This is a genomic window from Vibrio hangzhouensis, assembly GCF_900107935.1.
GTDB lineage: Bacteria > Pseudomonadota > Gammaproteobacteria > Enterobacterales > Vibrionaceae > Vibrio > Vibrio hangzhouensis.
In genome coordinates, this window is the sequence record NZ_FNVG01000002.1 from 115,344 (window position 1) to 173,014 (window position 57,671).

Here is a 57,671-nt window from a genome sequence, read left to right on the forward strand (position 1 = left end):
GACAATCACCACATCGGCTTGGGTTCGACTACCGCGAGAAATGGTAAAACTGCCACGAATTGGCCAACTTTGTGTATAGAAACGGATTTTCATACTACCTCCGTACGGGCTTAACCCAACTTCTTCACGATACGACTCATGCCCTGACGGAAAGGATCAACGGCAGGTAACTCAAGTTCGGTTTCAATGTTATCCAGCAAGCTCATTGCTTCAGCCTCATCAAGTTGAGAGGTATTGACCGAAACACCAACGAAACGTACATCTGGGTTAGTCAGCCTGGCTGTCGCCAGATTCGCTTCCATACATTCTTTAAGATCTGGCACAGAATAATCTGCCAGTCCACGCATATGAGTTCGCGTAGGCTCATGACAAAGCACTAATGCATCAGGTTGTGCGCCGTGAATAAGTCCGGTCGTCACACCCGCAAATGATGGATGGAACAAAGAGCCCTGACCCTCTATGACATCCCAGTGATCATCGGAATTATCAGGAGAAATGGTTTCAACTGCACCAGCAATAAAGTCAGCAACGACACAGTCAACACTGACACCACTGCCACTAATTAAGATCCCAGTTTGGCCCGTGGCTCGAAAATCGACATTCATGCCCTGACTGCGCATCTCCTTTTCGATCGCCAGTGAGGTGTACATCTTTCCACAAGAGCAATCGGTACCCACTGTCAGCAAGCGCTTGCCTGTTCGCTTGCGACCATTGGCAACCGGATAAGTCTGCGTAGGGTAACGGACGTCGAACAGTTGACGGCCATTGGCCTTTGCACACTCGGTTAGAGCAGGAATATCGTTCAGGCGATTATGTAGACCAGATGCCAGATCCATCCCGGCTTCCAATGCCTCAACCAAAACGTCCAGCCATTGCTCGGAAATCACGCCTCCACGATTGGCCACCCCTATTACTAATGTTTTAGCTCCCGCTTTTACTGCTTCGCTAATACTCATATCTGGTAGACCACAATCTGCCTGGCACTCAGGCAAGCGGAATTGACCTACACAATACTCCGGATGCCACTGTTTAATCCCTTGTGCCACTTTAGCCGCTAGTGGATCGGCAGCATCGCCAAGAAATAGCAAATAAGGTTTTTTAAGGTCCATATCAAAATCTCCTACAACATATCACTAATTTTTTCTGCCTGACTTAGTTTCAAGCAAGACTCATTCATCCGTTAACCCTACGCCAGCAAAAATCGTGACAACTTTGCCATTTTTGCAAAATTTTTTTCTACTCGATGACTTACATGCATGTCAATCTCACCACTCCATGTGAGAAATTACAGACTATTACTCTGGAAAATCATCAGTAACAGCGAACGCACTGAATCGGAATTTAATCCCTTATTTACCATTAAATTTAGAATATAAACCCCACCATATATCAGCAAATTATAATCCTATAAATAGCCAATTTCTTAGTAAACACTACTTCAATAAATCAAGTAAATTCCGCTCAAATCAGCGCAAAAAAATGTCTTTCAATAATTTGGATTCAAATGGAAATAACTACTGCTTTTTCTCTCTTTAGGTAACTAGTGGTTAATTTTCTTTTTAAACAGCCAGTTGCAAGACACTCTCAAGCTGCATCAAATGCACTTCAATGATGCACCTGCATCCAATTAGTGCGACTCATATCTTTTCCGGCAATTTATATCAATGCGATTTTTGTTGTGTGTTATCTACATTTAACCGATAAACAGCGCTCTTCAAGTTAAGAATTTGTATCAAAACATAAAAGATTATCCATCTACAATAGTTATAAATCATGGAATTTTCATACAATCCAAGCACTTCTTGATGCCAATTTATTTAGCACACGTACTTTTCAACATGAAACATATTATTAACCTTCCCTGACTGTTCAGAGGTTTTATTTATATCGTTGTTATTTCTGGTCTGCTTATTGCTCTATTGCCATAAACAAGAATTCAAAATCTATATGGAGGTTAGTTGATGGATTCGATCATTGAGCTTATAGAGCAACTCAATAGCATTGTATGGGGATGGCCAATGCTGATACTCATTTTGGGTGTCGGTATATTTCTAAGCCTGGGGTTAAAGCTAATGCCAATTTTGAAGGTAGGCAGTGCGTTTAAACTCATGTGGCATGGGAGAAAGTCCGAGGGCGAAGGCGAAATTCCACCATATCAGGCATTAATGACAGCAATGTCAGCCACTGTGGGTACAGGTAATATTGCCGGCGTCGCTACCGCCGTTTTTATTGGTGGACCTGGTGCACTATTCTGGATGTGGTTTACGGCTTTGATGGGAATGGCGACCAAATATGCGGAAGCCGTACTGGCGGTGAAATACCGCGAAATTGATGAAAACGGTAGCTTCGTCGGTGGGCCCATGTACTACATCAAGAATGGTATGGGCAAAAAATGGGCATGGCTGGGAACCTTGTTTGCCGTGTTCGGTGCCATAGCCGGTTTTGGTATTGGTAACACAGTACAGGCGAACTCTATTGCTCAAGTGCTGGAAGCTAACTTTGATTTCTCTCCTTTTATTGTTGGCCTTGTAGTAATGGTGGCCGTTGGTCTGGTGCTGATTGGTGGTCTAAAAAGAATTGGTCGCTTTGCCGGTGCGCTTGTTCCTTTTATGGCGATTGCCTATATGTTGAGTGGTCTGTTGGTTCTGGCTCTCAATATTGACCAACTGGGTAGCGCTTTTTCGCTGATTTTTACTCACGCATTCTCTCCCGCTGCGGCTGAAGGTGGTTTCGCAGGCGCTGCTGTTTGGATGGCTATCCGTTTCGGAGTAGCACGAGGCGTATTTTCAAACGAGGCCGGTCTGGGCTCAGCACCAATTGCCCATGCCAGTGCGCAAACCAACGATCCCGTTCGTCAGGGGTTGATCGCCATGCTAGGTACTTTTCTGGATACCTTGGTGGTATGCACCATCACTGGCCTTGTGATCATTATTTCCGGCGCCTGGACTTCAGGTGAATCCGGAGCAGCATTGACGTCTCTGGCTTTCGCAAACTCATTGCCTGGTTGGGGTAACTATATCGTTGCCATCAGCCTGGCCATCTTTGCCTTTACTACAATTATCGGCTGGTCACTGTACGGTGAGCGCTGTGTTGAATTTCTGTTTGGTGTCAAAGCTATCTTTCCATACCGTGTCCTATGGATTCTGGCTATCCCTATCGGGTGTAGCCTGAACCTGAGTTTCGTATGGCTGGTAGCCGATACCCTTAACGCTATGATGGCCATTCCAAACCTAATCGCCTTGGCGGTATTAAGCCCTGTGGTATTCAAACTCACCAAATCCTACTTTGAAACCAAACAAGGCCAAGCACTGAAAGTGGGTAACTAACCCCGCTCAACACCGCGCTGACAACACTTGTAACGTCCTTCATGTGTTATCGGCGCGGTAATCCTTACCACTATATCCGATCACCACAAACAAAATGGGAGTGCGTATGATAACTGCTGAAGCTGTTATTGATCTTCAGGCTCTACGCCATAACTATCAAATTCTGCAAGCGTGCAGCCCAAACAGTAAACTTATCGCCGTCATCAAAGGGGACGGCTATGGTCATGGCGCCATTAATATCGCCCATGCCTTGCCAGAGGCGGAGATGTTTGCCGTGTCTCGCATTGAAGAAGCCGTATCACTCAGATCCGAGGGGATCACAAAACCGATACTACTACTGGAAGGCTGCTTTTGTGCCGAAGACTTGGTTATCGCAGCGGAACAAGGCATGCAAACGGTTATCCACCATCCAGAGCAGCTCGCTGCCATAGAGACGACTCCACTAAACAAACCCATTAAGGTGTGGATTAAAGTTGATACTGGAATGCATCGGCTAGGCGTTCATCCTGCTGAGGTTTCAGACTATGTGACGAGGCTCCAATCGTGTAGCCATGTCTATGGCGAACCTTGCTTTATGAGTCATTTTAGCTGTGCCGACGAAACCGATGCTGATACCACTTTAAATCAGTTGCAATGCTTTAATGCTCTCACCCAAAACTATCCAGGCGAAAAATCAATAGCCAACTCTGCGGGAATTTTATACTGGCCCGACAGCCACCTAGACCGCGTTCGTTCGGGCATCGCCCTCTATGGCATTTCTCCCAAGGGAGACGAGCCGTGCGAACGTGAATTGACGCCAGTTATGACGCTGAGATCCAAGTTAATTGCTGTTCGGGATCATTACTGTGGCGAACCTATCGGTTACGGTGAGACCTGGAGTTCTTCTCGCGATACCAGAATTGGCGTTGTAGCCATGGGGTATGGCGATGGCTACCCGAGGCTGGCACCAGAAGGTACACCTGTTTTTGTCAATGGTCGAATCGTACCTATTGTAGGCAGAGTCTCTATGGATATGCTTACCGTGGATCTCGGTCCCGGCGCAGAAGACAAAGCGGGGGATCCCGTCGTGTTATGGGGGAAAGAGTTACCAATTGAACAAGTTTCTCAGCATATTGGGACCATCGCTTACGAGTTGATGATTAAGCTAACAAAACGAGTTTACAAGCGCTATCTTCATCCCTCTTAATCACAAGATCACGCGCCCAATCAAGGCAAATAAAAAAACGCGTAAACACCAGAGTAATTACGCGCTTTTAAATCGAGCGTAGTAAACGCCCTATGTCACGTTGTTACCACATCAGGTCATCAGGTACCACATACTGTGCGTACGGGTCATCTTCTTCGATCACTTCTTCTTTGGTGTCATTTTCAATCACAGTCTCCGCGTCACGTTCTGCGATTTTCTTCGCAACTACCGTTGGGATCACGGCGTAGCTGTCTTCAAGACGTGCAATAGAAAGAATACCTTTACTGAGTTGGTCACGGACTTCCTGAGTCACGTACAGTGATTTCACCAGCGTACCATCGGTGAAGTTGTATTTGATGTCACCATCACCATGCGCGATGGTGTTGAGTGTAATCAGCTGCTTCACCTGAGCTTTGATTTCTTTGCTCAATTTTTCTTCGTCACGCTGCTTGTTCAGTGCTTGATCGCGCTCTTTTTGTGCTGCTTTGCTTTCTTCAACGGCCGCTTTTGCTTCGCGCGCTTGAACTCGTGATTTTTTCGAACCTTTCTTGGCTTTTTTCAGTTTCTTCTCGTTGACCAGACCTGCTTTTAGCATCTGCTCTTGAAGGCTTAGTTTTGACATGGAATGCAATCCTAGTTTGTTCTCACAATTGTTGGCATGATCCCAAGAAATTGAAGAGAGGGCAAGTCCAGAAGCCAAACGATCCGACAAATAAGCATACTGATTTGAGATCACGTCTGACACTATCCCTTTTGTGGCCACTGTCATTTTGTTATATGTTGGTATCTATAAAATAACGAAAAATCAACAAACTAATGCTTTTAGAACTGTCTCAAATCGCAATGCTGTTCATCGCTGGTATTCTGGGTGGAATCTTAAATTCGATTGCCGGAGGCGGGAGCTTTATTACCTTTCCTGCCCTATTGTTTGTCGGCATCCCTCCGATCATGGCCAACGCAACCAATACGTTCGCCGCCTGTGCAGGCTATGTCAGTGGTACTTATGCCTTCAGGCGCGAAGTTTTAAAAGATCGCTCAAATCTGGCTAAGATCGTACTGCTCAGTTTTGCAGGCGGTATCACCGGCAGCTTTCTTCTTATTCAGGTTTCCGAACAGCAATTTGTGACCGCCATTCCCTGGTTACTGCTCATTGCAACCCTGTTGTTTATCTTTGGTGACAAGATTAATGACCGCCTGAAGAACGTCAGCAGCGACGCAAAACTCGGATTACTGGTAACTATGATGTTGGCTTTGTTCTTATTTGGCGTCGGGGTATTTGGTGGCTTTTTTAATGCCGGCCTTGGCGTGATTGGTCTGAGTTATCTTGCAGTGGCAGGTTATCGGGATATTAATCTGATGAACGGACTGAAGCTGTTGATTTCCACCTGTGTATCCGCCATCGCCATCGTGCTGTTTATTGTCAACGGTTTGATCGACTGGTATTCGGGCTTTGCTGTCATGCTCGGAACACTAACCGGGGGCTATGTGGCCGCTCATCTGTCACGAAAAGTACCACAGGCCTATGTGAAAGGCTTTGTCACTCTCAGTTCAGTCGTGATCACTGGCTATTTCTTTTATTCTACCTACGTATAACAACGATGGATAATGCGCTGTAAACCCATCCCCCTCTAACTCAGACAACCACAAATCTAAGATGTTTGCGTTTAGAGAAATAGCCATAAAAAAAACCGAGCTTTCGCTCGGCTGGGGTATATCATCGCTTGGGAAGAGTCGATGAAATTCAAGACAAATGCGGACGCACCCGCATTATCTATTAAACAATACGCAAACCGCCCTGAGCGATTGCAAAACGACGTGCACGAGTGAACGAGTACGCGTTTGTGATACCTTCGCCCGTAGGACCCGCGATAGTGAACGTTGAAGTACCTTCAGCGTTGTAACCTACACCAGATAGTGTTGGACCGTTGTGAGCAAAGATAGTGGTGTTGATAGCACGACCGAACTTAGTGACGTTCTCAATGTTACCAGAGTAGATACATGCAGAGTGCTTGTTACCGCGCTCAGCAGCAACTGCGCGCTCAATAGCTTCGTCGATGTTCACACAACGAACCACTGGAAGTACCGGCATCATCTGCTCTACGTGTACTAGTGGGTGATCGTTCTCAACAATCATAACCGCTAGACGAGTTTCTGACTCAACACCGATAGACTTAAGGATCTCGCTGGCATCCTGACCTACGTGTTGCTTAACTGGGTGCCATACGCGAGCAATTTCTTGCGCAGTACATGGCTTAGCACCATCGATTTCGTCCATAGTTAGAATTTCTGAAGTCAGCTTCTCAGCTTCGTCAGCAGTCAGCACGTATGCACCAGCAGCTTCAAGCTTGGTAAGGAAATCTTCTGCCACTGAATCTTCAACAAAGACTTCTTTCTCACCGATACAAAGCAAGTTGTTGTCGAAAGAGGCACCGCCATATACACCAGCCGCAGCCAGATCTAGATTCGCAGATGCGTCAACGATAACAGGTGGATTACCGGCACCAGCGCCTACACCTTTCTTACCAGATTGTAGGATTGCTTTCACAAGGCCCGGACCACCCGTGCCAACTAGCATATTTACGAGTGGTGACTTAGCGATTTCGCTTAGTGTTTCTAGCGTTGGCTCTTTCACCATAGTGATTAGGTTAGCCGGCCCGCCTGCTTCAACGATCGTTTTGTTAAGAAGATCAACCATTACCGCAGAAACTACTTTAGAAGAAGGGTGAACGTTGAACGTTACCGCGTTACCAGACGCTAGCATAGAGATCGCGTTGTTAACGATAGTTTCAGTTGGGTTAGTGACAGGAGTAACTGCACCGATAACACCATAAGGTGCACGCTCTTCCAAAGAGATACCGTTGTCTCCAGACCATACTTTAGTCTCTAGAACTTCAGTACCTGGGGTTTTCAATGCAGCCAATTGGTGTTTAGCCACTTTTTCTTCAACTCGGCCTAGTTTGGTTTCTTCGCGAACCATCTTTGCAAAGTCTTCTGCACGCTCGAGAACAGCACCGCGGATAGCAGTCAGGATAGCTTCGCGACCTTCTTTGGTAGAGTTCGCATAAAATTCCACCTGAGCTTTGTGCGTCGCTTCAATCGCAGCTTCCACTGTTGCGAATACACCTTGAGCGTTATTGATATCAAAAGACATAAACATTACCTCGTTTAAATTTAAGTGACTAACTCACTGTTATTGTTCATTCGGATCATCATCGAGTGTTTCTCACGATGCCCTGAGAAAGTGACGATAATTTAACCGAGCACCAAAGCATGGTAACGTCACTCAGTGTCAATAAAATTGAATGAAAGGTAACAAAAACGTGAACCAAAACACGGCGCGTTACTTGACTAACATTGATTTGGCTTATGTTTGATGTGAATTCTGTCAACAAGATCACAAATACTGGCGTGGACTGGCATGAACGATATAGAGAGTGCCGACAGAGAGATACGTAAATTACTGTAACAGGTTACTGAAAACCAGTAACACATTAAATGACATAATTATTTTTGCAACCTCAGCGTAACAATTAGCCACCTTTAGCGTAAGATATTTTGACTCTGAGTGACGTGCTCACTTTTTCATCCCTGACTAATCTAGGCCTCAGTTAATTATTTCCAGACTTTCCACTCGCTAGAGGCCAGATATGAAGTATCAAGATCGTTTAGAAGAATCCGTCAATCACCTGAGCTTTGTTCTGCAAGAACAAAAACAGCTGCTTGCTGAACACAAGGCTAATCAAAACTATGCTGAGCGTCTGGAGAATATCCTGACCCCTACTGACGAACTCACCACCCAAGGCGACGATCTTTATATCGGTGGCTGCAAAGCAACCGACCTTATCGAGCAGTACGGAAGCCCGTTGTTCGTCCTGAGCGAGGACACGCTTCGCGGTAACCTGCGTCGCGTGAAAAATGCTTTTGGTTCTCACTGGCCAAAACCTGTCAACGTCATGTTTGCCATCAAATCCAACACCAACTTCGCCGTACGTGCGATTTGTAATGAAGAAGGTGTCGGCGGCGACTGTTTCGGCCCTGGAGAAGTGGAAGCCACACGTATTGGCGGCGCCGATCCTAAGACCATCGCGCTGAACGGTACGGTAAAACCCGAACTGGCTATTCGCAAAGCGATTGAGTACGGCTACGCGATTCACCTTGACTCATTCGAAGAGATCGAAATTGTTGAGCGTATCGCTCGTGAAGTGAAGCCAGCAGAAAAAGTTCGTATCGCCGTACGCTTGAAAGTACTTCCAGAAGAGTTCTTTGATAACTTTACACCTGACGCCTACCCATTCCCTGACTTCAAGGGCGCAATGAAATGGATCAAGTTTGGCCTGCTAAAAGAAGAAGCCAAGAAGATCGTTAATCGCGTTAAAGAAATTGATCTCTTTGAATTCTATGGTTTCCATACTCACTTGGGTCGTTTCTCTAAAGACCCTGCTGGCTGGGATGCACTGTATCGTCAGTATGCACGTGACGTCATCGAAATCTCTCGTGCTTGTGATGTACAACCATTCCAGGTTGATCTCGGCGGTGGTTGGCCACGTGAGCGTGAGCCAGAAGGTCGCAGTGTTGAAAACCTGATGAACCCTAACACCATCGAAGACTACGCAAAAGTTGTATGTGCGGGAATGCTAGATGAATTCAATCGAGAAGGATTTGAAATCCCTCAGCTATGGCTAGAACCAGGCCGCTATATCGCTGGCAACATTGGTACTCTGCTTACCTCAGTTTACGTGGTAAAAGAAGACCAGGAAATGGACTACAGCTATACCATGGTCGATGCATCAACCTACCTTGCAGTATTGGTTGAATCTCAAGAGTCTAAAAACCCGGTTCTGCCTGCGAACAAGATGACTCAGCCGCTGCTCAACAAGACAACAGAGATTGCTGGACCTATCTGTATTCCATCCATCTGGGAAAGTGGTGCACGCATGCCGAAACTTGAGCCAAAAGATGTGCTCGCAATCATGGATGTCGGTCATTATGCTGAGTCTCAGGCAAGCCAGTTCAACTCATTACCTCGTCCCGCAACCGTATTGGTCAAAGATGGCGAAGCGGAGCTTATCAAACGTGCTGAGACGGTAGAAGATGTGTTTGCAACACAAATTCTTCCTGAGCGTTTGAAGCCTACTGCGCCAGTTAAAAAGCCGGCGGCTAAAAAAGCACCTGCGAAGAAGGCTCCAGCCAAAAAGGCACCCGCAAAGAAACCAGCGGCTAAAAAGCCGGCCGCGCGCCGAGTTTCACGTCGCAGTGCTGATAAAATCTAAGACCTAAAGTCTAAGACATAGAGAACGAACCTCAAAACTCCTGCTATCAGCAGGAGTTTTTTATGTCTGGATATATCGAAAAGTTAAGTTGATTCGGGGCTCAACCTGCCGAGCAGTTTTAGGGACACAATGCACCCAGTGACGTTGTAACTCTCCGGCCATCACCAATAGACTTCCGGAAGGCAGATCTAACGTGATTTTTTCCTTGGACCTACGGTGCTTCAATAAAAATCGTCGCGTTGCACCAAAGCTGAGTGAAGCAATCACTGGGGTAGTTCCTAATTCGGGTTCATTGTCACTATGCCAGCCATTAGAATCTTGTCCGCTTCGATATAGGTTCGCTAAAACCGAATTAAACGATGCCTCAGACGCCTGTTCGCATCGACCTTTTAACTCCTCAAGGCTTGGTGTCCAAGGTAAAGGATCTAAGGTTAAATTGGAGTACTGATAGCTTGCGTCACCATACCACGCTTGCAATCTCGGTATAGTCACCCACTTACCGAACATCATGATCTTATCTTCGCGCCATTGAAGTTCGCTATTTAGAATGCGAAACCACTCCATTGATTCGAACACATCAATAAAATCGGGCAACCATAGCAGCCTGCCGTCCGGTACTTCTGTCCAACTCCCTTGTGCTAATTCCATAATTAAAACTCAATGACTTCCCCATCTTCAGGAATGAACACTTTATCGGATAGATCATGCTTTTCCAGTGATCGACGCAACGTTTCTCGGTCAATGGGGCAGTGGTTTAACACTTCCAAATTGCTATACCTTCGAACAGTGGCGCGCGACCTTCCAAGGCTAAACTAAAATCTGTTTAGCCGCATGAGCTTCTAACCACCAGTTTTGGCGGGAACACCACGCTTTTGTAGGGCTGTTTGTCCCCCTCCATTCGCGCGAGAATGATTTCTCCTGCGGCTCGACCAATTTCTCTTGCCGAAACAGAAATGGAAGTCAGTGCTGGGTTGGTATTCGCCGATTCCGCCACGTCATCAAAACCCACAACCGCGATGTCTTTACCCACGGTTTTACCAAGATCTTTAATCGCTCGCATCACACCAAAAGCGACGATATCTTGGTAGCCAATAATTGCGGTAATTTCCGGGTGCTGATCCAATAACTCCCTTGTCACCTTGGCTCCCTCAGAGCGACTCGCTGAACAGCTTCGTATGTATCGTTCATTAAATGGAATCCCATGCTCCATCAGCTTTGACATATAACCGCCAAGGCGATGAGAACGTGTTTTCGAGATCTCTAGCCCACCTACAAAAGCAATATGTTTGTGACCTTTTTTGATCAGGTGTTCCGTCGCCAATTGTAAGCCCATAAAGTTATTGGTACCGACAAAATCAAATTGATCCTCTCCAATAGGCCGGACGGTTAACACTATCGGAAACCCACGGCTTTGCACTGTCTGCAAAAAGTCCAGATTGGTTTCCATCGCCGGGCACATGACTACGCCACCAGCGTTCTGGCTCAACAACGAATCAATGAACTTGCTTTGACGCTCAACGCTCTCTTCAGCATTCGCGAGAAACAGTAACGAATCTTGCTCTTCAAGATAATGGCTAAGCCCTGCGATCATTTCAGAGAAAAAGGGGTTGGTGATATCAGGTGTGACGAGCCCGACTAGGTTACTGCGCTTATGTCGCAGGTTAGCCGCTGCCTGATTGTAAACATAACCAAGCTCCTTAACCGCCTCTAATACTCGCTCACGCGTGGTCGCCGAAATTCGCCCTTTGTTAGTCAATACCATGGACACGGTCGCGGTGGAAACGCCGCAATGCTTAGCCACGTCCGCAATGGTTGCTTTCGCCATATTGAACTCCAGTAAAAGAAATTGGCACCAGTTATAGCGACTTTCTTATCTGATTAAAATAAGGTTAATCGATTAACCTAAACAATGGACATTTATCGTCATGATTATGTGATTAACTACAAAAATGCCCGTCCAAATAAGGGTTAACAACTGCTAAATGAGTGGTTAACCGCGTTAACCTATTTGTTAGTTGATTAACTGAGTGATTAGACTGTAGTCAAATGATTAACTCAAGGTGATGTATGAAGTACCTATCTGGTCAATCCAATTATGACAAGTTTCCAAATGTAGAAGTGAAGGGCTTTGATCACGCTGCCGTTCGCGGTTGGAACAGTATCGTCAACACAATTGAACAACGCATTCAGGGCCAAGATAAACATATTTTGGTGATCGACACCTATCATGGCGTCAATCACAACGAGCTCCTCGACCAGCTTGTTGCACCGCTCTCCCCCGCTTTAGTGGTGTCAATGGACGATGCGAAATACTCCGAAGAACATATCTTCGCCATGTTAGAACGTAACATTACCAACGACCGAGTATTTGGCGTCATTGCACCACACAAGCTGGACGAGTTTTTTGACAGCAAGAAGCTACAAGATCTTAAACAAACCGTTAGCGATGCCGATTCTGGTTTGATCGTCGTTATGGGTCATGGCGCTAGGTTGGTCGCTGAAGGCGATACCTTTGTTTACGCGGATTTAGCCCGTTGGGAAATTCAGCAACGCTTCCGCCGTGGCGAACTGGGTAACTGGGGTGCGGAAAACTACAACGAAGACGTCTTGCGTAAGTACAAGCGTTCCTTCTTTATAGAATGGCGTGTCTTCGACCGCTACAAGACCAAGCTGTTGTCTGACGTTGATTTTCTATTAGACACCAACACCGCTTTTGACCCTAAGATGGTGTCTGGCGAAGCATTTTATGCTGGTCTGATACAAGCAACAACTCAACCATTTAGACTGGTACCTTTCTTTGACCCTGGGGTTTGGGGCGGTCAATGGATGAGAGAAGTCTGCGACCTAGACCAAGACAAGCCAAACTATGCATGGTGTTTTGACTGCGTTCCTGAAGAAAACAGCCTACTGCTTAAATATGGTGACGTTGTTGTTGAAATTCCATCGCAAGACTTGGTATTAACACAACCGCGCGCTCTCTTAGGTGACAGTGTCCATGCACGCTTTGGCGCCGAGTTCCCAATCAGATTCGACTTCCTCGATACCATGCAAGGTCAGCATCTGAGTCTGCAAGTACACCCTCTAACGGAATACATTCAGAACGAATTTGGGATGCACTATACCCAAGACGAGAGCTATTACATGTTAGACGCTGGAGAAAAAGCCAGTGTGTACCTTGGCACTAAGTCTGGCATCAACCCAGATGAAATGATGGATGATTTATATGCAGCGCAGCGCGGCGAAAAGTCATTCGATGATGAGCGCTTTATCAATCAATTCCCAGCGAAAAAGCACGACCATTTCTTAATCCCGGCTGGCACTATTCACTGCTCGGGCTCCGACTCTATGGTGCTTGAAATCAGTGCAACCCCATACATCTTCACGTTCAAACTGTGGGATTGGGATCGTCTGGGGCTTGATGGCCTGCCACGTCCTGTTCACTTAGACCATGGCAAAGAAGTCATTCAGTGGGAACGCAACACGGAATGGTGTCAGGAGCACTTAGTTAACGCCATTACACCAATCGCAGAAGGCGAAGGCTGGAGAGAAGAGAAAACAGGTCTGCATGAGCGCGAGTTTATCGAAACCCGACGCCACTGGTTCAGCCAACCCGTTCTTCATAAAACTGAGGGAACCGTCAATGTTCTGAACTTAGTGGAAGGTAAAGAGGCAATTATCTTGAGTCCAGACAATAAATTTGAGCCATTTGTTGTTCATTATGCCGAAACCTTCGTTATCCCCGCTCACGTAGACGCTTATGTCATCCAACCATATGGCGAAAGCGAAGGAAAAGAAATTGCCACTATTAAAGCGTTCGTAAGAGGTTAACCATGCTCCATTTTATCGTAGCCAGTCACGGTCCATTAGCCACTGCACTCATCAGCAGTGCCAACATGGTATTTGGCGAACTCAGTAACACGACTGCGATCTGTCTCACCGAAGAGGGAGGCATCGAGCAATTTAAACAGGATTTCCATCATGAAATCACGGCAATAGCACCCAATGTTGACGGCATTGTCGTGCTATGCGATTTGGAATGCGGCACGCCCTACAACGTTGCCTGCACTTACGCATTCAACCCGGATTTCAATCCAAAGGTTGAAGTCGTAACTGGGGTGAATTTCCCAACACTTTTAATGACGGCAGACTTTGTTGAAGAGAAGGACGCTTCGTCCGTTGCAACAACCTTGCAACAGGAAGCGCTAAAAACGGTTGTCGTTGCCAAGCCAGTAGAGCTGGCACAAGAAGACGATTTTTAAGGAGAAACACTATGGCTATTTCGTTTGTGCGTATCGACGACCGCGTTATCCATGGACAGTTAATGACTCGTTGGGCTAAAGAGCTCCCTTGTGATGGCATCGTAGCTATTGACGATGCAGTAGCAGCCGACCCGTTACTATCACAAGTCATGAAGGGCGCCGTAACCGACGTTAAAGTTTGGCTATTTGATACCGCGACCGCCGTCAGCAAGCTACCTAAGGTGATCGCCAGCGACAAGAAGTATTTCGTCATCGCGAAATCTCCGGTCACGCTACGCCGTATTCGTGAAGCAGGTATTAGCCTTGAGAACCTCAATAACAAAATTAATGTTGGCCCAATGAGCGCTCGAGAAGGCACAACCACAATTGGCGGCAACCAGTGCGTCAACCAAGAAGAAATCTCTGCATTTAACTACCTCTCTGATGACGGTCACCACATCGATTTCAGATTGGTACCTGATGCCAGCTCCTACACCTGGAAAGATGCACTGCAAAAACTGAAATAACTAAAAAACAACCTCCACTTTTGACATGCGTTTTTATCTCAAAAGTGGAGTAACTAATACGTGAGCTAAAGGATGACATTATGTTTATAGAAGCAGTATTTATCGGGATACTCTGCTATCTCGGTGCCCTCTCTACCCCCTGGTTACTTGGATTGACCGGTGGTTGGTACACCATCACTCGACCACTCGTCTCCGGCATGTTAGTCGGTATCATCTTAGGAGATATTCAAACTGGCATCATGGTCGGTGTGGCGGTGCAAGCCGTTTACATCGCAATGGTGACACCTGGCGGCTCTATGCCAGCCGACCTTAACTTTGTCGCCTACCCTGCAGTGGCGCTGGGCATCATGTCTGGACAGGGCGTGGAAGTCGCTGTGGCTATCGCCGCGACCATAGGTATCGCTGGCACCATTATCTTCAACTTTATGATGGTCATTAATTCCTACTGGAACCATAGAGCAGATTTGGCAATAGAGGCTGGAGACGAGAAAGGCGTGTACATGAACTCGGCCATTTATCCTCAGGTCACGAACTTCTTAATGCGCTTTGTTCCAACCTTTATCGCCGTTTACTTTGGTAATCAATACATCGAAGGGTTTATGGCCAGCCTACCGGATATGGTGATTGACACCATGACGGTTTTAGGTGGCATCTTGCCTGCTGTCGGTATCGCGATTCTGCTAAAACAGATCATCAAAGAGTCAACGATGCTGATTTATTTCCTAGTCGGTTTCGTTGGCATCGTATTCCTAAACCTCAACATGGTGGGTTTAGTAATGATTGGGGCGTTATTTGCGCTACTTCATTACAACTACAAACCAGAGCCCCAAACTGCTAACGCTGCACCCGTTCAACAGGCTGATGATGACGAGGATGAATTCTAATGACTGCACAACACAATAAAATTGGTACCGATATCGAAGCCAAAGTCACACTCGACAAAAAAGATCTGACGAAATGCTGGCGTGCATGGATGATGTACAACCTATCATCGATGAGTTTTGAACGCTTGGAGTCCTTTGGCTTCTGTCTAGGTATGATGCCTGCTTTGAAAAAGCTCTATCCTAACCAAGAAGACCGCCAAGAAGCGATGAAGCGTCATGCGTCATTTTACAACACCGAGCCACAGTTGGGTGCCATCATCAACGGTATGGCTGTGGGTATGGAAGAGAAGAAAGCCAACGGCGAACCTATTGATGGCGAAACCATCAACACGCTCAAAGTCGGTTTGATGGGACCAGTCGCTGGTATTGGCGATTCCATGATTCCGGGTATGTTGGTACCCATCTTACTCAGTATCGGTATGGCGCTTGCGGCCGGCGGCAGCATGTTAGGCCCTATCTTCTACATTGTGGCGTTTAATGCGATTGCCATCATCGGCTCTTATCAACTATTTATGAAAGGCTACAAGATGGGCGCTGGCTCAGTTGAGATGCTTGTTAGCCACCGTTCAACCAAGATCCGTGAAGCGTTATCGTTATTAGGTGTCTTTGTCATGGGTGGTGTCGCGGCCAGTTACGTCAATCTGGGCACAGGGCTTGAGTTTGCAACCAAAGACGGTGTCGACATCAACGTGCAAATGATGCTCGACGGAATTTTCCCTAAATTGCTACCACTGGTTGTAGTCCTGGGTACCTGGTTTGCGATGGCGAAAAAGGGGCTCAGTCCGGTAAAAGCGATGCTTTCGCTTGTGGTTCTTTCCTTCATCGGTGTCGCTATCGGTATTTTCTAACTTTTCAATATTTAGGGCACTCGTCGAGTGCCCTACTCTTTGGAGCAAACCATGGACTCCCTAACCTTTCAAATCGCTCGCTGTCAACACTGGCTCACTCAACATGCCCTACCTCGATGGCAAAAGACACAATCCAACCAAAACGGAATTTTCGCCGAAGGTTTACTTTTCGACGAACAAGAGTTTAGTAACGAGTTACTTAGATTTCGTGTGCAGCCACGGCAGGTTTACGTTTTCGCCCACGCCACTGAGCTCGATCTAATCGACGGACGCGATCAAGTTTGTGCGGCCATTGAAAAGGGATTCGCACACTTCGGCTCACCTACATCCGGTTATCGTTTCGCGCTCTGTAAAAGTGATGACAACAAGGGTGATGCGATTAATCTATACGAGCAAGCTTTTGCGCTTCTTGGGTTTGCCTGGCATTACAAACTAGCGGCTGATGAAAGCTCTCTCGCAACAATGGAAGCCATTTACCAACATATCTCTACACATCTATGGGATATAAAATACAACGGCTTTTTTCTGACGGAAGGCAACGAAGTAAGCAAAGGGCAAAACCCTCACATGCACTTGTTCGAAGCATTGATGGTCAGCTACGAACATACCGACAATCCCGTTTGGATAGAACGAGCAACGCAAATCTATCAGCTGTTCCAAACTCATTTCCTGCAAAGTGATCATTTAGCTGAGTTCTTTCAGGCTGATTTCTCTCTTGATTTGGAAACAGGCACCCACATCGATCCTGGTCATCATTATGAGTGGATCTGGTTACTTAACCATTACCAAAAACTCACAGGCGTTAATGTTGACAAGACGGTCGACGCTTTGTACCGCTTTGCACAGCAATATGGACATAACGACAATGGTCTTGTCAGGGACGAGATATACGCCAACGGCAAGCCACTACGTTCAACGTCGCGCCTTTGGTGCCAAACCGAATACTTAAAAGCCTGTATTGCACTTTGGGAACGTAGCCCTAGTGACGCCCGCCGAGCTGCGGTAAGTCAAGCTGTAGAACACATCTTTGTTTACTACTTGAATCCAGCGTTACCCGGACTGTGGGTCGATCAAGTAGATAGCACGGGTGAGCCGTTAAATGAACACTCTCCAGCGAGCAGTTTTTATCATCTATTTCTAGCCTTTTCTGAACTAGTCAGAATAGCCAATAAGGATTAATATGCATTTATCTATTCCCCCTAGCATCAATTACTTAACTGGTCATATTGATGCAGAAAACGTCGTCTGCAAAGCGACCACGCTTGGCGCGCTTGAAGGCGTATTTGCTGACGAAACCCAACGTGCCAAAAGTGCACAGGATAAAATTATCTACCAAGTGGAGATGCTTCCTGCCCAGCACGCTGAAGGTGAGTTAAACTTTGGTGTTTCGCACATCGAACCGGGTTCAGTAGGCGATGAATTCCACATGACCCGAGGACACATTCACCAACGTAAAGAGCAGGCAGAGTTCTATTTAGGCTCACAGGGAGAGGGTTTGTTACTCATGCAAACAGAGCAAGGAGAAGTGACCATTGAGAAAGTCTTCCCAGGCAGCGTGCATCATATTCCGGGCTTTGTCGCCCACCGGTTGATAAATACGAGTGACATTCGACTATCTGCGCTTGCGGTTTGGCCTGCCATTGCAGGGCATAACTATGACTTTCTAACTGAGGTCGGATTTAAAGTCCGGGTACTGAAAAGTAGCGATGGATACAAAGTCGTTTCTATAGAGGAAGAGCCACAAAATCTGTGATGCCATGCTGCGGTATTCGTAAACGGCGACGTCAACGCTAACGCTGAAAATTCCTTGAATTCATTGTGGTAAAGGCAGTAATCAAAGCTCAGCATACACCAATGCTGAGCTTGTTTTAGCAACGACTAACCAAGTTCAATCAATCCATTGTTGAAAGGCAAATCGTCGAAGAATGACTGAATATTGTTAAGTGTCGTGTCGGCGATGTTCTCCAACGCTTCGTGCGTTAAAAAGGCTTGATGCCCGGTAAACAATACATTGTGACATGCCGATAATCTTCTGAATACGTCGTCTACAATGACGTCATTAGATTTATCCTGGAAGAACAGATCTTTTTCATTGTCATATACATCCAGACCCAGTGAGCCAATTTTACCTGACTTCAACGCTTCAATCGCTGCCGATGAATCTAATAATTCGCCTCGACTGGTATTAATGATCATAACGCCATCTTTCATCAAGCTAAACGCCTGTGCATCAAGCAGATGATAGTTGTCTTTGGTCATTGGGCAATGCAAAGAAATGATGTCGCTGGTTCGGAATAACTCCTCTTTACTACAGTATGTCGCGCCCAATTCTAATGCTTGCGGATTTTCAAAGGGGTCAAAGCAAACCAACTTCATACCAAACCCTTTTAAAATGCGCATGGTTGCTACACCGATTTTACCTGTACCCACAATTCCAGCCGTTCTGCCATGAAGGTTGAAGCCTACCAAACCGTCTAAAGAGAAGTTAGCGTCACGCGTGCGCTGATAGGCTTTGTGGAACCGACGGTTTAAACACAACATCATGCCCACGGCATGTTCTGCGACCGCCTCCGGTGAGTATGCTGGGACACGTGCTACCTGCAACCCAAGTTCTTTCGCGGCTTCAAGGTCCACCTTATCAAACCCAGCACAGCGCATTGCAATCAGCCTGACACCTTCCTGTTGAAGTTTGGTCAGTACTTCGCGCGATAAATCATCATTAACAAATGCGCACACCACTTCACACCCAGTAGCCATTTTGGCCGTTTTCGCGGTCAACCTGAAGTCGTGAAAGTGCATTTCAAAACCAAAGTTCTGGTTCACTGTCGAAAACGAATCCTGGTCATAAGATTTGGAGCTGAAAAAAGCAATCGAAGTCATATTCACTCCCCCACATGTTATCGTCTACCCACAAGCATACGCCCACTTTTGGTGAATTACACATGACAAAAAGTATGGCTAACGTATTGATGTCATTACTGCTCTATAAGGCCACTAAACCGCCCTTATAGAGCAATAATCCAGGGTCTTTCACTATACAAGCACCAAAATTGACAACTAAATCAATATTTTCACTTTTTGTTCCTTTTTTTCGTTGCATACCCATTAGCTAGGTCATAATATTTTGTGAGCACCGTTCAAAAAATACCAAAAGGTGCTTTTGCAAAAACGTCAGGAATTAATGAGCAGTGACGCCCCAAAATAATAAAAAAGCAGTTTCGAGCGCTCCACAGAGAACCACGCAAACATTAAATAGTACAGACGCGCTGGCCATGATCGAACATGGTGGAGACGTCACCCTTACTGTCACTACCCCGGTAGGTACCTCTTTTCGGTGTGGCACACAGTTTATTGGATCCCACTCAGACCACCGCATTTTGCTTGAAGTGCCCAAAATAGATGACAGCGACCTGAAATACTTCTTTCAGGAAGGCTTCTGGTTGGTGGTACGCGCTATATCTCAGAGGGGAGAAGGCGGCGTTGTGCAGTTTCGCTCCCAGTTAATGCACGTTATCGATGAGCCCTTAGCCCTACTTGTACTCACCATCCCCCAATCCATGCAAGTGACCAATTTGCGTAAAGAACCACGTTACGAACTCAATCTTGAAGCACAACTGTGCGTGGAAGAGCATCAGGTACGTTGTGAGCTGCGTGATATGTCCAAGAGTGGCTGTCGATTTATTTTGCCGGCTTTGGGCAAGTCTTTGGATTTGGGTCAGGAAGTTGATCTGATCGTCTTAGCCGGTGACCGGGATCGGTGCTTTCCCCCCTTGTCTGGTCACATTTGTAATCAGCAGAAATCCAGTCACCACACTGGCTACGGCATCAAGTTCGATGAACCAGGGGAAAGGAACGCTAAAGAACTGCTTTCAAATCTAAAGTTTGATGGTACCAAGCTCAAGCTCAGAGCCTAAAAAAGCCAGGCTCTTTGCCTGGCTTTTTAACGCTAATCTCTCACTTTCGCAGAGCATTCAATCTTGCCTGGGCAATACCATAGACGGTATCGACCGGGTAACTACCCTCTAACGTCGGAGTACCTGCCGGTTTGCCACTGAACAATTCAATAGCCTCTGTCACGTGGTCGATTGCCCAAATATGGAATTCACCTTTTTCTACTGCTTTCTGGATATCAGTTCGTAACATCAAGTTGTGTACATTCGAGCGAGGAATAATTACACCTTGCTGGGATGTGCGCCCTTTGATCTTACAAACATCATAAAAACCTTCGATCTTTTCATTCACCCCCCCAATTGGCTGGGCTTCTCCAAACTGGTTCATCGAACCGGTGATGGCAAGATCCTGACGGTTTGCCTGACCGGAAAAGGCAGATACAACGGCACAGAACTCGGCCATGCTCGCACTATCACCGTCAACCCCGCCATAGGATTGTTCAAACGTAATAGTTGTGGTGAGTGGCACTTTTGCTGTCTTACCAAAAACCGAAGACAAATAGGCGGTAAGTATCATTACACCTTTAGAGTGAATGCTACCTCCAAGATCCACACTACGCTCAATATCGATGACGTCACCATCGCCGTATGACGTAGTTGCTGTAATTCGGTTGGGAGCACCAAACATGTGATCGCTGGTAGCTAGCACGGACAGCGCGTTTACCTGGCCAATTGCCACACCATCGGTATGAATCAGGGTAGTACCGTTAATAAACCCTTCCATCACACTGTCCTGTAGACGGTTAACCCGCATTTTCTGATATTCCAACGCTTGCTCAACGTGGCCGGCTCGAATTAAATTTGATTTTGCGTTACGCGCAACATAGTTGGACTCGCGAAGCAGATTGGCGATATGAGCTGAGTGTAGAGAGAGCTTGTTTCGGTCTCCGGACAGGCGCGAACTGTGCTCAATAATGCGCGCAATCGCCTTACGATCACAGTGCAGCATATTGTTGTCGTGGACAATGCTCGAAATGAACCGTGCATAATGCACTTCCGAGTCAGGAGTGCGCGGCATCTCATCTTCAAAATCTGCCGTGACTTTGAACAGTTCGCTGAACTCAGGATCATAGTGTTGCAATAACTGATAGGTGCGATAATCACCAAACAAGATGATCTTAACATCCAAAGGTATCGGCTGCGGATCCAACGAGACCGTTCCCGTTAAGGTGACCTCTTTTTCTAACGAAGTGAAACTCAACTGTCTGGAGCGCAATGCTCGTTTCAAACCATCCCAGACGTATGGCTGCTCAAGCACCTTTACCGCATCCATCAGTAGTACACCACCGTTAGCATGATGCAGACTACCTGCTCGAATTAGTGAGAAGTCGGTGAATACCGTCCCTTTAAAAGTCGCGGTTTCAATAGAACCAAACAACGAGTGATAATTGGGATTCTCTTCAACAATAATTGGAAAATCACACTCTGACTGTTTCACGATGACATTCACCTTGTAGCGTCTTGGGAACTTATTATCCAGTGAGGCCGACGCTATTTCTCCTTGCTCACTGCCCTCTTCCAGAAATATATCAACATTGTCACAGATGTCTTTTTGCAGGCCAGTCAGGTATTTTTTGATCTCCGTGTAACCGTTGTAGTCCTTTTTCAGCTTCCTGATCAAATGACTAATCACACCCAAGGTTACTTCTTCATTGAGCTTTTGGATGTTATCGGTGAACGTTTCTTCCCAATCGGTCAGCTCTCGTGCCATTCCGCGCAGACTGATTTCTAGCTCGTCGATGGTGTGTCCGAAACGTTCTTGTTCTTCGACTGGTAATTCCGCGAAGCTTTCGTCAGTGTGCAGCTCCTCACCATTCATTGCCACAAACTGATAATCGCCCTGCGGAGTAATGGTCAGACTAATGTCTTTGTCTTTCGCTTCTTCACTTAGCTTTTGCAGCTCTACTTGCTGTTTCTTTGCAAGGTCATTCTTGAGTTTATCGGCGCGGCCAAAGTACAGCTCATTGTCAAATGCCATGGGTATGGCCTTGACCAGTTTAGAAATGAGTTTTTCAACGTCTTGCTTGAGCTTTTGGCCCATACCGCAAGGCAACTTGAGAACTTGCGGTGTGCGTGTATCTGAAAAGTTGGCGACATAGCACCAGTCATAAAGCGCCTCACTGTCATGAGGATGGCGGCTCAGATAACGCAAAATCATGGTGCGCTTCCCCAAACCGTTTTGCCCAATCGCGTAGATATTGTAGCCTTTCTCCTTGATCGACATGGCAAATTCAACCGCTTTTTGCGCGCGTTCCTGCCCAACTATCTCGTCAATCGGAGATAATTCTTTGGTGGATTTACAAGGCAGTTTTTCCAATTCTGCTGCGTGGTATAGCTCTGTTTTTTTTAATCTTTGAATTGCCATATCCAGCTCCTCCTCTTCCCCTACTTTCTTCAGTTTAGCTGATTTGGCTTTACAATTTAGTGACTTAGTAGCAAATTGCGTTTAACCGCCTAATTTTTGTACACAACAATAAAACAGAGAAGTGCTCTCCTGGAGAGGTATCACTTCAGATTAAGGTGTCTGGCTACTAGCTGATAAACATCACATCGGTGGATGCATGCTTACGAAGATCGGCCTCTACGCCGGATATGGCCGAGAAAAAGCTGTGCTCTTTGCCGAAGATGACCAGATTCGCATTGAGATCTTCGCAGAGTTTGAGCAAATGAGTCGTCACATTCCCCTCGGTCATATGGATTGCACGAATCGGGTAAGGCGACTCCTTCGCGAGCTTGGCCAACTCTTCAAACCGACTGAACTGAATCACATCGTGGAACGATCCCAGTTCTAATTCGAGATCATTATAACTTGTGTTGCCCATGCCGGGCTCCACGTAGGCGATGTGCAGATCTGCATTATTCTGCTTTGCGATTACTCCCGCTTTTACTAGCAAACGATGAGAACGCTCATCAATCGGATCGAGCGCCAAAAGAACAGTTTGGTATAGCATTCTGCAACCCTCTTTAAATGATGTTATTTATAATCTTGGCTGAAGATTGGCGAGATTCAAGATCTTCATATTTAAAGTAAGTTTGCAGCTTTGCAGGCGCTTGCAAGATTGATACTGGCATCTTTTTTGACGGACCAGAGCAGAAGATGGATCTCTGTTCTGAGTCGCGCAAAAACGGCAGATACATGGACGAGAACCGTCTCGGGTGTGAAGTCTCAATGTTGTAGTGGTACTCAAAATCTATAACGTATCGCCAGTCAGAACAGGGCTTCTGCCGCTTCATCCCTCATCTGTGAGTAGCGCATCAACCTGAAGTCTGCCGCGTCGTAAAGGTTGCAATGGGAAAACGGATTTTCAAACACCTGACTACTCATACCACGATAAAAGCTCAGCGCATCTAGTTGTGCAACTTTTCTCATATAGATATCCTTGAGGTACTGCTCGAGGCTGGAGCTACGCACCACCGTATAGAGCTCATAACTACAGGACAGATCGCTAATTGCTTTCGTCAATTCATGCCGGGCAGACTTAGATACCGCTCCATAACTCGCCAGTTTGAACACATTACCCTGAACCGTAAACAAGGCATGGCCAACCACTGCGCTGCCATGTAACAAGCAAAGCACAGATGGTGCAGTAATGTTCATGGTTCGCAACACTACTTCAATGGGTGTCGAAAAGGTGTTCTTGTGACCCTGGGCTATCATCTCTTTCAGAGAAGCGGGCAACGCATCCCAGGAAAAGATATCTTTTTTACTAATTGGGTACTCGTATAGACACCGGTCTCCCAGGAACTCTTCTCGATATCTCAATGCTTTCTGTAGCCGACCTGACTCAATGTGGTCATAGTGATACGGCTGGGGAAAAAAATGCGCCATGCCTAACCTTCTAAGCAAAGAAGGCTCCACGTTTCCCCCCTCCCAATGACTGACCATACTCTGGCTGACATTTTGGAACAATGCATGCGATCTAGACAGCTGATCACTCAGCTCAATCTGCGACAGTTTATTGTGTTTTCGAAAATAACGCATCGCTTCGGAAAACGTTTTACGGCTAAACGCTGTCATGACACCTCAAATAAACCCAGTACTTTTTGTGGTAATAGAATAAGCTCCCGATTCCCTACAAGCTATGCGATTAGCGTTTGGCGAATCTGCGTTTCTCATATTCGTTTTATATTTTTAAGAGAAAGAGCAATATGCTAGCACCTACACAGGGATTTACTCCGCAAATGACATCAGTTATGTTGATAATCACGCTGGATTGATAGAATGAGTTTGGAACATGGATAAGCTAATAGTGGCTTCAAAGTTTGCGTTTTCACTGGCTTTAGTGATACTCGCCTTCTCGATTTACAGTTTTACTCAGGAAGCTAAGCAGCTTAGGCAGGAGCTGCCCTCTCTGTTAGCACAAATTGATACCACCGCTCAACGCATTACGCCGGTGATTGAGGAAATTAAACACATCCAGACCATCGTGCCTGAGATCTTGGATCACAGTAAGGAATATCAGCGTCTGGTTCCAGAAATATTGAGACGTGTTGACGATATCAATCAGCAAATACCTTTAATCACTGAGGAAGTTGCGCAAGTACGCACCGCCATTCCCCCTATACTCACTGAAACACAAAATTGGCACCAATCCCTCCCCGACATACTTAAAGAGATCGACAACACCAACAAAACCGTGAAGCAGACTAACCAGCGCATCGCCGATATCAACAATCAAATCCCGATGATCCTTGCGGAAAGCGCCGCGCTGCGCAAAGAAGTACCTGAAATCATCGCTCAGGCAGATGATCTCGTTGACAAAGCAGAGCAAGCCGGCCGAGAAGCCAGTAAAGGCGCGGTGTCTGGTGTGATTGGTGGTATTCTCAGCTCACCTTTCCAGTTGGTCGACAAATTGACTGAGGTGTCTGCCGATGCGTTTGGTCTCAAAGAAGACGCCAGCTATACGCAACGTGATAAAGAGCTTCACAAAAAAGCGGTCGAAAAGCTACTCAAAAAACCAGATTCTGGTCAGTTTGAATCCTGGTCTAACCCCTCTTCTAAAAACTCGGGTACCGTCTCCATTCAGTCTGTGACTGACTCTGCCAATTCACGATGTTTTTCTATCCTGAGTCGACTCAACATCGCGACCGGACCGGATAAGGGAACACACAGCGTAACGACCGAGAAGTGCGTAAAAAACTAGGAACAGAAATTAATGAAAGTTGAGTATATTTTAGACAACGATGTCGACAAAAGGCTGGACAAACAGCTGAGAAGCCTGCTAAGCCTCTGCTTCGCTAAACCAAGTGATAAACGCTTCAAAACACAACGCTATTACAATGAAATGCCACAGCATCGCTGGTTAGTACGTTCGAAAGATAAAACCGAAGTTATTGCTCACGTGGCAGTGCATGAGAAGAGCGTGACCTTTAAGGGGCAACAATTTCCTATTGCTGGTGTCGCAGAAGTGTGTGTCCACCCAGACCATCGAGGCAATGGTCACGTAAAACATCTACTTGCTCAAGCGCATCAATGGATGATCTCACAGGGCTATCTATATTCGGTCCTTTTTGGTAAAGATGAAGTTTATGGTTCCAGTGGTTATCAGCGAGTAACCAATCTTTACCTGGTCAGCGAACAAGAACCCTATACAGCGACAGCGGTCTCCGCGATGGTGCTAGCCCTGAAGCAACAGCAATGGCCTGCATCTGATGTTGAACTAAAAGGACTGTCTTTTTAAAGAGACACGCTGTATGAGTGTGAATGTTTGATCGATTGGCTTTCAGGTGCGTATCCAATCATTGCGAATATGCAAAAAAGGATCGCTATCATGAAACAGATAATTTCTCGTTCAATTGCATTCGTTGCAGCATGCTTACTCTCTCTCAGTGTTCGCTGACCACCATAAAATGGGAGAAAAGGATATTGTCGATGTCGCAGTTGACAACGGATCGTTTACTACACTGGTTGCTGCAATTCAGGCCGCTGGACTCGTAGACACTTTGAAAGGCGAAGGGCCATTCACAGTGTTTGCCCCCACGGATGATGCATTTGCCAAACTACCTGAAGGCACGCTTGAAAGTCTGCTCAAACCAGAGAACAAGGATCAACTTGTCGCCATCCTGACGTACCATGTGGTATCCGGCAAAGTCATGGCTGCCGATGTTATGGGGCTGGATAAAGCAACGACGGTGCAGGGGCAAGACGTTATGATCAGTCAGCAGGACGGTAAAGTGATGGTAGATGGCGCCGCTGTCGTAGCGACGGATGTGATGGCGTCAAATGGCGTGATTCATGTTATCGACGCTGTCATTTTACCAAAATAGAGGTGCGCGTTAGTTTCGCCGTATTAAAGGTCGTCTGACAGGGCGACCTTTGTTATTGATGGTGCCCCACTACTGCTTCACTGGCACAGTATTAAGCATCAAACTAATTATGCGCTGCATTTCTTCATGCTCTTGCGGATCGTCGACTCGCTGTTCTGTAGGCCCCTGTGCAAGTACCCGCCAACGGGGAAAATCACTATTAGGCGCAAAGGCCGCAACATAAATGGTTCCCTTTTCGCCTTTCTCTCCAGGAGCTGCAGCTACCTGAATACCGGTTGAAATCTGCGTAGACTTGAAAATTTCCTGATCGTTCATCTTCGACTCGGTAGCGATACCAAAGTCCATCAACATTGACGGTGACTGTGACGCATCGATTTTAATGTAGCCCTTCTGAGCCATCTCATTGTCAATGAGGCTGCGGATCACTGCAAGATATCGGTCGCCATCCAATTCAGAAGAGACTCTGGCAACAACAGGGCCTTTTTTCCAGGCGTACGTCGACACCGCCTGATTTGGGAGGAATGAGAAGTCTCCCGTAGTGGCAATCCCGTAGGAGTAATTCACCTTTGGCGCTGTTGTCGCCGTCGTACAACCAGTCAGAGACAATGTCATCGCCAGAGCGAACATTAGTGTTTTGATCATAGCTTAACTCTCCGGTGCTCAAGATATTCCTAACATACTAATTCAGTCCACAGACATTGGACAGAAAAACAACACAAATCAATAAAGTAAGTTACTGATAAACAGCTCTGTACGCGATACTGGCTAAACGGTGACGTAAGGTTTGTGCTGAGCCCTTATTGACATCGAATTGGGTCAGTAACAGCTCCGCATTGAAGTTCTCACCATAATAAGCTTGATTGAGATCCTCATCCAAGCGTATCTGGAAGGTATCGATGCTTCCACCAAAATAAAGACCTCGATTTTCCGACACCATCATTGAGCTCACGCCACTGACGCCGCCGATCACCTTACCACTCACGCCTTTACCTATGGTTAGGTCTGCCGTACCCCCAACTTTGATAGGAGAATTCGCCATACTATCGAGCACATCGTCGGACAAGATCACGCCTACCCCACCGATGCTTTGAGCGCCAGCCAGCAAACCAAACATGAAGCTGTTAAACTCGACAAAAACAGGCTCACTCCAGTCATGGTCATTTCGTGTCAGCAATATGCCGTTACCCCATTGAGCCCCCAGCAAAAAACCAGCTTGTCCTCCTGACGGGAAAATCACAATTGCCTTGGCAACACCTGTTAGCCGTTTAACCGAATCCCAGTGCTGAGTGGAATCAAACTGATCAATTTTCTCGGCCGACAATTGGACAATACGCTCAGCTTGAAGGTATTTGGATGAAGGTGCTGCTAACGTGCTTGCACTAATCAGAACAGGCAACAACAAGAGCAATCGGAAAAGAGTACGAATGGTCAACCGCATGGTTTTCAAACCCAAAATTAAAGAGTGGGATAAAAGAATAGCAAAAAAAAGTGACTCATATTGAGTCACCTATTGATTTTACAGATGGAAAGTAGTCGCTTCGCTATTTCTTAGCGACACCCATAAGGACTTTCTGTTTACCCTTACCGGCATCTATCTCAAATGGCACTGAAATTTCTACCTTAGAAAAGCCCGCATTGAGCAGTGTCTCTTCCGCTCTTTTCGGCGTCATTCCAAATCCCTGATCATCAGAGTCAACGGCCCAATCCCAGTGGATGAATAGACCGTACTCATCAAGCAAGGTGTATATAATGTTGACGGTCTCTTGAAGGTTATCAATGAATCCGCAAACCGATGAAGCTACGACAAGATCAAATTGATTGCGAAACGCCGGATGCTGAGCGACCAATCCACGAGTGAGATAATCAACAACTGGCTCAACATTCTCAAGCCCTTTCTTATCTAACTCTTCAATCATGGCTTCGGAGCCATCTAAGGCAACGATTTCTTTTGTCGACGGGGACATTAGTTGGCTAAGTAAACCGGTACCACAGCCAAGATCTAACACCAATTTACGTTTTAACGAGGTTAGCTCGGTAAGTTGCTCGAAACTAGCCTGAGCAAATTCTGCCGTGGCTTCATTATTTTCCCATGTCGCAGCGTACTCATCCCACTCGTTAGACATAGTTCACTCCATTTTTTCCATTAGTGCTGGTTACAGCGTTAACACTAAGTTTTAATCCTTGAACACTAGGCATAGATTAAACCAGATTACCAATCAATTCCTAGTGTTATCTTCGTATTCTTTGGCACCCATGCTATGATTTTTGTTCTTAGTTCCTTGAAGTGTGTTAAACAATCATGTCGATCAATCTTTCTCAAATTGAAGCATTCTGCGCCATTGTAGACTCAGGCTCAGTCTCAGAGGCTGCTCGAGTACTGGATTGCAATCGTACCAAGCTTAGTATGGCCATCAAGGCACTTGAGAAAGATCTCAACACCGAGCTGTTTGTCCGCACCGGTAACAATGTCTCTTTGTCAGAAACCGGGAAGGCCATTTACAAAGATTGTGAAAACCTGCTGGTCACCTCAGCCCGTATACGCCAGACCTGCGCCCAGGTTTCTGGTGATTTTGCCACCGAGTTGTACATTGCACACGACGACTCCCTGCCTGATACCTTATGGCGTGATCTGTCAATCCAGCTTAACCAACAATTTCCAGCCATCACTTTGAACATGCTATTGGCTTCGTCCGGTGATCTGGCGGATATCGTAGAAAAGAAACAGGTCGATTTTGCGTTTGGTGTCGACTTTGAGCGGGTGGACGACCCACGACTTACCTATCAGCCACTGGGTAAAATACGTATGATGTCGGTTTGTCGCTCTGACCACAAACTATCGAAACTACCTAGAGTCTCTGATGAAGTGCTGAGGGAAGCAATGCAAGTCTCACTCGCTTATCTCAATCTTCGCGATAACCCTGAGCTACAACCGTTTTCACTCAAATACATTGGATTTTCCAGTTTTGAGTTCATGTTAAAAACCATTCTATCAGAAGGCGCTTGGGGGGTATTACCTGAGCCGCTGATTCGTCATTATTTAAGAGCTCAAGAGCTCGCGGTTATCAAGCATACCTATGGCTTAACTCAGGAAGACTACTGTATGTTTACCTCTGCAGGTATGTCGGAGCACCCCGCCATGACCTGGCTTGCCGATCGCATTAGTGACTATCTCTTCGACTTCTAGTGTATGACCATCAGTCAGCGTCAGAATTAATGACAGCAAAATATCGGTGTAACCATCTGTTTTCAAACAACTATACCTAAAAACTTGATCAACAAACTTCACTTCATGGCAACTTTTGTTTGAAAGGTAACCAGCCGATCGCGACAATGGATACATATTCTACAGAAGGTAAATCGTATGTGTCCCAACCATTCACACAATGAGTCAACAACACTAAAAGTCTCAGCAGTTATTGCGACAGGCTTCGCTGTGGCAGGACTCGCCGTCGGCGTGATTATGGGCTCACTAGTCATTGCTTTCGATGGTATTTATTCGCTGGTCAGCCTGCTGTTAACTTTATTGTCACTGGCCGCTGCAAGCCAACTCAAACGTAGTGATAGCTGGTTGACTAAATATGGAAGAGAGAATGTTGAAGCGGGTGTTATTGCGATTAAAGCTTCGGTCATTCTGCTGATTGTCTCGATGTCGTTGTACTCAGCTGTCGGTGCGATGTTTACTGGCGGTCGCCCTGTCGATACTTCAATCGCCACTGTGTTTGGTGCATTTAACGTTCTCGGCTGCTCTTATGCCTGGTGGTATGTAGCAAAGAAAAACAACACCATGAATTCAAATCTTATCGACGCAGAAACAAAACAGTGGCAAATGGACACCATGTTGAGTGTTGCTGTCATGACTGGCTTCATCGCTGCGTGGGTATTAGAGCAGTCACCACTCTCAGCCTATAGTGTTTACGCCGATCCTATGATGATGATATTGATGTCGGCGTATTTCATTAAAGTACCGGCGGTCATGTTAAGGGAAGCCTGCACTCAACTAATGAGTGAACAAGGAGACCGAGTTTCAACATCCAACGCCTGACCCGCTCATGAATGACTGGAAGAAGCCTGAACATGTTGCTGTTCAGGCTTTTCTTTTGTTGCCCAATAGCAGACCAACGATCCTAGTGTCACCAGACTCACTCCTTGCCAGAAAGAAGCACCCAGCGCCACGGATAGATAAAAAGAAGAAAACAGCGTAGAAAATACCGGAGTGAAGTAGGAAAACGTCGCAAGCAAAACCATGTTACCGCCGATAATGGCCTGATTCCAAAGCGCATAACCTGCTCCCATGACGATCCCAGACAGCAGTAGGGTGATGACTGAAGAAGGGTTAAATGTCATCCCACTCTCACCGCTCATGAAGTACTGTACCCACAAGGTGGCTGCCGTTGCTGCAAAGAACAGTACGATCGCATTTTTGCCGTTACTCATTTTAGGTGTGATATTGCAATAAAATGCCCAAATGAACGCCGCAGAGAAGGCCATGAAGTAAGTAAGCGGATTGGTAGCAATATTATCGGTTAATAGCGATAGCGATATCCCAGCATCTCCTGAAATACACCATGCGACGCCCACAAAGGCAACAAACACGCTCGGATATACCAGGATGTTCACTTTACGCTTACTGCTCACAACCGCCAATAAAACCGTCAGTGCCGGCCATAAGTAGTTAATGACCGCCATCTCCATTGCCTGATGCCTATCGTTCGCCATACCCAAAGCCAGAGCCAAAAATATCTCGTAGCTGACAAACAATCCCCCGCCTAACCACAAATATTTACGATTGAAGTCTGAGAACCTGGGCACGCCCATCACCATGGCCAACGCTAGCGTGCTCACGGTGTACATCATCGCCGCGCCACCAATTGGTCCAAACAGCTCAGCAATATTACGGGTAAGTGCCATCAGGGAGCTCCAAAGGAGTATTGCTGCCACACCAAACATGGTGTATTTGTTCTTGCCCAGACCGGCCATACCTTCTCCTAATATCAGACGATTTCGCGTTTCTGTCATTCGATATAAACAATGGCTATGCAACCCTTGTAGCTTCAATTAGTCTTATTCAATGTACATGCGCATAAAGCTGAAAAATATCAGTCAAATAGCTGAAGACACAGTGCATTTGAACAAGGAAGCCGCTACACTCGCATTGCATTTTGGAAACCAATTTACAGCAACACTTTAACTATGCTCAGCTTTTTGTCCATAAGAAACTTACTATCGCTATTTCTTGTCATCGTACTCAGCGGGTGCGTCTCATCAAGTATTGATCCATCACGTTTCGAAAAAACACCCTCTTTCACCATAATCAATGACAAACCTACACGTCTGGATGACTATTTCTCACGGGAAGTTGCCTCTCACTCCTTAATCGATGAGACCGGCTTCTATCCACTGGACAGAGGCCATGATGCTTTGCTTGCCAGACTGGCCATAATAGAAACAGCCCAAGCGAGCATCGACGTCCAGTATTATATTTTCCGGGATGATGAAGCGGGTAACCTGCTGGCCTGGCGACTGTTTGAAGCAGCGGAACGTGGCGTACGCGTGAGATTGCTACTCGATGATATGCAGAAATACGATGACAATGATCTGGTCCGCTTCAGCAGTCACCCGAATATCGAAGTTCGCATGTTTAATCCCCACCACCTGCGTTCGGCTCGAGGGATCGCGATGTTAAGCGATTTCGAGCGTCTCAATCACCGAATGCATAACAAATCACTCACTGTCGACGGTGTCGTTTCCATCATTGGTGGGCGAAATGTTGGCAACGAATATTACTCCATTGAGTCAAATGTCGAGTTTTCAGATCTCGACCTGTTAATGGTGGGCAAGTCGGTGCGGCAGGTCAATCGACAGTTTGATCTCTACTGGAACAGTGATTATAGCGTCCCCGTTGAGTGGCTGACCTCTAAGCGGCTTCAATATACAGACGCTGACGTGGAAGTCTGGGTCAATGAACTGGGACTTGAAGAGAAGTTTTCTGGAGGGACTTACGACTTTTCGAAGCTCCCTTTGTACAGTGACCTTATTAATGGCACCATAGAACTCTACTGGGGTGTCGGCAATCTGCTTTATGACTTGCCCAACAAACCGGACAGCAAGCAAAGTACACTTATTGATAGCTTAGGAGCGGTTCTGGAGGAGGGAAAATCCTCACTAGTGCTCATTTCCCCCTACTTTGTCCCTACCGAGTCAGGCACTAAAGAGCTTATTCAAGCGGTGAAAGACGGACGTGAAGTAATTATCATCACCAATTCACTGGCCTCAAATGATGTTTTTGCCGTTCACGGTTGGTATGCCAAGTACCGAAAACAACTCGTTGAGGGTGGCGTCCAGCTCTGGGAAGTGAAATCCAATGCCGAAATCAAAAAGAACTGGAGCTTAACCGGCAGCAGCCGTTCTAGTTTACATACCAAAGCTGTTGTCATTGACAAGAAAAAGCTCTTTGTCGGTTCAATGAACTGGGATCCACGCTCAGCACACCTTAACACGGAGATGGGGGTGGTAATTGAACAACACGAGTATGCTCAAAAGGTATACAGGGAAATCCTCAGGGAAATTCCGACCACCGCTTACGAAATTCAGGTCGTCGACGACGATGTCGTTTGGTTTGACCACACCACAGGAGACACTCTGACTTCGGAGCCTGACGCCAGTTTCTGGCGACGCATGGGCGCGTGGTTTAGCGGTGTTTTACCGATTGAGGAGCAGTTGTAAGCCTGCCCTAGCAAAGCGCTCTAAGGTGACAATACTTCAGAGCGCTCCTAGCTAGATATATCAACCCTGTTCTTCACACCTAGACCCTCAAACCTAGCTATTCAAACACGGTCACTAAGTGCAGTAACCCGCTCATCAAATACTCGAAACACCTCATCCAAAGCCGCTGTCGCATCATCAAAATAGTCCACTGCGGCAACACTCGGGACAAGCACGAGTACTTTATTCTCTATAGTCCCGAGTAATCTCTTCACTGTCGGGTAATCTGAATGATTTTGTACGGTAACAAAGCGATGAATCGACTGATGCAGATACTTCAATCGAATTCGCTCAACACTGCTACATGCCGCTTTGGCTGCGACACCGGTGCCTAGTGCCCTCGCCTGCCCGACACACTCTGCGACCCTCAATAAATCATTCCATAACAATGCGATGGACTCTCCCTCTTTCTGCGGCAGCTCCGTCAAACGGTAATGCTGGGCACACTCCTCCACTGACTCAAGCAGTGAGGCAAGCAGCTGATTGTGACTAAACAGATTTTGCTCTGCCGACCACTTCTTAAACTGAACGCGAACTCTTGGCCAGTTTTCTTCAACACTGCGCCAGCTGTTGGTATTGCGGACACCATCATCCAAGCGAGCAAGTGTCTGCAGGTGGTTATTGATGTCGCTTTGCAGCGCTGGAAGCCGAGATTGCAATTTGTCGTCTCCACAAAGCACACCATTGGTGATCCCTCTGTGTTGCTGAATCGCCGCCAAAAGCTGTCGAAGTGTGGTTAAGTGCGCCAGTCCCGACTGCCTCACTTTTTGGCTCTTACTTAGCGCGCTTCCCCTTTTCCACACAATAACAACAACGCCCAACGCGACAAAAAGCATAACAACAATAGCTTGAAGATTGGCCATTACTGTATCAATCATTATTCACTCCCTATGCAGTAAGCTTTTCAAGGTGCTCAGCCACCTGAGCATTGTCAGCGGCGGTTTCGGCGTTGCGTTTTGCCGTCACCGCTACCTGCTCCATATTGCTTGATATTTCCTGAATCGCGATCGCCTGTTGCTCTGACGCTGCTGATACGCCAGCAACTTGATCGGTAATCGATGCCATGGAGACTCTCATCTCTTCCAGCGTGTTTTGAGCCACTCGGGTCTGCTCAGTACAACGCGTGTTACCTTCACGAACTTGCCCTATCATTGCTGTGACCTCACTCATGCTTGAGGTCACTTGCTCAACATGGGAGGTAATGGCATTGGCAGACTCATGACTTCGCTTGGCAAGACGGCCGACTTCTTCGGCAACCACACTAAAACCGCGCCCATGTTCACCGGCTCGCGCGGCTTCAATCGCAGCGTTGAGTGCCAGTAGATTGGTTTGCTCGGCAATGTCGCGAATAAACTGTGACATCTCTGAAACGGTAGATAGATTGCTCTCTAGGGTGACAATGCTCTTCGCCGTTGAGCCCACTTGAGACTCCACTTGCGCAACACTACTTTGAACGCTCACAAGCGCCTCATTGCCTTGCCCACAAAGTGTATTGCCTTGCTCAATTGCCTGTAAGGTTTGCTCAATGCGAGTTGAAACGTCCTCAATACTCTGTGAAATTTCCGTTGCGGCTGAAGCAGAAGAGAGCGTCGAGTCGGCCTGCATATCGCTGTCCTTAGCGGCATCAACTGCATTGCTTGCCAGCTCTTGTGCGCAAAACGCCATTTCTGAACGCACCGCTTCCGCTTTGCGTAGTTTTCGGAGCATTAGCTGATGAACATCATCTATGGAATGAAAGCTCGAATAAAGCAGTCCAAGTGATTGAGGAAAAGAAGGTGCCTCACCATGTTTTAGCTGCTGAAGGTAGTCATTGAGCACACGCACCTCTCGATTCAATGTAAGCAGCATCAACCATGACAACATCGTGGTGGATAGCAGTACTAGCCCCCCTGCTAACATGGCGTCGAACGCAAACAGCGCCAACGATGAAAGCAGCACTAACAGGATGAGCAAGTTGAGTATGTTTAATGGTGTTGTACGTAAGATAAGTATCATCTTTCCCCTCCCTGGCTAAAGGCCCACTCTCTTTATGTCTATGATTGAACTGCAACTTTCATTCCAGACAAAAGTTGGCAAGAGAAATTGTATCGATACTGAGCGGCACTAAGGCCTGCGTGAGAATTGACGGTTGCACGTTAAGTGTGCTCGGTTCGGCTAATGAGGGGCATTGCACAGTAAAAGTGCAAAATATTGATAGAAATGCGAACTGAAGAAAATGGCGACCCTAGGGCCGCCATTTCAAAGAAGAACTCAGCGTCAGAAATTACGCTTTTTGTAGGTCTTTAGCAGGGTAAGTCAAAGACATGCCGTCCACTTCAACGCGAACATAGAAACCGCCACTGCTCAAGCCTGTCACGACCATTTTACCAAGATCGATACCTTTTGTTGCAACAACAACATCATCAATAGCAAACATTTTAAACCCTTAATTGGAAATAAGATTAACAGCAATCTTTCTGCGCTATTGAAACAAAAGAAAAGCGAAGGGACTAATCTGATTTTTTGTCGTGTAGACAACGTTTTTTTGTGCATTTTCAAGCAAAAAAACCACCGTAGAAACGGTGGTTTATTAGATTCAATGGCGTCAGATTACAGTGATACAGAGCCGAATGCCTGGTGCCAAACTGTGTGACGGTTTTCACCACCATTCTCTTTCTTACGCTCTTCAGCCAACCAGCAAAGTAGTTCCCAACCGAAGCCAGCAGCAATGATGCCGTCTTTATCTGTTGGGTCAGTGTCTGGCGTATATTCAGCGACATCAGCGCCAACAAGACGAACTTTACCAGATGCCTTCACTTTACGGATGATGTCGTAAACCTGAAGGTGTGTCAGACCAAATGGATCTGGGCTTGAGTTAGAACGACAGAACGCAGTATCAAGAGCATCCAGGTCGAAGGTGAAGTAAACCGGACCGCCATCGCCACATAGTTCGATAATCTTGTCTGCTACTGCATCAACGCCTTGCTCGTATACTTCATTAGTAGTGAAGCCAGTAGTACCAAATGCAATGTGGTTACCTTTAACCAATGCAGTTTGACGACCACGCATACCGATCTGAACGGTACGCTCTGGATCCGCCAGGCCTTCAGAGTACAGTTTTGGCAACCAGTGACCCGAAGTATATGGATAGTCAAAGTCAGCTCGAGTTGACAAGTCATAGTGCGCATCGAAGTGGATAACGCGAAGAGGACCATACTTCTCACCCAGAGCACGCATTGTTGGGTAAGGGATTGTGTGGTCACCACCAAATACTAGTGGCGTACAATCTTTTTCAACAACCATGTGGTGAAGAAGCTCTGTCAGCTGTTCAACTTCAGCTTTCAGCTCGAATTGACCCAGGCTATCCCAGTTACCATAGTCTGAGATACGGCACCACTCAAATGGAATTTCACCATTGTCGCCCACTGTGCCCATACCCATTTTACTCAGGTGGCGTAGACGCTGTGGTGCAAACTTGTGAGATGAACCTGTAGGAGAACACTTTTCGATGCCCATACCGTAGATAACAACATCGGTGTTGTCTAAGTCTTGAGAAAAAGGTGCCTGATAGAAACCAAGATAATCTTTATTGATAAAGCTCATCTGCTCAATACCTTTACCGCCGCCTTGCTCTTTTACACGAGCCAGGTAAGCCGCTACTTCCGGTTCCAGGTTATCTGCAGCAGATACGTTTTCCCAGATGTGCTTATACTTCGCGACTTTCTCCGGGTCAATTGCTGGCCACTTCTTAACGTTAGACATGTTGTTGCCTCTCTTTTCTGTAAGTATGACCATCTTAGCCATACCCAGAAAAAAAAGTAGTAACAGGGGGTATAGTTTACCTGAGTAAACTACGTAAACTGGCCGCTTTACCTTTTATATTTCAGTAAATTGCGTTACTAAGGCCAGTCGGGCATTATCCAGGGTTTCGCTCAACTCTCTGTCCAGAAAAATAGTGTTCAGCAATTGCTCTGCTACCACTGACGCATTAGGCAAGATAGCCAGAGCTTCCTGCCAATGTTGCTCGGCCAACGACTCTTGCTGCGCGACCTTGTAAATGAGCGCAAGCAAAATCGCTTGCAGAGGATTGCCCTCAAAATAGAACAGCTCAATACTGCTGAGTGCTGACTCCATATCACCCAGCTTTACCGCATTCAGTGCATTAGCCAGCTTTAGCCAGCTCGGATAATAGTCCTCTCGCACAGAGATTTGACGTAAGATATTGAGTCCAAAATCGAAGTTACCGGATAGGCAAACCAGCCACCCTGCCGCACCCAAAGTATACGTCGAGCCTGGGTTTAGCTGCATAATGCGTTCTGCACAACCCGCTACACGCTGCGGCTTTTGCGTGAGCAGCGCCCACCAGGCTTGTGCCAGAAGCACTTCGTTATTCAGTGGTGCATAATCCAACGCCTTAGCAACCAAAAGCGAACACTTTTCCTGTGCCTGCTCTAAAGTCACTTCGCCAAACATAAAGGAGTCACAATAGAGCTGTGACAGTATTGCTAACGACTGGGCATCAGAAGCATAAGGACCTGCGACCAAACGTTCAAACAAATCACGAATATCGTGCAACCCCTCACGTGTCATTCGAGTCAAATACTCAAGATAACAAAGGCGAGCCTGATAACCATCAAGATCGGTTAGTCCACCGCGCTTCACTTCGGCGTATTCGTGCAGCGAAATGCACCCGTAAGCTGAACCTACTTTGCTCGCGATAAGCACGACTAGGCGGTCCTGCTCCTGATAGAGCGTAGATTCATCCGAAACACACTCAAATCGTTCACTCCAGACCTGACGCCCCTGTTCAGTTTCACTTAATGTGACGGTGAGTCGTATCTTGTCCCCCACTACACGGGAGGTACCTGAAAGCAGGTATTTTGCATTGAGTTCGGCTTTGATTTCACTTAGAGACGGTTTAGACCTGACCAGTTCATCGACACGTAATGATGATAGAACGGTCAACTGCTCGAACTTAGACAGGGCCAGATTGAGCTCTTGGTGAAAGCTATTCACCATGCTTAATGTTTCCGCCGCCACCCCATTATCCAAGCAGGTAAATGGCAACACAGCAATAGCGGGAGATGCATCCTCAATCACAATGGGAACTGGTACAGTCAATGAGTCGTCAACCAGCTCAAAACTTGGCTGATAACTGCCTTTCGGGAGTGTGATTTTTACCAAGATGTTCTCTGGCTGAGACTGATAATAGGCATCCAGTGATTTTCGCAACTTAGAGGCTTGCATACGGACTATCGGGTCTACTGCCGGATCAAAATCCTCCGCCTTGCCAAATAGCTCAGTGGCAATGGTGTATTGCTTAAGTCTGTCGCCTCTCCCCTCTGAAGTTTGCTCTACTATGTAACGCAAAAAGGATGACAGTTTTGGAGAAGAATGGAAAAGAGAATGAGAGAGAATCTTTTCTAACGTGTTGATTATTTGCTGCTCTGTCGGGGCCATACAAGAAATTCACCTAGTTCCAGTCGACTGTATTCTAGCAGTTTGTCTCTGATAGCCCAACTTCCGTCGTTACCTTATTGACTCACCAATACCTCTGAAACCACTTCATAGCGCACACCAGTATCAGTCAATGTGCTTTCCATTAGTGCCACTGATTTCACCGGATAAGACGCAGGACTCTCGGGTGCTTCTCCTCGGATGGAACCGAGGCAACCTTTGTCCAACAGACATAGGTTGCGCCCCAAAGTAATATGTGGCACATACGCTCGCTTTTCGACAGAAAACCCTTGCTGCAGCAATGCCTGATTAAGCTGAGCCTGCAGTGCCATCAAACTATCATCCTTTTCTACTTTAAGGTGAACAATCGCATGAGAAGGATGACCGAAGTACCCTACCCGACTGGCTCGCAAGTGGGTTGGAATCAAGGTTAGTTCGGAGAGTATCGATAGCAGAGAGTTTACCTGCAGCTCATGAACCTCACCAAGAAACGCCAGAGTAATATGAAAATTGACCGCATTTGTATAACGCCCTTTGCGCGTCACCTTCTTAACCTGCTCCTGAACGCTGATAAGCTTGTCCTTATCACTGGGCATCAAAGTTATCGCAAAGAATAGGCGCATCGGTTGCTCCTGAAGGGTTAACTTTCAATGCCAAACACGGTTTGCAGGCGTTTTACCGCTTCCAAAACCCGGGGTCGGGGCGTAGCGAAGTTAAAGCGTAGAAACGATTCTCCGCCCAAGCCGAACGAATCACCGTGATTTGCGGCTATCTTTGCGCCATCTTGTACTTTTGTAATCACTTGCTGAGCAGACAACCCTGTCCCGCTGAAGTCAACCCAGGCCAGATAAGTGGCTTCAAGAGGCATAGACTTCACACCAGGTATCGCATTAACACCTTCATCAAATAAACGACGGTTCTCATCCAGATAGTCGATCAGTGCTTTGAGCCAGGCTTCACCATGTTCATAGGCCGCCGTTGCCATAAGCATACCGATTCTATTTGGTCCGACACCGGCTGCATTGAGCACCGAAGTAAAGCGCTCGCGCAGAATCGGGCTTGGCACGATCACCGCCCCTGTGAGGGCTGAAGCAATATTGAAGGTTTTGGTCGTCGCGGCCAGTATTACCATGTTGTCTATAAATTGTGGAGCGGCATTGACTGCGTTAACGTGCTTGAAAGGCGGAAATACCAAGTCATGATGAATTTCATCCACTACGAGGACCATCTGATGTCGGTCGCAAAACTCTGCCACCTCCAAAATTTCTTGCTGACTCCAGACTCGTCCACCGGGATTGTGCGGCGAGCAAAGTATCACCATCTTTTCACAGCCATCCAGTCGTGCTTCCAGCGCCGCTAAGTCCATACGATACTTACCATTCGTTTCGACCAGCTGACTCTCCACTACTCGACGTTGATTGGCTTTAATAACTCGTGAGAAAGCGTGATAGACCGGAGTAAATAAAATCACGCCGTCATCTGGCTGGGTATAGGCCTGTACACACAGCGCCGTACCCTGAACCAAGCCTGCACAAGTTACAATCCAGTCAGGTTCGACATGCCAGTCATGACGACGGGACATCCAATGAATGACCGATTGCTTGTAGTTGCTATCGTCTCCGAAGTAACCATTGACACCATTGGTTGCCGCCGCGACCAACGCGTCGTTAACGGCGGGAGGAGCCTTGAAATCCATGTCAGCCACCCACATTGGCAAACCTTCGCTGACGGGCACCCCGAATGTAGACTCCATTTCATCCCACTTCGCCGAATGAGTCCCGACACGTTCTACTATTTCATCAAAATCAAACATTACTACTACCACTATCGTCCCTAATGAGTACAGCCAGTGTAACCTGTTGCATCAAACTCATCTAGCCTGAGAATTGTGGACTACTTACTCCGTTTAGCAACACATGGTCAGCTGTCGATGCCCTGTATGGGGATCAGTGGACTCATCGACGATAGCGAAACCACAACGGTGGTAGAATCCAATAGCGCGACAATTATCTTTATATACAGACAACGACAACGACTCTCTTCTCTTTTGGGCATCCTGAAGCAGGGTCATCCCGATACCGCTTCCCTGAGCCTGTGGCGAAACAAACAGAGCGGCGAGCGTATCGTCTACCAGACTGTAAAAGCCCAGTATTTTGCTCGCTTGTTCATAGACATAGGTTTCAGAGTTGGGTAGGTACTGGTCTCGCATATCTTTAAGGCGCTCATGCCAGAAAAACGGCTCGACGAAACAGTGCGCCTCTACCGATGCTCTCAACCAGATTTTCAGTACGCTCTCTCTGTCTTCACTGCGATATTCTCTGATCATGTCTCTGTTCCAAATCCCTTTTTTAATTTCTGTAAGATGCGAGTCGCTCTTCGAAGTCACTCTATACAAGGTAGGCTGATGCCAACACCCAGTACTGTCTTCCTGACTCTTCCCCATTGATAGGCGACAAATACGCCTTCAATATTAGCCGGAATTTCGACATTGTGGAGCCGGTGAACACTTCGCTGACCAATTTTTGTTCATTTATTGGGAGGCAGAGAGTTTGTCACAAATATACTCGCCAATTGGAATGGCCGATGTGGCCGCCGGCGACGGTGCATTGCAGACATGAAGGCTTCGCGGCGTTTCGGCAAACAGAAAGTCATGAACCAGAGTGCCGTCTTTCATAACCGCTTGGGCACGAACTCCCGTCGGGTAAGGCTCCAGATCGCCAAGTTGAATCGAAGGGCAGTATTTGCCCACCAGCTTAAGGTATCCTCGCTTCCAGTGGGAATTTCTAAACTCTTTGATGCCTGTCCATAGGTGCTTCCAACTAACACGCCAAAAACCAGAATAGGTTAACATCTGCCAACAGTCCGTCAGACTGATATTGACTCGACCATAGCCTTCTCGCTTCCAGCCCTGCACCGCATTGGGTCCCACAGTTACCGATCCATCAATCATTCTTGTGAGATGCACTCCAAGAAACGGTAAGTCGGGATCGGGAATTGGATAGATAAGATGCTTGACGATGTCACGGTGCTTGTCCGCTAACTTGAAGTACTCGCCACGATAGGGGACGATTTGAAAGTCGATTGGGATGCCAATCATGGCAGCCAGTCGATCCGCCATTAACCCACCGCAGGCGACCAGTTGTTTACACTGATAGGTCATCGAGTTGCCTGCATGATTGCAGTGCAGTTCAACACTCTCATTTCCCTCATGCATTGAATTAACCTGAGTCGCCAACACAACCTCTCCACCCAGTGCCTGAAACTCTTCAGACATCTTTGCGGTGACTAACCGATAATCGACAATGCTGGTTGAGGGCACCAGTATCGCGCCAACACCGCTCACGTTAGGCTCTAATGCGTGGAGCTGCTTCTGATCCAGTAACTCGACGTCAATCTGGTTTTGTTGGCAGCGAACGTAGAGTGCTTTCATCCGTTGCTTCTCAGTCTCATCGGTGGCCACCAGCAACTTTCCGCAGTTTTCAACCGGGATACGGTGTTTAGCACAAAACGCCTTGGTCGCTGCGGCGCCGCGTTTACAGAAATCGGCTTTCAGACTTCCTGGTTGGTAATAGACACCAGCATGGATGACTCCGCTGTTATGCCCCGTCTGATGAAAAGCAAGCTGAGACTCTTTTTCGACCACCAGCACCGAGCAATCAGGTTGTCGTTGTTTCAGTTGCCAAGCCGTTGAAATTCCAACGATACCACCGCCTATCACTATGTAATCGTAGAGCCTGTTCATCACGTTTCCCTGTGAAATTTAAGTGCTTACACCACCTTACTCTGAAGCAGAACCAGATGATAGCTCTGGTTGAATCGCTTTCATATAAAGTGATATGGAACCATTATATATCGCCCTTTTTGTTTCTTTATCCACGTCAGAAAACTGCATGGCAAAGGCAAAACCATGTAAGTAATCTGCCAGCAAGTTCACCGCATGGCCCGCTTCTGACGTATCCAGTCCCACTCCTGCGATCACTTGGTTAAATCGTGAAATAAACACCTCTGCCGGACCGGTGGTTTTCATTTTCATCAACGTTTCCAACAGTCCAGAGTACTGCCCCAATAAATTCAGGTAGCTCCAACCCAACTCTGCAATCTCTTCACGCCAGTCGTTTAGCGTTCCGGGCACATAGATCCCTTCAACCAGAGAAACACCTATCGCTTCCAACAACTCATCTTTGTTTTTGAAATAATAGTAAATGGCCATGGCATCAATACTCAGCTCTGTCGCTAACTGCCTGATACTGGGAACCTTTCCCTGCAATTTCATCAGCTGCTTTGCTTTGTCGACAATGACTTGTTGGCTTAGGCTTTGCGCACCTTTAGCTGGACGACCTCGTTTCTTTGGCTTGACAGTCATAATTGTTCCTAGCTAGACTAACATTAATTTCTACAGTGTAGAATAATAGCAAATAAGATGGCTTTTTTAAATCCTGGAGTCTAAGAAATGAGTAACATCGTATACATTGCAACCAGCCTTGATGGATACATAGCTGATAAAAACAACCAACTCGACTGGCTGCATGACGTGCCCAATCCTGATGGCTCTGATTTTGGATTCGCTGACTTCATGGCACGTATTGATGCGCTCGTAATGGGGCGAAATACATTAGAGATGGTTTTAAGCTTCGATTGCGACTGGCCCTACACTAAGCCAGTCTTTGTGCTCAGCAATACCATGACTTCCGTTCCTTCAGGATATGAAGATAAAGTGTTTCTGGTAAAGGGCGAATTGAGTGACGTCGTTGCAGAGTTGAATGCTCAAGGCTTTAACGAGCTATACATTGACGGCGGCGTGACAATACAGAACTTCCTGAAACAAGATCTGATCGATGAAATGATCATCACCACTATTCCTGTGGTATTAGGGGGAGGGATTCCGCTGTTCGGAGATTTGGATAGACCCCTGAAGTTTAAGCATATTTCTGCACAAAGATACGCAGACTGTATTGTCAAAAACCGCTATGTAAGAGCCTGATTCATCCCAAATTACGCCTGCCTCTGTGAGTTGCTTCCAAGTAAGAGGCAGGCCCAAAGCGCTCCGTATTAGCTTTCAAATGAAAGTTTATCACCAAAAGCCTGATTCCAATCCTTATCGAACTGCTCGACAGCAGGCAAAATAGCAGGGTGTGAAAACATCTGCTCAGCGACGTCTAAAGGTAAGGTGATCGCCTCAATCCCCAACGTCATGACCTCCACCGCCTGTTGCACATTTTTAAAGCTCGCAGCCAGAATTTTAGACGACAAACCATGAATGTTGATGAACGTCTGAATTTCCCTGACGACACCCACCCCATCACTGTTCATCGCATCGATTCGATTGACGTAGGGAGCCAAATAGTCCGCTCCACATAACGCTGCCATTATGCCTTGCTGACTGGTGTAAATTGCCGTAGCCAGAACAGAAATCCCTTCTTTTTTCATCAACTTAATCGCTGCCAATCCCTGCTCTGTCGCTGGTACTTTAACGACCATATCGTATGGCAGTTCCGAGAGCATTCTGGCTTCTTCCAACATGCCGTCTACATCTTTGCTGACCACCTGAGCGTGGAATCGAGCGGAATCCCCAAGTACTGCTGACATTTTTGCCAATGTTTCCGTTAACCCTTTGCCTGATTTTGCCACGATAGTGGGATTGGTTGTTACTCCCTTTAGAGGAAAACAGCGATGAAAACGTTCCGTTTCTGCAACGTTCGCTGTGTCTAAATACAATTCGATCATGTTTGCTCTCTCGTTATTTGAACACTCTCAAGACCCCAACAATATAGATCCAGCCTTTTTCTCAGATCTTGATTGAGATCAAAACAAAATTCAAATGAAAGCATTAACTTTCATTTATCGAAACACAAAAGCTTTTAAATTAGAAAGTCGAGGCCAGCATGTATTTTAATATTCAACGCTTCTCAACTCATGATGGTGATGGGATTCGTAGTATTTTGTTCTTAAAGGGATGCAGCCTTGCATGCTCCTGGTGCCAGAACCCCGAGAGTCGCAGCGCCAAGCACTCATTGCTTTTCGATCAGCGCAGTTGCATGACGGAGTGTCATCTCTGTGTGGATGCTTGTAACGCCATCCGTCGTGTTTCAGGCACTATCACCATTAACCGCAAACAACTCGATCAAAATCAGATCATCGCACTACGCGATGTTTGTCCAACTCAGGCACTGACCGTCTGTGGTGAACAAGCAAAAGAGGACGCGCTGTTTGACATACTGATCAAAGATAAGGCTTTCTATGAGCAGAGTAATGGTGGCATTACCTTTTCTGGTGGTGAGCCTCTCTTACAATCTAATCTGGTTGCCTCATTGGCCAGCCGACTTAAGGGCGAGGGAGTCTCAACTGCTGTTGAAACTTGCATGCACGTGCCCTGGAAAAACATTGAGCAAGTGAGTCCTTACATCGATTGCTGGCTGACAGACCTTAAGCACACCAACGAAGACAAATTTTATCAATGGGCTGAAGGTTCACTAAAACGCATCAAAGCCAATTTTCAGAAGCTGGATCGAATTGCTAACCGAATCGTCATTCGTGTTCCTGTAGTACCGGGCTTCAACGATACAGAGCAAGAGCTAAAAGAGATCATTGATTTTGCCGCCGAGCTGCAACATTGCCACGAGCTCCATCTGCTGCCCTATCACACCTTGGGTATTAACAAATATCGCTTACTGGATATGCCATACCTATGTTCAGAGCAACCTTTAAACAATGCTGAGCTATTAAACAAAGCACAGCGCCACGCACAACAATATTCACATATCAACGTGACCGTAAGAGGTTAATAATCATGGAACTCAACTATTTAGCGCCACGTATCCAGACTCACAAGCATGCACTGGTCAACATCGTAACACCGCCCATCTGTACGGAGCGTGCTGAAGCCTACACAAAAGTCTACCAGGAAAATGAAGACAAGCCGGTCATTGTTAAGAGAGCACTGGCACTTGAGGAGCACCTTCGAACCCGCACCATTTGGATAGACAATGACGAACTCATTGTGGGTAATCAGGCAAGTAAGCTTCGCGCAGCTCCCATATTTCCGGAATATACCGTTCGCTGGATAGAAGCAGAGATTGACGGACTCGCCGACCGACCGGGCGCAGGCTTTTTTGTCTCAGAGCAGGACAAAGAAGTCATACACCGCCTCACCCCTTACTGGCGTGGTAAGACTGTACAGGATCGCTGTTACGGTATGTTCACAGATGAACAACAGGCCATTCTCGCCACCACCATCATTAAAGCTGAAGGAAACATGACGTCAGGCGACGCACATCTGGCAGTGGACAATGAGAAAATTTTAGCCTTAGGACTGGACGGATTAATCAGTGAGGTGGATGACAACCGACAGTTGAACGACATCTCCACCTTCGAAGGTCTCAAGAAAGAGCAATTCTACAAATCGGTACTGATTGTATTGCAAGCGGTTCAGCAGCATATCTTGCGCTTTGCCACCCTTGCCCAGGATATGGCAGAAAAGACCTCTGACAGCCAGCGAAAGACAGAACTGGACACCATCGCGGCCAATTGTGAACACATCGCTTATCACCCTCCCCACAACTTCTGGCAAGCCCTGCAGCTTAGCTATTTTGTACAGCTCATACTCCAAATCGAGTCGAACGGTCATTCGGTATCTTTCGGTCGAATGGACCAGTACCTGAATCATTTCTACGTTAAAGACATAGAGTCCGGCAAGTTACCACACAACTTTGCTCTCGAGCTGTTGCAAAGCTGCTGGCTCAAACTGCTGGAGGTCAACAAAATTCGTTCCGGTGCGCATTCGAAAGCGTCAGCTGGCTCTCCGCTTTATCAAAACGTCTGTATCGGTGGTCAGAAGCTCGATAGTCAAGGGGTACCTCACGATGCCGTTAATCCACTCTCCTGGGCGATACTGGAGTCTTGTGGACAGTTGAGGTCGACCCAGCCTAACCTCAGTGTGCGCTATCACGAAGGATTGGACCAAGCGTTCTTAATGGGCTGTATTGAAGTCATCAAGTGTGGCTTTGGGATGCCCGCTTTCAACAATGATGAAATAGTTATTCCTGAGTTTATTAAGTTGGGCGTAGAAAAAGAAGACGCCTATAACTACGCTTCAATAGGTTGCATTGAAACGGCTGTTCCTGGTAAATGGGGGTATCGCTGCACCGGAATGAGCTTCATCAACTTCGCACGAATCCTACTGGCAGCGCTGGATGAAGGTATCGATGCGACCTCGGGCGAACGCTTCCTGCCTCACAATAAGTCTCTCGCCAAAGGGAACTTCGCGAACATGGCTGAAGTCATGGCGGCATGGAACGAACAGGTGCGTTATTACACCCGAAAATCTATTGAGATTGACACGGTTGTCGATACGGTACTGGAGCAACAAGCTCAGGACATCTTCTGTTCATCGTTAGTCGATCAATGTCTGGCACGTGGAAAAACCGTTAAAGAAGGCGGCGCAAAATATGACTGGGTATCCGGTCTGCAAGTTGGTATCGCCAATCTGGGTAACAGCCTTGCTGCCATCAAGCATTTGGTTTTTGAACAGCCTCAGATCACTCAGCCAGAACTCGCCAAGGCGCTGGCCGACGATTTTGAAGGTGCAGAACAAGAACAGTTACGCCAGAGAATCATTAACTTTGCGCCCAAATACGGTAACGATGATGACTCTGTGGACATGCTACTTGCTGAAGCCTATCAGGTTTACATCGACGAACTGGATAACTTTGTCAACACCCGTCACGGTCGGGGACCGATTGGCGGTGGCTATTACGCAGGTACGTCTAGTATCTCCGCAAACGTGCCTTTTGGTGCGTCGACCATGGCAACACCTGATGGTCGCAAAGCAACAACTCCTCTTGCAGAGGGCGCGAGTCCGTCATCAGGTTCTGACCGCCTTGGACCAACCGCCGTTTACAACTCGGTAGGTAAAATCCAGGCAAACAAAATCCTAGGAGGCGTACTGTTAAATCAGAAACTCTCCCCCGCGGCGGTTGCAACCGAAGGTGACAAACTCAAGCTGTCGATGTTGATTCGGACCTTTTTTAATCATCACAAAGGGTGGCACGTTCAGTACAATATCGTATCGAGAGAAACCCTGCTGGCGGCCAAGAAAAACCCAGAACAATATCGTGATCTGGTAGTTCGAGTGGCGGGTTATTCTGCTTTCTTCACAGCATTATCTCCAGATGCTCAGGATGACATCATCGCACGCACTGAACATGAACTGTAAAGCGCTTTCGACTTACGACTTTCAAATGAAATAAAAACGAAAGAGGGCTATAATGGCCCTCTTAGTTTTTGACAGGAAGCATTATGAACGCCAGACAATCTGAAATCTTAAATTTGGTCAACGACAGGATCCGAGTACAAGTGAGTGAACTGTCCGCCCTGACGGGAGTCTCTGGCGTTACCATTCGACAAGATCTTAATTTTCTGGAAAAAAACGGCTACCTAAAACGCGTACACGGAGCCGCCGTGTCACTGCAAAGTGACGATATTGAATCAAGGCTCGAAGTCCATTTTGATATCAAGCAACAGCTGGCAAACAAAGCAGCCGCTCTGGTTGCGCCTAACGAAACCGTACTGATTGAAGGCGGGAGCGCTAACGCTCTTCTTGCCCGTACCCTGGCTGAACGTGGTGATGTCACCATTATCACACCATCGGCCTACATTGCTCATCTGATCCGCCACACCGCTGCCAACATCATATTGTTGGGGGGTGTTTATCAGCATCAGGGAGAAAGTCTGGTCGGTCCGTTAACCAAGCTTTGCATTGAAAACATTCATTTCAGCACGGCATTCTTGGGTATTGACGGATTCGATGTCGACACTGGCTTCACAAGCCGCGATATGATGAGAGCAGATATCGCCCATACCATCATTCAGAAAAACCGTCGCAATATTGTGCTTACAGATTCCAGCAAGTTTGGCCAGATTTTTCCTTCATCCATAGGATCAATACAAGAGATTGCAGCACTGCTTACCGATGCTGGTGCACCGAAAGCAGCATTGGATCACCTGCAAAAAAACGGGGTAGAGGTCATTATCGGCTAACATTCACCGATACATATTATGCTGCGGAGTCTATCACAACGTCTTGTCCTAATGAGGGGGCTTTAGGAAATCTGGCAGCGGATTCAACTCAAATTACCTCTCAAAGCCATTCAAACTGATAGCTTTATCAATAATTGCTATTTCGGTTCCACTTTTAATACCCTGCACAAGATTATTCAGAGCGGTGTCCTAGTTTCTCCCGTGACAATAGGAGGGCTCTGACAAAGCCTTTAGGCAAAAGAGAGGGATGTTATGAGAAACTTACACCGGACGTACTACTTAGCAGCAGCACTCGCTCCACTAGCTGTGTTGAGTCACACAATATCTGCCAGCGAAATTTTCACCACTCATAATGATGGTACGGCTTTAGGCATCGTAGAATCCAATACCGGTCTGGGCGTCAATATCGGTCCTTTTGGTTCCAATCAGACCTGGGCGGCTGCTTTTGACCCCGACGATACTCTGTATACCATCACTAATGGATTTTCTGGCGCTGGTGCTACCCTTGCCATTGTCGATGAAAATACTGCAACCATTACACCTGTGGGTTCCGTAGGTACCAATATGATTAGCCTTGAAGTCACCTGTGAAGGTGTAATGTATGGAGTGGGGTACAACGACAGGGTTCTGTATGAAATCGACCAGAACACCGGCAACACGACGGCCATTGGTAATACCGCGATAGCCAACACCATGGACTTAGCTCTCGACAGTAACGGAGCGTTATGGGCAACCGTTGGTAATCGATTATGGACGTTGGATACTAACACGGGTGCATCCACCCCAATGACCACTATTACGGGAGTTGCATCAGGCTCGGTCATGGGCATCATGTTTGATTCCAACGATAATCTATATGCAACAGCCTATGTCAGCGACTCTCCACTCTATCTGATTGACGTCAGTACGGGCGCCGCAACACCAGTGGGTAGCACAGGGTTTGACCGCCCTCATGGTGGTGACTTCCGGCCTGATTGCATCATAGCGGTGGATATCGATATCAAACCCGATAGCGATGTCAATCCGGTTAATCACAAGAGTAAGGGTCAGATCCCAGTGGCCGTTCTTACCACAGATACGTTCGATGCCGCTGCCGTAGACCCAACGACGGCGACCTTTGGTCCAGATGGTGCCACTCCCGCGCATGGCGGTCACATGGAAGATGTCGACCTTGATGGTGACTTAGATCTGATGCTTCATTTTAAAACGCAAGATACCGGTATTAAGTGTGGTGATACCCAGGCAATACTCAGTGGCAAAACTTATGAAGACAAAGCGATCGAAGGCGTTGAACTAATCCACACGGTTGCTTGCAGAGACTATATGGCTGAAGACGAATAAACAAAAATTTATTCAATGTCTCCAGAACAACCAGTGCTTCATCTTGGTGGAGTGCTGGTTAGCCCAACTCATTTAAAGCGTCCCCACCATGATCCGGCTCCAGACCGCCACCAACAGACTGGCAAACAGCACCCATATTAAAGCCGCTGATATCAGAGTACCGGGGAGACTCAAAAAATGGCTGAAATAATACACCGACATAAGGTAAGCCGCGTAAGGCAATAAGGAGTACAAACCAAACACAGCCGTCATTCTCAGTGCCTCCATGTTACGCTCGCTACCGACAATATAGTGAGCAATCAATGCAAAGCTCGGAAACAGAGGCACCAAACCAGCAATAAAGTAGTGTTTGTTCTTGGATAGAATGGCAATGACAAGAACCACCGCAGCGCCAATCAGACATTTAGTAAACAGTGCAAGCATCTCTTACGCCAGATTGAAGAACAGTTCATCATCGGTCATATACTTATGCTTGCTTCCCAAATTGCGAACATGCATAAACATGAAATCAGGAAAGCCTGGAGCCAACAAATCATTAGGCTCCCACTTGATCCCGCCAACAAAAACATAGCGACCTTGTTTGTGATCATCGTGGAGCGGGTTATTCATCGGTGTTGAAAGTTCAGCACGTACACCTTCAACGACACACACTACCTGCCCTTTTGCTACGCCAATTACACGCTGTACCAGATTTGCTTTCATACCACACTTCCAGGCTTGTCGGGTTGCCCATTCAAAGCCATGTTTTCGTACACTTCGCTGTACATTCACGATCAGATTCATCGACACTGTCTGCAACATAATTAATCTGGAGTCGAGAGTAGAACGTTTGCTTATGGGAGACGAGAGGCAGATTTTGTGGATTTCTCAACAGATGAAAAATGCGCTAAACGATAAAGTATAATGAAAGAAGGTTGAGAAAGCAGAAGTAGCCTATCAGCAGATCGTGGTAGGCTACCAAAACAATTGTCGAGAGACCTAACTCTTTGTCAATTGGTCAGACTGGCGCTGCACAATTTCAGCTTCAAACCAATTTTTTATCTTGAACCCCTTGTTCTCCAGTCGATTCAACATCAGTTTTGCCATTTCTTCACCGACACAGTGTGTGTCATAACGTAGAGTTGTGATAGAGGGTTTACTGTAGCGACCGAGTTCATAATCACCATAACCTGCAATCGCAATATCTTTACCTGGCTGATAACCAAGTTCTTCGCAGGCCGCTATCGTTCCCAACGCCATCGTGTCATCAGCACACAAAATCGCTGTAGGACGTTGAGCGAGCGATAGGACTTCTTTTGCCATTTTTATGGCATCCTCTTCGTTGAGCTCACCGTTAAGTAACAGTCGCTCATCGGCAATCAGGCCCGCCTCATCAATCGCTTTCAGATAGCCCCGCTTACGAGCCTGAGACAACGTAAGTTCAATAGGTGCATCCAAAAACGCGATTCTGGTGTGGCCTAGCTCAATTTGTCTTTTGGTCATCTGATAAAACGCTTGCTCATTGTCCACATCCACAAAGCAATCTTCGTCAAAACCAAAATCATACCCGTGACAGATAAAAGGAAACTGTTTCTGCTTCAGCATGGCGATACGCTCATCATCACTACGAGTACGTACAATAAACAGTCCGTCAATCAGGCCGCTGTCGATGAAATCCGAATAGACTTTGTTTTCATCCTGACAATCGGCAATCGTAGTTACAATCAGCTGATAATCGTGTCGAGCCAGAAATGCAGAAGCGCCTGCCAACACCTTAGAGAACGCTGGAGAAACAAACATGCGCGAGTTGGCGGGAAGGATTATGCCCACATTTTTTGACTTGCCTGACGCGAGCCTCTTGGCGGTAGGATTTGGCTTGTAGCCAATTTCCTGGGCGGCCAACAAAACCTTTTGCCGCGTTTCCGGGTTGACATCACTGTAGCCATTCAGCGCTCTTGACACCGTGGATTTGGATAACCCTAAGTGTTCAGCTAATTTTTTTATCGACATAATGATTTTAATACTCGTTAATCATGAGCAAACAACGACGCACGGCAGAGATTGCCTGTTGAGAAAGTTTACTCTGTTGCAACTGAGAGTAATATTCCTGCCAGCCATTTTGATTTGCTTTTAACTCACTTTCCAGTGAATTGTGACAATAATTCAGGCAGTTAATCAAACGTGTCGCGCCACTGTCCAGATATTCTCTGTTTCGATAACAACCTTCCAACATAAATCGCAACAGTGCAAGCGCGACTGGCGTTTTCGAGATAAAGGCACCGGTAAATGGATAGAGCCGATCTTTGAGTTGCTCAATACCCATAGGATGGTGTTTTGCATAGTGGCTGAACAGCAATACCCGCTCGATATCACCAAGAACCTTCCCAGATTCAGAAACTTCCATCACACGGCCCGCAAACGCCTCTTTATCGTGACGCATAATTAACCCGGGTTGATGGCTGTAAGCTAATTGATAGCCCTCAACTGGATTAGCCAGAGCCGATAATATGAAAGCCTGATCCTCTGCACGATGAATGAACGTTGGGGTAAATGGCTGAAATTCATAAAGTGACTCAATTAAAATGCCATTGGTACCTCCTGTCACATGCACACGTTGAACATCTTCTCTCTGGCTGATCACTTCTTCTTGCGTGGACAACGCCTGCCCCCAACGGGCACAGAACAATTGTTCAAACATGGCATAATCGTCACCGGTCGGCGACTTAACATCTGCAGTAAACAGCCCAAGAGGCGCGTCGCTCTCATTGACCAACCCACCCGCTATCATGCCCAATTTCAACTTGTTACCTTCACAGTCGACAGCTGAAGCACCCCACTTTGAATCCAAGAAGTGCTCAAATGCCGACTTACCAGTCTCATCGACCAATTTCTGCTGGTCAAACACCTGATCAAGGTCGATCTTAAACGTGGCTTTCAGGTTTGGGTTGATGGCTTTTTGCCACAGAGGGGCGATAGCCTTAAGGAAAGTGTAATGTCTGCCGTATGCGCCATTAACACCGAACACCCCTTTCAAAGCATCACTGGCAGCAGGGAATCCGCAGCGCAAGATTTCCTGACACTCGCTCTCACCAAACACGGCAACGTCCAGATGCTTTAGTCTGAGATGTGTTTTGACTTCGTATTCCACATAGTCTTTGGCGATCTTTGCCAACGCCGGATGAGTCACCGAGCAGGATAGAACCAGTGTGACCTTTTGATTTTTAGCCAGATTACCCCTGGCAACCTCTGCCTCCAGCGCAATATCCAGCTGCTGGAGACCGTAAAGAATTTCATTCTCCTGCGGCGAGATTCCAACTGGTATCGGATGATCGTACCAATACTCCTGTGGCTGATTCTGGGCTGTTTTCAGTGCCTGATGAAACGCGTCCCCCAATTGAATATGACAGGTATCATCCCCCGATAATGGAAGTCCCAACAGTACATTACTGGTAAACAACAATTCCTCAGCAACGTTCACGATGGCTGGTTTTATCTGAACAATATCGGTAAGAGTCCGGTGTTTGGCAATGCGTGCTTTCACGGAATCTGGTGACATTTGACACTCCATAGCTTCCGGGCAGAACAGACTCCAGAGTGGATTGTCACTCTGTGGCTGCTCATTCTGGTATGAAGCGAGCTCAGCACGTGCTTCGGTACTGAAATGTTGCGAACAATCGACAACCGGGTGGGATTCATGTGCAGTTAGCAATAAGCAGGCACTATGGTATTCCGGATGTTCCGGAAGTTGAGAGATAAACCAGGCGTGGCATAGCTGACTAGAAAGGTCAGCACCTTTGCTCATTGAAAACTGGTTTTTGCGATTAAGGTAACCGCAAATTTGTGGCAGTAAAGACATACCGGGCTTCCATTAGAAAAATACCCCTCTGGCAGAGCCAGAAGGGTATTGCATCACTTAAAGACGCTCTTCTGTTTGAACATCGAACAACAGTACACGAGACAGATCGACAAGTAAGTCCATATTCTGGCTACGGGCTATCTCGGAGCGTAAGTCAAGACGAGCCTTGACGTTCTCATCGCCAATCTTAAACAGCACTTCTTTATCAAAGCCCATCGGTTCTACCAGGTCGATATGAACGTTTTCAAAGTTGAACGTTGTATCGCTCTCACCAAAAAACTCTTTGTCATTGAAGAAATCCGGACGAATGCCCACTTTTACTGTTTTACCTTCTTGCGGCAGTTCACCTTCAAAGCGAACACCGGTTAGCAGTGCTCTAGGCAGGCGATATTCACCCAACTGCAAATGGTCATTGTATAGCTTGCCATCCATGATGTTCATAGAAGGTGAGCCAATGAAGGTAGCAACGAATATGTTGTTAGGATTCAGGAAGATCTCCATCGGAGACCCTACTTGCTCGATGATTCCGTCACGCAGAACCACAACCTTATCGGCGAGTGTCATGGCCTCAACCTGATCATGAGTTACGTACACACTTGTCCTACCGAATCGGTTATGGATTTGCGCGATCTCGGTACGCATGTGATTACGAAGCTTAGCATCCAGGTTTGAGAGTGGTTCGTCGAACAAGAAACAATCCGCATCCCTTACAATGGCACGTCCCATCGCAACACGCTGACGCTGACCACCTGACAAGTCCGCGGGCTTACGCTTCAGGTACTCTTCCAACTTAAGCATTTTCGCGACATCTTCCAGACGACGCTGTATTTCCGACTCTTCCATTTTTAGTCGGCGCAGTGCAAAAACGATATTCTCCTCTACCGTTTTATGCGGATACAGCGCGTAGTTCTGGAATACCATCGCGATATTACGATGCTGCGGTTCCACGTCATTGACAACTCGGTCACCAATGGTAATTTCACCAGATGTTGCCTGCTCCAGACCGGCAATCATTCGTAGAGTCGTTGATTTGCCGCAGCCCGATGGACCAACCAATACCACGAACTCACCATCTTCGATATCCAGGCTGATGTTTTTTACAACCTTAGTGTCACCGTAGTTTTTAACAATATTTTTTAAAGAAATAGAAGCCATAATTATTAACCTTTCACACCACCGTCAGTTTTACCGCCATCCATGTGACGCATCGCAAACAAGAAACACACAACAACCGGAGCCAGTGTCAACATGGACGCAGCCATGATGCGATCCCAAATCGCGTTCTTTGACACAAAGAGCTCTTGTAGCGCTAGTGGCAACGTATAGAATTCTTTGAATTGTTTGAGGAATACAGAAGCAAACAGGTACTCGTTCCAGCCAATGATGAAACAGTACATAAAGACCGTTGCTAACATCGGTAATGACAAGGGCAACACCACTTTCCAGATCGCTTCTTTGCGAGAGTAACCGTCCATCATCGCCGCTTCTTCCAGCGCAAATGGAATGGTTCGAAAGTAGTTACCCAACATATACAAGGCGACGGGCAGCGTTTGGACTATGTAGATAGCAAACAGACAGAACAGGCTTCCCCACATGCTGGTCGCCAACCCTACATTTACCGCCATCTGGTAGAGTGGCACCATGAGAAGTACCCCGCCGACCATATAAACAAACAGCACCGAACGTTGAACAATAACCTGTCCGGTAAACCGCAATCGCGATATCGAGTACGCACCGAGCACAGCGAAGAATAGAGAAACTGCGGCTGCCCCCATTGATATAGCGAAGCTATTCAGCATAAAGCGACCAAACGGGAACACATCGCTGTTATTAGTATATTTCGCCATGATGGCGTCTTTTTTGGCTTGTGACAGTTTTGGGTTATCAAGCACCTTCTTGATGGCAGCCGGGATCTCCACTTCTTTCTGCTCTGTCAGGCCAAGCAACTCTTTGTATGCATCCAGATTGATAACCTGGGGGATTAGCGAAGGGTTGCCCCAGTCAAATTGATGTTTTAGAGACGTTGATAAGATCTGAGCAAATGGCAACAGGCAGAAACTGACCAGTAAGAAAATTGCCAATGCAAATCCAATACGTCCTTTAATTGTTTTTTTACCTAACATAATGAATTACCACTTAAGAATTTTCTTCACATAGAACCAGATCAGCACACACAGCACACTAAACTGAATCACTGATGTTGCTGCCGCTAACCCCTGGTCGATAACACCGGTGAACGCTTGGTAGTAGGTAAATACCGGTAACGTTTCAACGTTTGGCGCCAGCAGGAAAACGTCTTCGAAACGGTTCAGGTTCCAAATCAGTCGCAAAATCACCACAGTGGCTAAGACAAAATAGATTTCTGGCAAAGTGACATGAAAGAAGCGCCCAATCGGTCCGTAGCCATCAATTGCCGCCGCTTCATATTGATCTTTTGGAATCGACGTCAGCTTCGATAAAATCAGCAAATAGGCAATGGGAAAGTGTTTCCAAACGTCGAATATAATAACGACCCATACTGCCGTGCCCGGCTCGCCGATCAGATTAGTTCTCTGGTTCCAAAGATGAAGAACATCCACCATCAGCCAGTTAAATACACCGTTAACCGGATCGAAAAGAAACTGCCAACCGAATACTACCGAAATCACGGGAGCAAAATAGGGCATAAGAATCGCGGCACTCACCAGGCCACGCCCCTTAAAAGGGTTGCGCATCAGCAACGCGACCGCCAGACCCAACAAGGTCGTTCCGACAACAGTTCCGAATAAATAAATGCCTGTTGTTGCGATGGAAGAGTAATAATCCGGGTTTACCAACAGTCTGACGTAGTTAGCGATACCCACAAAGGTCTTGTCACCGTTCAGCTTTACATCAAAAAAACTTAGGTAAACATTGAAAACGATAGGATAGAGTATCAAAAGCCCAATAATGCCTATGGTAGGAGCGACAAGCTTCCATCCAAATCGCGCTTCTGCTCTCTCTAATGGTGTCATGGTAATTCCTTGTTGATTTGGAGCAGCGCACCATGCTGCTCCGTTAAGGTACTCAATCAGGGTGCGCTGCTAGCTCGTAGCAGCGACTTTGCGTACGCCTTAGTTAGCGATCAGTTGCTGCATCTCTTTCTCAGCCCACTCCAGAGACTTCTGAGTGTCCTGACCTTCGATAACAGAGCTGTAAATCATGCGAGGGATAATTTGCTTGGAGAAGATTTCCCCTGACTCTGGGAAGGCTTTCCCATCAACGATAGAAAAGTTCTTAATGTTCTCGAAACCAGCGATGATTTCCTTGATAGACTCTTTGCCATAGTTAGCAAAAATGCCTTTCGGATCATTAAGGAACTCTTCTGTTTCCGCGATATCACGCAGCATTGGCAGGTGACCACCCGGAGCCATGTGCGAGTATGCTACTACCTGATCTTTCTCGTTCATGTATTCGATGAAGGCTTTTGTTGCTTCCACTTCATCTTTGTTGTCGTTCTTCATAATAGAAAAACCGACCAGAGTCCCGAAAGTAGATGCTGTTGTGTGCGTGATGGCTGGTGCTAAACGGGTATTTTTAGCAAGATTTGGGTCAAATGCCGCCCCTTTAAGATCCTTAAAGTTTTCATTACTCAATGAGCTCGCGGCTGCTTCAGCTAACGCGATATCGTCCATGATATAAGTTGAGTAGAAGAACATCGCAAGCTTGCCTTGCAGGTAGTAGTCACGGGCACGCCAGGTTTGAGGTCCTGGTGGTGTGTACTGTGCCAGATCTTTGTAGAAGTCGA

At 46.8% G+C, this 57,671-nt stretch carries 55 protein-coding genes and 1 pseudogene (2 of these 56 cut by a window edge); 23 read left to right on the forward strand and 33 right to left on the reverse strand.

Annotated features, from left to right (window positions below; genetic code table 11):
- On the reverse strand, positions 1–93 hold the 5' portion of the coding sequence (gene dgcA, locus C4S60_RS02350; protein WP_103878720.1) for an N-acetyl-D-Glu racemase DgcA. The gene continues 885 nt to the left of window position 1, outside the view; only the first 93 of its 978 coding nucleotides appear in the window; its start codon is at positions 91–93; its stop codon lies beyond the left edge, outside the window.
- A gap of 17 nt (positions 94–110) precedes the next feature.
- Complete coding sequence (dgcN, locus tag C4S60_RS02355; protein WP_103878721.1) at positions 111–1,109, reverse strand: N-acetyltransferase DgcN; 999 nt, start codon at positions 1,107–1,109, stop codon at positions 111–113.
- Positions 1,110–1,961: 852 nt separating this feature from the next.
- Between dgcN and C4S60_RS02360 the strand changes: the two genes are divergently transcribed.
- Positions 1,962–3,326 carry an alanine/glycine:cation symporter family protein gene (locus C4S60_RS02360; RefSeq protein WP_103878722.1) on the forward strand — a complete coding sequence of 455 codons (1,365 nt, stop codon included), beginning with the start codon at positions 1,962–1,964 and terminating at the stop codon, positions 3,324–3,326.
- Between the two features lie 106 nt (positions 3,327–3,432).
- A complete protein-coding gene (gene alr / locus C4S60_RS02365) occupies positions 3,433–4,512 on the forward strand; it encodes an alanine racemase (protein WP_103878723.1) in 1,080 nt (359 codons plus the stop codon).
- Between the two features lie 103 nt (positions 4,513–4,615).
- On the opposite strand, the gene C4S60_RS02370 is transcribed toward alr, so the two are convergent.
- Positions 4,616–5,134, reverse strand: coding sequence for a DUF2058 domain-containing protein (locus C4S60_RS02370; protein ID WP_103878724.1), 519 nt, complete (start codon positions 5,132–5,134; stop codon positions 4,616–4,618).
- 194 nt (positions 5,135–5,328) lie between these two features.
- On the opposite strand from C4S60_RS02370, the gene C4S60_RS02375 reads away from it, so the two are divergent.
- Positions 5,329–6,105, forward strand: coding sequence for a sulfite exporter TauE/SafE family protein (locus C4S60_RS02375; protein ID WP_103878725.1), 777 nt, complete (start codon positions 5,329–5,331; stop codon positions 6,103–6,105).
- A gap of 181 nt (positions 6,106–6,286) precedes the next feature.
- Here C4S60_RS02375 and C4S60_RS02380 read toward each other — a convergent pair whose 3' ends face one another.
- Positions 6,287–7,663 carry an aldehyde dehydrogenase gene (locus tag C4S60_RS02380; protein WP_103878726.1) on the reverse strand — a complete coding sequence of 459 codons (1,377 nt, stop codon included), beginning with the start codon at positions 7,661–7,663 and terminating at the stop codon, positions 6,287–6,289.
- Positions 7,664–8,159: 496 nt separating this feature from the next.
- Here C4S60_RS02380 and C4S60_RS02385 point away from each other — a divergent pair, with 496 nt between their 5' ends.
- Positions 8,160–9,782, forward strand: a complete 1,623-nt coding sequence (locus C4S60_RS02385) for a diaminopimelate decarboxylase family protein (RefSeq protein ID WP_103878727.1) — start codon at positions 8,160–8,162, stop codon at positions 9,780–9,782.
- 60 nt (positions 9,783–9,842) lie between these two features.
- On the opposite strand, the gene C4S60_RS02390 is transcribed toward C4S60_RS02385, so the two are convergent.
- Positions 9,843–10,430, reverse strand: a complete 588-nt coding sequence (locus tag C4S60_RS02390) for an alpha-ketoglutarate-dependent dioxygenase AlkB family protein (protein WP_103878728.1) — start codon at positions 10,428–10,430, stop codon at positions 9,843–9,845.
- 175 nt (positions 10,431–10,605) lie between these two features.
- Complete coding sequence (locus C4S60_RS02400; protein ID WP_103878729.1) at positions 10,606–11,607, reverse strand: LacI family DNA-binding transcriptional regulator; 1,002 nt, start codon at positions 11,605–11,607, stop codon at positions 10,606–10,608.
- Between the two features lie 242 nt (positions 11,608–11,849).
- Here C4S60_RS02400 and C4S60_RS02405 point away from each other — a divergent pair, with 242 nt between their 5' ends.
- From C4S60_RS02405 to C4S60_RS02435, 7 genes are all read left to right on the forward strand, one after another.
- Entirely contained in the window at positions 11,850–13,610 is a 1,761-nt protein-coding gene (locus C4S60_RS02405) for a class I mannose-6-phosphate isomerase (protein ID WP_103878730.1), read from the forward strand.
- Between the two features lie 2 nt (positions 13,611–13,612).
- Positions 13,613–14,041 carry a PTS sugar transporter subunit IIA gene (locus C4S60_RS02410; RefSeq protein WP_103878731.1) on the forward strand — a complete coding sequence of 143 codons (429 nt, stop codon included), beginning with the start codon at positions 13,613–13,615 and terminating at the stop codon, positions 14,039–14,041.
- Positions 14,042–14,052: 11 nt separating this feature from the next.
- Positions 14,053–14,547, forward strand: a complete 495-nt coding sequence (locus C4S60_RS02415; RefSeq protein ID WP_103878732.1) for a PTS sugar transporter subunit IIB — start codon at positions 14,053–14,055, stop codon at positions 14,545–14,547.
- 80 nt (positions 14,548–14,627) lie between these two features.
- Complete coding sequence (locus C4S60_RS02420) at positions 14,628–15,431, forward strand: PTS mannose/fructose/sorbose/N-acetylgalactosamine transporter subunit IIC (protein WP_103878733.1); 804 nt, start codon at positions 14,628–14,630, stop codon at positions 15,429–15,431.
- Positions 15,431–16,279: a PTS system mannose/fructose/sorbose family transporter subunit IID gene (locus tag C4S60_RS02425; RefSeq protein WP_208623232.1), complete on the forward strand. Its 849-nt coding sequence runs from the start codon at positions 15,431–15,433 to the stop codon at positions 16,277–16,279. Before C4S60_RS02420 ends, C4S60_RS02425 begins: the two co-directional genes overlap by 1 nt.
- Positions 16,280–16,330: 51 nt before the next feature.
- The gene (locus C4S60_RS02430) at positions 16,331–17,458 is read left to right on the forward strand and encodes an AGE family epimerase/isomerase (protein WP_103878734.1); all 1,128 of its coding nucleotides are present in this window, start codon (positions 16,331–16,333) and stop codon (positions 17,456–17,458) included.
- Position 17,459: 1 nt separating this feature from the next.
- Positions 17,460–18,032: a glucose-6-phosphate isomerase family protein gene (locus C4S60_RS02435; RefSeq protein WP_103878735.1), complete on the forward strand. Its 573-nt coding sequence runs from the start codon at positions 17,460–17,462 to the stop codon at positions 18,030–18,032.
- A gap of 125 nt (positions 18,033–18,157) precedes the next feature.
- Here C4S60_RS02435 and C4S60_RS02440 read toward each other — a convergent pair whose 3' ends face one another.
- Entirely contained in the window at positions 18,158–19,159 is a 1,002-nt protein-coding gene (locus C4S60_RS02440) for a 2-hydroxyacid dehydrogenase (protein WP_103878736.1), read from the reverse strand.
- A 392-nt stretch (positions 19,160–19,551) separates the two neighbouring features.
- Between C4S60_RS02440 and C4S60_RS02445 the strand changes: the two genes are divergently transcribed.
- Entirely contained in the window at positions 19,552–20,193 is a 642-nt protein-coding gene (locus C4S60_RS02445; protein ID WP_208623238.1) for a flagellar brake protein, read from the forward strand.
- Positions 20,194–20,233: 40 nt separating this feature from the next.
- Here the strand turns inward: C4S60_RS02445 and C4S60_RS02450 are convergent, their stop codons facing one another.
- From C4S60_RS02450 to C4S60_RS02460, 3 genes are all read right to left on the reverse strand, one after another.
- On the reverse strand, positions 20,234–22,594 hold the full coding sequence (locus C4S60_RS02450) for a Lon protease family protein (protein ID WP_103878738.1): 2,361 nt from the start codon (positions 22,592–22,594) through the stop codon (positions 20,234–20,236).
- Between the two features lie 166 nt (positions 22,595–22,760).
- Entirely contained in the window at positions 22,761–23,180 is a 420-nt protein-coding gene (locus C4S60_RS02455; RefSeq protein WP_103878739.1) for a universal stress protein, read from the reverse strand.
- A gap of 257 nt (positions 23,181–23,437) precedes the next feature.
- Positions 23,438–24,247, reverse strand: coding sequence for a helix-turn-helix domain-containing protein (locus C4S60_RS02460; RefSeq protein WP_103878740.1), 810 nt, complete (start codon positions 24,245–24,247; stop codon positions 23,438–23,440).
- 217 nt (positions 24,248–24,464) lie between these two features.
- On the opposite strand from C4S60_RS02460, the gene C4S60_RS02465 reads away from it, so the two are divergent.
- The 3 genes from C4S60_RS02465 (at position 24,465) to C4S60_RS02475 (ending at position 26,496) form a co-directional block, all read left to right on the forward strand.
- Entirely contained in the window at positions 24,465–25,373 is a 909-nt protein-coding gene (locus C4S60_RS02465; protein WP_244183002.1) for a hypothetical protein, read from the forward strand.
- 12 nt (positions 25,374–25,385) lie between these two features.
- On the forward strand, positions 25,386–25,910 hold the full coding sequence (locus C4S60_RS02470) for a GNAT family N-acetyltransferase (protein WP_103878741.1): 525 nt from the start codon (positions 25,386–25,388) through the stop codon (positions 25,908–25,910).
- A gap of 115 nt (positions 25,911–26,025) precedes the next feature.
- A complete protein-coding gene (locus tag C4S60_RS02475) occupies positions 26,026–26,496 on the forward strand; it encodes a fasciclin domain-containing protein (protein WP_425275103.1) in 471 nt (156 codons plus the stop codon).
- A gap of 69 nt (positions 26,497–26,565) precedes the next feature.
- Here C4S60_RS02475 and C4S60_RS02480 read toward each other — a convergent pair whose 3' ends face one another.
- From C4S60_RS02480 to C4S60_RS02490, 3 genes are all read right to left on the reverse strand, one after another.
- Complete coding sequence (locus C4S60_RS02480) at positions 26,566–27,138, reverse strand: DUF4136 domain-containing protein (protein WP_103878742.1); 573 nt, start codon at positions 27,136–27,138, stop codon at positions 26,566–26,568.
- Positions 27,139–27,229: 91 nt separating this feature from the next.
- The gene (locus C4S60_RS02485; RefSeq protein WP_103878743.1) at positions 27,230–27,934 is read right to left on the reverse strand and encodes a lipid-binding SYLF domain-containing protein; all 705 of its coding nucleotides are present in this window, start codon (positions 27,932–27,934) and stop codon (positions 27,230–27,232) included.
- Positions 27,935–28,037: 103 nt separating this feature from the next.
- Complete coding sequence (locus tag C4S60_RS02490; protein WP_103878744.1) at positions 28,038–28,619, reverse strand: class I SAM-dependent DNA methyltransferase; 582 nt, start codon at positions 28,617–28,619, stop codon at positions 28,038–28,040.
- A 182-nt stretch (positions 28,620–28,801) separates the two neighbouring features.
- On the opposite strand from C4S60_RS02490, the gene C4S60_RS02495 reads away from it, so the two are divergent.
- On the forward strand, positions 28,802–29,680 hold the full coding sequence (locus C4S60_RS02495) for a LysR family transcriptional regulator (protein ID WP_103878977.1): 879 nt from the start codon (positions 28,802–28,804) through the stop codon (positions 29,678–29,680).
- A 177-nt stretch (positions 29,681–29,857) separates the two neighbouring features.
- A pseudogene (locus C4S60_RS02500) lies at positions 29,858–30,499 on the forward strand (cation efflux transmembrane domain-containing protein); the annotation flags it as partial.
- Positions 30,500–30,543: 44 nt separating this feature from the next.
- Here C4S60_RS02500 and yddG read toward each other — a convergent pair.
- The gene (gene yddG / locus C4S60_RS02505; protein WP_208623239.1) at positions 30,544–31,464 is read right to left on the reverse strand and encodes an aromatic amino acid DMT transporter YddG; all 921 of its coding nucleotides are present in this window, start codon (positions 31,462–31,464) and stop codon (positions 30,544–30,546) included.
- A 222-nt stretch (positions 31,465–31,686) separates the two neighbouring features.
- Here yddG and C4S60_RS02510 point away from each other — a divergent pair, with 222 nt between their 5' ends.
- Positions 31,687–33,219, forward strand: coding sequence for a phospholipase D family protein (locus tag C4S60_RS02510; RefSeq protein ID WP_103878747.1), 1,533 nt, complete (start codon positions 31,687–31,689; stop codon positions 33,217–33,219).
- Positions 33,220–33,320: 101 nt separating this feature from the next.
- Here C4S60_RS02510 and C4S60_RS02515 read toward each other — a convergent pair whose 3' ends face one another.
- The 10 genes from C4S60_RS02515 to C4S60_RS02555 form a co-directional block, all read right to left on the reverse strand.
- Positions 33,321–34,136 carry a nitrate- and nitrite sensing domain-containing protein gene (locus C4S60_RS02515; RefSeq protein ID WP_103878748.1) on the reverse strand — a complete coding sequence of 272 codons (816 nt, stop codon included), beginning with the start codon at positions 34,134–34,136 and terminating at the stop codon, positions 33,321–33,323.
- 10 nt (positions 34,137–34,146) lie between these two features.
- On the reverse strand, positions 34,147–35,253 hold the full coding sequence (locus C4S60_RS02520; protein ID WP_103878749.1) for a methyl-accepting chemotaxis protein: 1,107 nt from the start codon (positions 35,251–35,253) through the stop codon (positions 34,147–34,149).
- Between the two features lie 268 nt (positions 35,254–35,521).
- Positions 35,522–35,674, reverse strand: coding sequence for a hypothetical protein (locus tag C4S60_RS23615; protein WP_128650681.1), 153 nt, complete (start codon positions 35,672–35,674; stop codon positions 35,522–35,524).
- 173 nt (positions 35,675–35,847) lie between these two features.
- Complete coding sequence (locus C4S60_RS02525) at positions 35,848–36,999, reverse strand: arginase family protein (RefSeq protein ID WP_160111321.1); 1,152 nt, start codon at positions 36,997–36,999, stop codon at positions 35,848–35,850.
- 114 nt (positions 37,000–37,113) lie between these two features.
- Complete coding sequence (locus C4S60_RS02530; protein ID WP_103878751.1) at positions 37,114–38,697, reverse strand: hypothetical protein; 1,584 nt, start codon at positions 38,695–38,697, stop codon at positions 37,114–37,116.
- Positions 38,698–38,771: 74 nt separating this feature from the next.
- A complete protein-coding gene (gene thpR / locus C4S60_RS02535; RefSeq protein ID WP_103878752.1) occupies positions 38,772–39,317 on the reverse strand; it encodes an RNA 2',3'-cyclic phosphodiesterase in 546 nt (181 codons plus the stop codon).
- Between the two features lie 17 nt (positions 39,318–39,334).
- The gene (locus C4S60_RS02540) at positions 39,335–40,507 is read right to left on the reverse strand and encodes a MalY/PatB family protein (protein ID WP_103878753.1); all 1,173 of its coding nucleotides are present in this window, start codon (positions 40,505–40,507) and stop codon (positions 39,335–39,337) included.
- 93 nt (positions 40,508–40,600) lie between these two features.
- Positions 40,601–41,020 (reverse strand): N-acetyltransferase, encoded by a 420-nt coding sequence (locus C4S60_RS02545; protein ID WP_103878754.1) that lies wholly within the window; start codon positions 41,018–41,020, stop codon positions 40,601–40,603.
- A 204-nt stretch (positions 41,021–41,224) separates the two neighbouring features.
- Positions 41,225–42,436 carry an L-2-hydroxyglutarate oxidase gene (lhgO, locus tag C4S60_RS02550; protein ID WP_103878755.1) on the reverse strand — a complete coding sequence of 404 codons (1,212 nt, stop codon included), beginning with the start codon at positions 42,434–42,436 and terminating at the stop codon, positions 41,225–41,227.
- Between the two features lie 36 nt (positions 42,437–42,472).
- Positions 42,473–43,057 carry a TetR/AcrR family transcriptional regulator gene (locus tag C4S60_RS02555; RefSeq protein ID WP_103878756.1) on the reverse strand — a complete coding sequence of 195 codons (585 nt, stop codon included), beginning with the start codon at positions 43,055–43,057 and terminating at the stop codon, positions 42,473–42,475.
- A gap of 87 nt (positions 43,058–43,144) precedes the next feature.
- On the opposite strand from C4S60_RS02555, the gene C4S60_RS02560 reads away from it, so the two are divergent.
- Positions 43,145–43,675: a dihydrofolate reductase family protein gene (locus tag C4S60_RS02560; protein WP_103878757.1), complete on the forward strand. Its 531-nt coding sequence runs from the start codon at positions 43,145–43,147 to the stop codon at positions 43,673–43,675.
- Between the two features lie 68 nt (positions 43,676–43,743).
- On the opposite strand, the gene C4S60_RS02565 is transcribed toward C4S60_RS02560, so the two are convergent.
- Positions 43,744–44,418 carry a fructose-6-phosphate aldolase gene (locus tag C4S60_RS02565; RefSeq protein WP_103878758.1) on the reverse strand — a complete coding sequence of 225 codons (675 nt, stop codon included), beginning with the start codon at positions 44,416–44,418 and terminating at the stop codon, positions 43,744–43,746.
- A gap of 158 nt (positions 44,419–44,576) precedes the next feature.
- Between C4S60_RS02565 and C4S60_RS02570 the strand changes: the two genes are divergently transcribed.
- The 4 genes from C4S60_RS02570 (at position 44,577) to C4S60_RS02585 (ending at position 50,070) form a co-directional block, all read left to right on the forward strand.
- The gene (locus tag C4S60_RS02570) at positions 44,577–45,476 is read left to right on the forward strand and encodes a glycyl-radical enzyme activating protein (RefSeq protein ID WP_103878759.1); all 900 of its coding nucleotides are present in this window, start codon (positions 44,577–44,579) and stop codon (positions 45,474–45,476) included.
- 5 nt (positions 45,477–45,481) lie between these two features.
- Positions 45,482–47,905 (forward strand): formate C-acetyltransferase/glycerol dehydratase family glycyl radical enzyme, encoded by a 2,424-nt coding sequence (locus C4S60_RS02575; RefSeq protein WP_103878760.1) that lies wholly within the window; start codon positions 45,482–45,484, stop codon positions 47,903–47,905.
- Positions 47,906–47,988: 83 nt separating this feature from the next.
- Entirely contained in the window at positions 47,989–48,729 is a 741-nt protein-coding gene (locus C4S60_RS02580; RefSeq protein WP_103878761.1) for a DeoR/GlpR family DNA-binding transcription regulator, read from the forward strand.
- Between the two features lie 252 nt (positions 48,730–48,981).
- A complete protein-coding gene (locus C4S60_RS02585) occupies positions 48,982–50,070 on the forward strand; it encodes a DUF4394 domain-containing protein (protein ID WP_103878762.1) in 1,089 nt (362 codons plus the stop codon).
- A gap of 72 nt (positions 50,071–50,142) precedes the next feature.
- On the opposite strand, the gene C4S60_RS02590 is transcribed toward C4S60_RS02585, so the two are convergent.
- The 8 genes from C4S60_RS02590 to C4S60_RS02625 form a co-directional block, all read right to left on the reverse strand.
- Positions 50,143–50,493, reverse strand: a complete 351-nt coding sequence (locus tag C4S60_RS02590; protein ID WP_103878763.1) for a GlpM family protein — start codon at positions 50,491–50,493, stop codon at positions 50,143–50,145.
- A gap of 3 nt (positions 50,494–50,496) precedes the next feature.
- Complete coding sequence (locus C4S60_RS02595; protein WP_103878978.1) at positions 50,497–50,853, reverse strand: acyl-CoA synthetase; 357 nt, start codon at positions 50,851–50,853, stop codon at positions 50,497–50,499.
- Between the two features lie 195 nt (positions 50,854–51,048).
- Entirely contained in the window at positions 51,049–52,059 is a 1,011-nt protein-coding gene (locus tag C4S60_RS02600) for a LacI family DNA-binding transcriptional regulator (RefSeq protein ID WP_103878764.1), read from the reverse strand.
- Between the two features lie 7 nt (positions 52,060–52,066).
- Positions 52,067–53,905, reverse strand: a complete 1,839-nt coding sequence (locus C4S60_RS02605) for a hypothetical protein (protein ID WP_103878765.1) — start codon at positions 53,903–53,905, stop codon at positions 52,067–52,069.
- A 57-nt stretch (positions 53,906–53,962) separates the two neighbouring features.
- Positions 53,963–55,060: an ABC transporter ATP-binding protein gene (locus C4S60_RS02610; RefSeq protein ID WP_103878766.1), complete on the reverse strand. Its 1,098-nt coding sequence runs from the start codon at positions 55,058–55,060 to the stop codon at positions 53,963–53,965.
- A 5-nt stretch (positions 55,061–55,065) separates the two neighbouring features.
- Positions 55,066–56,028 carry a carbohydrate ABC transporter permease gene (locus C4S60_RS02615; protein ID WP_103878767.1) on the reverse strand — a complete coding sequence of 321 codons (963 nt, stop codon included), beginning with the start codon at positions 56,026–56,028 and terminating at the stop codon, positions 55,066–55,068.
- A gap of 6 nt (positions 56,029–56,034) precedes the next feature.
- Positions 56,035–56,898, reverse strand: a complete 864-nt coding sequence (locus tag C4S60_RS02620) for a carbohydrate ABC transporter permease (RefSeq protein ID WP_103878768.1) — start codon at positions 56,896–56,898, stop codon at positions 56,035–56,037.
- A 99-nt stretch (positions 56,899–56,997) separates the two neighbouring features.
- On the reverse strand, positions 56,998–57,671 hold the end of the coding sequence (locus tag C4S60_RS02625; RefSeq protein ID WP_103878769.1) for an ABC transporter substrate-binding protein. It continues 676 nt past the right edge of the window; only the last 674 of its 1,350 coding nucleotides appear in the window; its start codon lies beyond the right edge, outside the window — the gene reads right to left on this strand; the stop codon is at positions 56,998–57,000.

Excerpts from the sequence above, each read along its gene's own strand:
- C4S60_RS02520 (WP_103878749.1), bottom strand. The coding sequence starts at position 35,253 with ATGATACTTATCTTACGTACAACACCATTAAACATACTCAACTTGCTC.
- C4S60_RS02540 (WP_103878753.1), bottom strand. The coding sequence starts at position 40,507 with ATGTTTGATTTTGATGAAATAGTAGAACGTGTCGGGACTCATTCGGCG.
- C4S60_RS02530 (WP_103878751.1), bottom strand. The coding sequence starts at position 38,697 with ATGGCCCCGACAGAGCAGCAAATAATCAACACGTTAGAAAAGATTCTC.
- C4S60_RS02460 (WP_103878740.1), bottom strand. The coding sequence starts at position 24,247 with ATGACAGCGTTTAGCCGTAAAACGTTTTCCGAAGCGATGCGTTATTTT.
- C4S60_RS02590 (WP_103878763.1), bottom strand. The coding sequence starts at position 50,493 with ATGCTTGCACTGTTTACTAAATGTCTGATTGGCGCTGCGGTGGTTCTT.
- C4S60_RS02405 (WP_103878730.1), top strand. The coding sequence starts at position 11,850 with ATGAAGTACCTATCTGGTCAATCCAATTATGACAAGTTTCCAAATGTA.
- C4S60_RS02370 (WP_103878724.1), bottom strand. The coding sequence starts at position 5,134 with ATGTCAAAACTAAGCCTTCAAGAGCAGATGCTAAAAGCAGGTCTGGTC.
- C4S60_RS02445 (WP_208623238.1), top strand. The coding sequence starts at position 19,552 with ATGATCGAACATGGTGGAGACGTCACCCTTACTGTCACTACCCCGGTA.
- C4S60_RS02570 (WP_103878759.1), top strand. The coding sequence starts at position 44,577 with ATGTATTTTAATATTCAACGCTTCTCAACTCATGATGGTGATGGGATT.
- C4S60_RS02470 (WP_103878741.1), top strand. The coding sequence starts at position 25,386 with ATGAAAGTTGAGTATATTTTAGACAACGATGTCGACAAAAGGCTGGAC.
- C4S60_RS02440 (WP_103878736.1), bottom strand. The coding sequence starts at position 19,159 with ATGACTTCGATTGCTTTTTTCAGCTCCAAATCTTATGACCAGGATTCG.
- C4S60_RS02375 (WP_103878725.1), top strand. The coding sequence starts at position 5,329 with ATGCTTTTAGAACTGTCTCAAATCGCAATGCTGTTCATCGCTGGTATT.
- C4S60_RS02605 (WP_103878765.1), bottom strand. The coding sequence starts at position 53,905 with ATGTCTTTACTGCCACAAATTTGCGGTTACCTTAATCGCAAAAACCAG.
- C4S60_RS02420 (WP_103878733.1), top strand. The coding sequence starts at position 14,628 with ATGTTTATAGAAGCAGTATTTATCGGGATACTCTGCTATCTCGGTGCC.
- C4S60_RS02485 (WP_103878743.1), bottom strand. The coding sequence starts at position 27,934 with ATGCGGTTGACCATTCGTACTCTTTTCCGATTGCTCTTGTTGTTGCCT.
- dgcN (WP_103878721.1), bottom strand. The coding sequence starts at position 1,109 with ATGGACCTTAAAAAACCTTATTTGCTATTTCTTGGCGATGCTGCCGAT.
- C4S60_RS02425 (WP_208623232.1), top strand. The coding sequence starts at position 15,431 with ATGACTGCACAACACAATAAAATTGGTACCGATATCGAAGCCAAAGTC.
- C4S60_RS23615 (WP_128650681.1), bottom strand. The coding sequence starts at position 35,674 with ATGTTTGCTATTGATGATGTTGTTGTTGCAACAAAAGGTATCGATCTT.
- C4S60_RS02615 (WP_103878767.1), bottom strand. The coding sequence starts at position 56,028 with ATGTTAGGTAAAAAAACAATTAAAGGACGTATTGGATTTGCATTGGCA.
- C4S60_RS02390 (WP_103878728.1), bottom strand. The coding sequence starts at position 10,430 with ATGGAATTAGCACAAGGGAGTTGGACAGAAGTACCGGACGGCAGGCTG.
- C4S60_RS02525 (WP_160111321.1), bottom strand. The coding sequence starts at position 36,999 with ATGTCTAACGTTAAGAAGTGGCCAGCAATTGACCCGGAGAAAGTCGCG.
- alr (WP_103878723.1), top strand. The coding sequence starts at position 3,433 with ATGATAACTGCTGAAGCTGTTATTGATCTTCAGGCTCTACGCCATAAC.
- C4S60_RS02380 (WP_103878726.1), bottom strand. The coding sequence starts at position 7,663 with ATGTCTTTTGATATCAATAACGCTCAAGGTGTATTCGCAACAGTGGAA.
- C4S60_RS02435 (WP_103878735.1), top strand. The coding sequence starts at position 17,460 with ATGCATTTATCTATTCCCCCTAGCATCAATTACTTAACTGGTCATATT.
- C4S60_RS02560 (WP_103878757.1), top strand. The coding sequence starts at position 43,145 with ATGAGTAACATCGTATACATTGCAACCAGCCTTGATGGATACATAGCT.
- C4S60_RS02595 (WP_103878978.1), bottom strand. The coding sequence starts at position 50,853 with ATGAATCTGATCGTGAATGTACAGCGAAGTGTACGAAAACATGGCTTT.
- C4S60_RS02565 (WP_103878758.1), bottom strand. The coding sequence starts at position 44,418 with ATGATCGAATTGTATTTAGACACAGCGAACGTTGCAGAAACGGAACGT.
- lhgO (WP_103878755.1), bottom strand. The coding sequence starts at position 42,436 with ATGAACAGGCTCTACGATTACATAGTGATAGGCGGTGGTATCGTTGGA.
- C4S60_RS02430 (WP_103878734.1), top strand. The coding sequence starts at position 16,331 with ATGGACTCCCTAACCTTTCAAATCGCTCGCTGTCAACACTGGCTCACT.
- C4S60_RS02465 (WP_244183002.1), top strand. The coding sequence starts at position 24,465 with ATGGATAAGCTAATAGTGGCTTCAAAGTTTGCGTTTTCACTGGCTTTA.
- C4S60_RS02385 (WP_103878727.1), top strand. The coding sequence starts at position 8,160 with ATGAAGTATCAAGATCGTTTAGAAGAATCCGTCAATCACCTGAGCTTT.
- C4S60_RS02410 (WP_103878731.1), top strand. The coding sequence starts at position 13,613 with ATGCTCCATTTTATCGTAGCCAGTCACGGTCCATTAGCCACTGCACTC.
- C4S60_RS02515 (WP_103878748.1), bottom strand. The coding sequence starts at position 34,136 with ATGATTGATACAGTAATGGCCAATCTTCAAGCTATTGTTGTTATGCTT.
- C4S60_RS02400 (WP_103878729.1), bottom strand. The coding sequence starts at position 11,607 with ATGGCGAAAGCAACCATTGCGGACGTGGCTAAGCATTGCGGCGTTTCC.
- C4S60_RS02600 (WP_103878764.1), bottom strand. The coding sequence starts at position 52,059 with ATGTCGATAAAAAAATTAGCTGAACACTTAGGGTTATCCAAATCCACG.
- thpR (WP_103878752.1), bottom strand. The coding sequence starts at position 39,317 with ATGCGCCTATTCTTTGCGATAACTTTGATGCCCAGTGATAAGGACAAG.
- C4S60_RS02415 (WP_103878732.1), top strand. The coding sequence starts at position 14,053 with ATGGCTATTTCGTTTGTGCGTATCGACGACCGCGTTATCCATGGACAG.
- C4S60_RS02360 (WP_103878722.1), top strand. The coding sequence starts at position 1,962 with ATGGATTCGATCATTGAGCTTATAGAGCAACTCAATAGCATTGTATGG.
- C4S60_RS02580 (WP_103878761.1), top strand. The coding sequence starts at position 47,989 with ATGAACGCCAGACAATCTGAAATCTTAAATTTGGTCAACGACAGGATC.
- C4S60_RS02490 (WP_103878744.1), bottom strand. The coding sequence starts at position 28,619 with ATGTCTAACGAGTGGGATGAGTACGCTGCGACATGGGAAAATAATGAA.
- C4S60_RS02575 (WP_103878760.1), top strand. The coding sequence starts at position 45,482 with ATGGAACTCAACTATTTAGCGCCACGTATCCAGACTCACAAGCATGCA.
- C4S60_RS02620 (WP_103878768.1), bottom strand. The coding sequence starts at position 56,898 with ATGACACCATTAGAGAGAGCAGAAGCGCGATTTGGATGGAAGCTTGTC.
- C4S60_RS02555 (WP_103878756.1), bottom strand. The coding sequence starts at position 43,057 with ATGACTGTCAAGCCAAAGAAACGAGGTCGTCCAGCTAAAGGTGCGCAA.
- C4S60_RS02585 (WP_103878762.1), top strand. The coding sequence starts at position 48,982 with ATGAGAAACTTACACCGGACGTACTACTTAGCAGCAGCACTCGCTCCA.
- C4S60_RS02450 (WP_103878738.1), bottom strand. The coding sequence starts at position 22,594 with ATGGCAATTCAAAGATTAAAAAAAACAGAGCTATACCACGCAGCAGAA.
- C4S60_RS02480 (WP_103878742.1), bottom strand. The coding sequence starts at position 27,138 with ATGATCAAAACACTAATGTTCGCTCTGGCGATGACATTGTCTCTGACT.
- C4S60_RS02610 (WP_103878766.1), bottom strand. The coding sequence starts at position 55,060 with ATGGCTTCTATTTCTTTAAAAAATATTGTTAAAAACTACGGTGACACT.
- C4S60_RS02455 (WP_103878739.1), bottom strand. The coding sequence starts at position 23,180 with ATGCTATACCAAACTGTTCTTTTGGCGCTCGATCCGATTGATGAGCGT.
- C4S60_RS02510 (WP_103878747.1), top strand. The coding sequence starts at position 31,687 with ATGCTCAGCTTTTTGTCCATAAGAAACTTACTATCGCTATTTCTTGTC.
- C4S60_RS02545 (WP_103878754.1), bottom strand. The coding sequence starts at position 41,020 with ATGATCAGAGAATATCGCAGTGAAGACAGAGAGAGCGTACTGAAAATC.